Below are 57,671 nucleotides of genomic sequence, written 5' to 3' on the forward strand. Positions count from 1 at the left end.
ATTTTTACTATAGCGCATCTCTTGCTTAATTTTAATAACTCCATTTTCTTTATCAGATTGAATAATGTTTTTATTAAAACTATTTTGTCCTCCATAATAATCAATCAACTTACTATTAAGTCTCTCAAAAAGAATTTCTTTTGATTTTGTGGAGTCGACTTGAACAATTTTTTCAAAAACTAAAGATTGCGAAAAACAATTAGATGAAATTGTTAAGACAAATAGGAGAATTAGTAATGATATTTTTCTCATTGCAGTAAAATTAATTCTTTATCAAATATAAAAAGATAAATATTGCTATAAACAAAAAAACACCACTTACAATAAGTGGTGTTTTCTCTTAGTAGCGGGAACAGGACTCGAACCTGTGACCTTCGGGTTATGAGCCCGACGAGCTGCCTACTGCTCTATCCCGCGATGTTTCGGGTGCAAAGATACGCCGATTTTTTAGAAATCCAACGAAAACTTAAAAAAATGTTTTATTTTCTGTATTGAGTTGATATGACTACCTTTGCACCTTAAAATATTATGCAAATGTCACATAAAGCAGGTTTTGTAAACATCATCGGGAATCCAAACGTTGGAAAATCAACACTAATGAATGCCTTTGTTGGTGAAAGACTATCTATCATTACATCAAAAGCACAAACTACACGTCATAGAATTCTAGGAATTGTAAATGGCGAAGATTTTCAATTGGTACTTTCTGATACACCCGGAATTATAAAACCGGCGTATGAAATGCAAGAGTCGATGATGAACTTCGTAAAATCGGCTTTTGAAGATGCTGATATTTTAATCTATATGGTCGAAATAGGGGAGCAAGACTTAAAAGACGAAGCATTCTTTAATAAAATCATATATGCTAAAATTCCAGTTTTGTTATTGTTGAATAAAATCGACAATTCAAATCAGGAACAATTAGAAGAACAGGTTGCTTTTTGGAAAGAAAAAGTGCCAAATGCAGAAATTTTTCCAATTTCCGCTTTACAAAACTTTAATGTACCAGAAGTTTTTGGCAGAATTATCGAGTTATTGCCAGAATCGCCAGCTTATTATCCAAAAGATCAATTAACAGATAAGCCTGAACGTTTTTTTGTGAACGAAACTATTCGTGAAAAAATCTTATTGAATTACGCCAAAGAAATTCCATACGCGGTTGAAATCGTGACAGAGGAATTTCATGAAGATGCTAATATTATCAGAATTCGTTCTGTAATTATGGTCGAACGTGATACTCAAAAAGGAATTATCATTGGGCATAAAGGTGCTGCTCTAAAGAAAGTAGGAATGGATGCTCGTGTTGATTTGGAGAAATTCTTCGGAAAACAAATTCACATTGAACTTTATGTAAAAGTGAACAAAAACTGGAGAAGTAACGCTAATATGTTGAAACGATTTGGTTATAATCAGTAATTTTTTGTTGAATCGGTTAATCGTTTATTTGTTTAATCGTTAAATTAAAAGTTCTTGTTACCGAGATGTCCTAGTCCAGATGGGAACGGCATCCTTTTGTGGCGGGGTTCGCCACAAAAGATATAGTGGAAAGCTGGATTAAGCTCCTGAAAAAAAGTAGTCTGTTTTCAGTTTAAAGTCACAGTTTTATCAATTTTTTTACTGAATACTTAAAACTGATAACTGCAAACTAAAAAAGACTACCTTTGCAAAAAATTAAAATAAGGCATTTAAGGTTATTAGTTATTAGATTTTTAGGAAGCTAAAAGTCTGAAATCTAAAATCTAAAGTCTAAAATTCAAAAAAAATGAATAACATTGTTGCGATAGTAGGAAGACCTAATGTAGGGAAATCGACCCTTTTTAATAGGCTGATACAAAGAAGAGAAGCTATTGTAGATTCAGTATCTGGGGTTACCCGTGATAGAAACTATGGTAAAAGCGAGTGGAACGGAAAAGAGTTTTCTGTTATTGATACGGGTGGATACGTTCGCGGATCTGATGACGTATTTGAAGGTGAAATTCGTAAACAAGTAGAGCTTGCTATCGACGAAGCCGATGTTATTATTTTTGTTGTTGATGTAGAAGAAGGAATTACTCCAATGGACGAAACGGTTGCTAAATTGTTGCGTAAAGTAACAAAACCAGTTTTATTGGCAGTAAATAAAGTTGATAACGCAATGCGTGAGAAAGATGCAATTGAGTTTTATAATCTTGGTTTAGGAGATTATTTTACGTTTGCAAGTATCTCAGGAAGCGGAACAGGAGATTTATTAGATGCTTTAATTGATGCATTTCCAGAAAAAGAACCAGTTGAGGTTACTGAAGAATTACCTCGTTTTGCAGTTGTAGGACGTCCAAATGCAGGAAAATCAAGTTTTATCAATGCCTTAATTGGCCAGGATCGTTATATTGTAACAGATATTGCTGGTACAACTCGTGATGCGATTGATACAAAATTTGACCGTTTTGGTTTTGAGTTTAATTTAGTTGATACTGCGGGAATCCGTCGTAAAGCTAAAGTTAAGGAAGATTTAGAGTTTTACTCTGTAATGCGTTCCGTAAGAGCAATTGAGCATGCCGATGTTTGTATCTTGGTAATCGATGCAACTCGTGGTTTTGAAGGTCAGGATCAAAGTATTTTTTGGCTTGCCGAGAAAAACCGTAAAGGGGTTGTAATCTTAGTAAACAAATGGGATTTGGTTGAAAAAGATACCATGTCAAGCCGTGATTACGAAGAAAGAATCAAAAAAGAATTAATGCCATTTACAGATGTGCCAATTTTGTTTGTTTCGGCATTAACAAAACAACGTTTACTAAAAGCATTAGAAGCTACAGTTCAAGTTTTTGAGAATAGAAAACAAAGAATTTCGACTTCGAAATTCAATGAATATATGTTGAAAGTAATTGAAGCATATCCGCCGCCGGCAACAAAAGGTAAATATGTAAAAATTAAATATTGCATGCAATTGCCAACTCAAACGCCTCAGTTTGTATTTTTTGCCAATATGCCACAATATGTAAAAGAACCTTACAAAAGATATTTAGAGAATAAAATCCGTGACAACTGGGATTTTGCAGGAGTTCCGATCGATATTTATATTCGTGAGAAATAAAAATAGAAGTCCCCGTTTAAGGGGACTTTTTTTTGCCGATAGTTTTTTAACGGCACGCTATTTGAATAAATGTAAAAGACACAATTAAACCTTTTGCAATTATTTGAGTCTTATTGATCTAACTAACCAAATTTTATGACCAAAATTTATTCATTTCTATTGTTTTTAGCTTTTGTTTATTCGGCAAATGCACAAAATAATATTGTTGTTAAAGGAACTGTGGTGGATATTAATTCACAGCTTCCCCTTGAACTAGCTACGGTTTATTTTACAACAGTAAAAGATTCTACAATTATAGAATATGCTACAACCGATAAAAACGGAAACTTTATTATTAATACTAAAAAGTATGATAAACCAGTTTTCTTAAAAGTAAATTATACGGGATATCAGACCTATTACGAAGAGCAAAAAGGACTTTCAGAAAGTAAAGATTTCGGAAAGCTGTATATGCTAGAAAATGCAAATGTTTTAAATGAAGTAATAGTTAAAAGTGAAGCACCGCCAATTACCATTAAAAAAGATACACTAGAATTTAATGCAGGTTCTTATAAAGTGCGTCCAGATGCAAACGTGGAAACTTTATTGAAACAGCTGCCAGGATTTGATGTTGATAATACTGGGAAAATTACAGTAAATGGGCGAGAAGTCAATCAGGTTTTAGTCAACGGAAAAGCATTTTTTGATAAAGATGGCTCTATTGCCATTAAAAATCTTCCAGCCGATATTATTAAAAAAGTTCAGGTTTCTGATTTTAAAACCAAAAAAGAAGAACTGGCTAAACAAGAATCGACTTCAGATTATTCGAGTATAAATATTACAATTGACGAGAAAAAAAATAAAGGTTATTTCGGAAAAGTGCTTGGCGGATACGGTTCAGACGAACGCTACGAGAGCAGTTTAATGATGAACTTTTTTAAGAATAAGCAAAAAATAAGTGTACTGGCTTCGTCCAACAATATCAATTCAACCGGATTCTCTATGGATGAGGTATTTGATAATATGGGAGGCGGACGAAATGCGAAAGGCGGCGGTCAGGGTTCTGGCAGCGGAGGAAAGGGAATTACGCAGTCTACTTTGGCTGGAATTAATTATTCTGATGACTGGACAAAAGATTTGGAGTTTATGAGCAGTTATAATTTTACAAACGCTGTCACTAAAAATGAAAGTAAATCGAATCAGCTTAGTTTCTTGCCAACAGGAAATATTTTGACTGAAGCGGATTCTAAAACTAAAAATGAAAACACGGGAAACAAAGTCAATTTTGAATTAGAATACAAAATCAATCCTTCCATGCAGATTGTTTTTGCACCTAAATTGAATTTGTCCCAATCAAACAACAATTCATCTTCTTCGACTTTTTCTGAGAATGAAAATGGCGACGCTTTAAACGAAAGCACAGCTGCTTCACATACAGAAAGTTCTAATACAAGTTTTGCCAATAGCATTAATTTCAATAAAACTTTTGAAAAGGAATCGCGAAATTTAAGTGTGGTTTTTAATAACAATAACACTAAAAATGATTCGAACGGAATCAATATTTCTGAGACTATTTTTTATCAGGATAATAAACCAAATGATGAAAGAAATCAGAATGCAAAAAGTGAATCAAAAAGCGATGCGTATTCACTTGATGTAGAATATACAGAACCAGTTACAGATTCACTTAGATTAAGATTCGGAACCAATTTTGATTGGCAGAGTTCTATGAACGATCAAAAAACATTTAATTTTGATGATGCATCACAAGAATATTCAGATTTAAATTTATCGCTGACTAATTATACAACATCAAAGCAAAACTCGATTACACCAAAAGTTGGTATTTCCTGGCAGAAAAGTAAATTTACACTTAATGTAAATTCGAGAACATCAATTGTAGAGTTTGATAATCATTCTTTTTATTTAAATCAAACTACAGATTTGAATAAAAGATATATGCTGCCATATGGAACAGCGCAGCTTCGATACAAATTTAATCGTTCTAAAAATTTGACATTTAAGTACGATTATTCAAACGCGCTTCCGTCAGCAACACAATTAATGCCTGTTGCAGATTTAAATAATCCGCTGAATAGCGTTGTAGGAAATCCAAATCTAAATCCGATTGAAAAAAATACAGCAGGTATCGATTTTAAGAATTTTGATTTTAGAACACGTTCAGGCTATAGTTTATTCCTAAAAGGAGATTATTATAATAATGATGTTGTTTCTACCTCGATTTATGATGAAAGTGGAAAAAGAAACACAACTTATGTAAACATTTCAGGAACTTATTCAGCTTCGCTTGGAGGAAACTGGAATCAGCAGATTAAAAAAGATGCTCACACTTTAAGATACGGTTTGCGTTTAAGCGGTAATTATAATTTTGATAAAGGATTTACAAATGCGGTTTTGTATTATGCAAAATCAGTTGTAATTACTCCAAGTGTATATGCTTCTTATGATTATGGAGAAGTGCTTTCAATTGCACCATCTTATAGTTTATCTTATAATGAAACACGTTATGAAAATTATTCGAGAGACGCCACTTCAAATGTAATTCACAGAATTAATATGCAGACAACATCGTATTGGCCTGCTAATTTAATCTTCGGAAATGATTTTGGATATACATATAATTCAAATATTTCAGATGATTTCAAAAAGGATTTCTTTCTTTGGAATACCAGTTTATCTTATGGATTTTTGGATAAAAAATTATATGCTAAAGTAAAAGTATATGATGTTTTAAATCAGAACCAAAGTGCAACAAGAACTATTTCGCCAACTTCGATCCGAGATGAAGAAAATACGGTTTTAAAAAGGTATGTAATGTTTTCTCTAGCCTATAAAATTGGAAACTTTGCCGAAAGTAAAAAAGGAAGAAAACAAAGAGGATTTTGATTTTTTTTAAGGGGCTAAGGGTCTAAGGTGCTGAGATACTAAGATGTAAAGGTACAAAGGCTCAAAGGGACAAAGAATAAAAAAAACGGTGAATCAAATTTCTGATTTGCCGTTTTTTTATTAGAAAATCTAAAATTCCCGATTAATCCTATGATAAATTGTAAATCGGATAATATCCCTATCATAAAAATCGACTCCGCTGGCGCGTCTTTGAAAGCTTTTTAAGTAACCTAATTCTAAACCAATGTTTGGGTTAATGTGATAGCGAAGCGCTGCATAAATCCTGTTTTGATCGAATGTATTTCGTTTATTGTCTTTTCCGAAATTAAACATAATTTCATCAGATATTGTTGCTTTTAAACTTCGTTTTTCTTTTTCCCATAACGTAAATGTTGACTGCAGTCTATAACGGAATCGGTAAGCAAACCAATAGTTGTCAAGTAACTCTGTTTTGGTTGCTTTCTGAAAAAAGCGTTCTTCAAGCTGAAAACGATTATGAAAAGTGATTTTGGCAATATCGTTTATAAAAGTAATATCCTGCTGTGCGCGATATTCTGGAATCGAAAAATCAGGATCAACATTTGGGTCTTGCGTATTTACATTAAAATAAGCAAAACCTCCACCTAAATCGATAGTTTTAGCAGCACGATATCGTCCTTGAACTCGTATTGCAAATAAGTTTTGATGAATAGGATTAAGAAAGCTTCGATTATCAAATTCAGAATGAAGCGCCCATTTTTCACTCAAAGGCAAGATATTATAATACCTAATCCAAGTTAATGTCTGCTGATCAGTTTTCTTTTGATTTTGCGCCGATAAAGAGGGACTTATTAAGATTAAAATAAGTGCTAATTTGAAAAACTTCATGCAACCAATTAATTCAGGCTGCGAATATATACAAATGAGAATAAATGAATTGAAATAGAAAACGTTTTTTATTACGCTTTTGGTTTGATTTTGTGATTGTTTTGAAAATTAAATATTAATTAATTCAGAATCAAAAACCGTAAAACCTTCTTTTTTTAAGTTTAAAAAAGATTCCAATTGAGGAATAATTTCCATTTCTAAAAAACGAACTTCAGGATTATTTTGATTATCATTTTTAATAGTATTTGTTAAAGGAATATTTTTAAAGGAAGCTTTGTTTTGAAGTGTTAGAATGTAATAAAAATTTCGTGATCCCGATTTTGTTTTAATGTTTAAAATATCACTTAGAGCAGTAATTTTCTTTTTTGAAAGCGGTGTAATTTTATAAAAAGCATCATCATTTTTGTCAAAAATAAATGTCGTTTTATTTTTAATTTTCCATTCGTAAATACCACGAAAAAATAAAGCTGTACTAATTAGAATAGAAAGAACCAGTACGCTTTTAAGATCATTTAAATGCGATGCGATAATTCCTAAAGTTAAAAGAATAATTCCTAAAAAAGAGTGTAAAAGCATGCTTGAGTTATCGTACCAATAAGGATCAAACGAAATCTGTTTTTTTGAAACTGTAAAATTGTAGTAGTGCTGCATTTTTGTATTTGATTAATTCCCGCTTAATATTGCTAATGCCGAGATTAGAAAAAAGTTCATTTACATAAAATCATCAATAAAGATCATTTTAAAAAATGAAATAAAATGCTGCTAAAAGTTTTTAAAATAACAGTTTATGTCTTTTTGTGTTGTTTTGATAAAAAAAAAACGAGATACGTGTAAAACGCATCTCGTTAATTTAGTTTCTAACTTTAATTTAAAACTATAAGTTATATTTCAATGTAATTCCATAAGTTCTTTGATCACCAAGTACACCAGCATATTGTCCTGCATTTCCTCCTGCAGGTAATAATTGCTCATAATAATCTTTGTTTAAAAGGTTACGTCCCCAAAAGTGAACTGATAATCCTTGTGATGCACGGAAACCTAAACGAGCATTAAAGATCGCATAACCCGGAACAACTAAATATTTTGATGCCGAAGGGCTTGACGAAAATTCAGAACGAGCGTATGAATCAACAGCTAAAAAAACTTTTCCTGCGTTTCCAAAGAATCTTGCATTATCAGAAAGTTCACCACCTAAAGATCCTGCCCATCTTGAAGCACCTGGTAAAGCAGTTCCAGAAACATCTTTGAAGGATACCGGAGCTCCAGTTTCTTCTAATGGAAGCGGTGCATTTGTAAATTTAACATACTTTCCATCAGTATAAGTAGCCGCCGCATTTATAGTTAAGTGTGTGTTTACAACAAAGCTAGCATCAAGTTCAGCACCTTTTACACGTACTTTGTCAGCATTAGCAAGATAACCTCTGTTTACACCCAATTCTGCAGCCTGAACGTTCGTTTGAAAATCTTTAATATCAGTATCAAAAAAGGCTAAATTGAAGATAGAATTTTTAAATGGAGAAGTCTTAATTCCAATCTCATAATGGTTTACCTTTTCTGGTTTAATAACTGCAAGATCTAACAATGGCTGTCCTTTCGAATCTGTTGGCAGACCAGCAACATTTACACCAACAGGTTTGTAACTTTTAGCATAAGTTCCGTAAGCATTAATTTTATCACTGAATTTATAAGTAACAGTTATGTTTCCTGAAAAATCCGTGTTGTCAGTACTAGAATCAAAAGCTTGATCAGAGTAAACTTGTTTTTTCAAAGCCAGCAATGCAGGATCAGTTGTTTGTAGTCCGCCGTATGTTGTTCTAGCATAATGAGCATCTTTTTTGTCGAAATTATATCTTAAACCCGGTAAAACATGTAAACGCTCTGTTAATGCCCAGTCTAATTGTCCAAATACTGCCGCACTTGATGCTCTAATACGAGCGTCGGTTTTGATACCGTAACCTTCAAAAAGCCCCGGAGTTTTCCATAATGGACTTGTTGAACTTTGAGCAAATCTCCATTGCGCATTTCCAGATTCTTCGGTACCATTTGTTTGTGATGTTTGGTCAATGAAGAATACTCCAGCAACGCCGCTTAATTTTGATGTAAGTTGTCCCGCATAACGTACTTCTTGTGTTAACTGCGTTTGTCTTGTTGGGTTTTGCGATTTAGCCAATACTTGTAATCCTGTAAAATCTCTGTCGTTCGATGGATCCCAGTTCCAGAAACGCCAAGCTGTTGTAGACGTTAAAGTTCCTCCTCCAATTTTTGTGTCAATATTCAACGAAACACCTCCCATATCTTGTCCAGAACGCCATGGTGTATCTTGATCAATTTTGCGGTCAAATGCATTTTGACTTGGAAGCTTATAATTTAAATCTTTGATAATAGCATCAAACTGGCGATAAGCTGCTCTTTGTGTTGGCGCAACACCTGCAATAACCTGAGCGTATCCATCCGGACGCTGTGTTGTAATATCAGCAGCCAGAATAATGTTTGTATTTACAGAAGGAGTAAAAAGTAATTGACCTCTAATTCCTTGATTGTTTAAGGTATTTGTAGGTCTTCCAGTTACAATATTATCAACTAAACCATCGCGTTGAGTTCCAGAGAAAGACAATCTACCAGCAACCTTTTTACCTAAAGCACCAGTTACCGAAGCTTTGGCTTGCAAGAAAGCAAAATTTCCGTAGCTTACTTCAAAATCGGCACCAGTAGTAAAACTTGGTTTACGAGTTGTTATATTAAAGGCTCCCGAAGTTGTGTTTTTTCCAAACAATGATCCTTGCGGGCCGCGCAATACCTCAATTTGTTCGATGTCGATAAAATCTAGAGTTGTAGCTGCCGGACGTGCATAGTAAACACCATCAACGTAGAAACCAACACCTGGATCAATACCATCATTTGTTAATCCAAAAGGAGAGCCTAAACTTCTAATATTGATACCTGTGTTTCTTGGGTTTGAAGAATAAAGTTGTACTGATGGAACTAATTCTTTAATTCTATTAACATTAAAAGCTCCAGTTTGTTCCGCTTGTTTTCCTGTAATAACTGAAATAGCAATTGGCACATCTTGAACTTTTTCGATACGACGTCTTGAAGATACCACAACTTCAATAAGTTCATTTTCTTCTTTTAGGAGAACTTGAATCGGATTTACTGGTATTGCAGTTACTTCGATTTCAGCTGTTGTATATCCAACGTACTGAATTAAAAGTGTCAAAGGCAGTCTTCCTTTTGAATCGATTGTGAATTTTCCGCTGTTGTCAGTAACAGCGCTGTTAGTAGTTCCTTTAACTACTACGTTAACGGCTTCTAAAGGTATATTTTCGCTTGTTGTAACAACACCTTCAATGTTTTGTGCAAATGAGACAGAGAAGATTAAAAAGAATACTATTGTAAAGATATTTTGTGTAAATGTTTTCATTTTTATATTAAGTATATGTGATTAGTAGAGTTTAAAATAAAATTTTTTTAAATCAACACATACACATTATAGAAGAATTGCTTTTTGCAACTGCGAAAAGTCTTGTAGAATTGTTTTGCCAAAGTTTTGTTACACCTGATGAACTAAAATGTACTTTCATGAGTTAAAATTTTGTAAATGGTTTGTTAATTATTTTTGGCAAATATATATAATTAATTCTATGGATTTACTAGGAATTAGAAAATATTTTTTTATTTGTTTACTAATGAAGCGATTGTGATGCCTTCCATTGCCTTCAAAGTTTTATCTCTGATAAGCATTAAACCGTGACGCAGACTGCATTCAGACTCGGTTTTGCAATCAGAGCAAGGCTCATAAAAATTTAAAGAAGCGCATGGCAAAAGTGCAATTGCACCGTCAAATAATCGGTGAATTTCTGCCAAAGTGATGTCATTTTTTGATTTTATCAGATAATATCCACCAAATTTTCCTTGCTTGCTGCTCACAAAACGTCCTCGTTTTAGATCTAATAAAATTTGTTCTAAAAACTTTTTAGGAATATTAGCGCCATCAGCAATTTCTATAGTTCTAGAAATGTGATTTTCGTCTTGTTCTGCTAAATAAAGTAAGGCCTTAAGGGCGTATTTTGCTTTATGTGATAACATCTATATTGAATTGTAATTTGTAAAAGTAAGATTTTTTAAACTTGAAACCTAAAACAATGAAAATTTGATAGTAAGCTTTAGCAGAATTGGCGTAGTAAACAAAATTAGTTTACCAGCTTCCTCCAGAACCACCGCCAGAGAATCCGCCTCCGCCAAATCCACCGCCGAAGCCTCCGCCTCCGCCAAAACCACCTCCAGATGATCCGCCGCCAAAACCTCCAAATCCGCCGCCGCTTCTTCCAAGATTACTTAGAATAATTACATCGAGCAGGCTGGGACCGCCGCCGCCATTGTTGCCAGAATTTCCTCCTCCGCCTCTTTTATTTCGAGAGAGTAAAATTAAAACAATTACAACAATTATAATGAACGGGAGTATTGGGAAATCTTTTCCTTTAGATTGTTTGCGTTCGCCTTTGTATTTGCCTGTAAAAACGTCAAAAAGAGCATCGGCACCCTTATCAAGTCCGCGATAATAACTTCCAGCTTTAAATTCTGGAATAATAATATTACGAGTAATGGTTCCGCCAATACCTGCAGTCAAACGATCTTCCAATCCATAACCAGGTGAAATCCATATTTTTTTTTCGGCTTTAGCTAATAAAATCAATACACCATTATCTTCTTTAGCCTGTCCAATTCCCCATTCCTGAGCCCATTTGGGAGTAAGAATTCCAATATCTTCTCCTTTTAAACTTTCAATTGTAATGACTACAATTTGTGTTGACGTAGAATCTGAATATCGAATTAGTTTTTCTTCTAACTGCGTTTTTTCAGAAGCACTTAAAACATTAGCATAATCATAAACTGAGGTTTGAAAATCAGGTTTTTTAGGAATCTCAAATTGTGCAAAAATACTATTAGAAGTAAAAAGCACTATAAGTAAAAAGGCAAACTGAAAAATTCTATTGGAATTTGTGATTTTATTTTTTGAATTTTTCATTATTTATCCTTTTGAGATTTCGTTAGATAATTCGTTTGTATCGTCTGCCAATGAAGGGAAATATTTTTTCAGCTGTTCACCTGCATTCAAAATACCATCAACAATACCTTGTTTAAAGTTTCCGGATTTAAAATGATTGGTCATAATGTCTTTGGTACAATGCCAAAAATCGTCTGCAACTAAATCATTAATTCCTTTGTCGCCGCAAATGACAAAATTTTTATCATCAACAGCAAAATAAAGCAATACACCATTTTTTAATCTGGTTTCATGCATTTTTAATTCATGGAAAACTTCTAAAGCTCGGTCATAATGAGCTTTAGAAGATGTTCTTTCTATATGAACTCTAATTTCGCCAGAAGTGTTTTTTTCGGCCATACGAATAGCTTCAACAATTTCTTGCTCTTCTTCTTTGCTTAAAAAATCTTCTACTTTTGACATTGAAATTATTTTAGAGTTTAGATTGTGGATTTTAGATTTCAGATTAAATCTGAAATCTAAAATCGTTAATCAAAAATATTAAATCTTTAGAATTTTACTTCAACTGGTTTATCAGCACCTGCAACAGCTTCAAAGTATGGTTTTTCTTTGTATTCACTCAAGAACCATTTGTTCGGGATTGATAAAATGTAACCATTATAAACTTGTACGCTTTCGTTAAAACGAGTCCTAGCTGTTAAAATTTGGTTTTCAGTACTAGCTAATTCATCTTGTAATTTCAAGAAATTCTCATTAGCTTTTAAAGTTGGGTATTGCTCAACAGAAACCAATAATTTTGATAATGATGAAGTTACACCGCTTTGTGCTTGGTTGAATTGTGCTAATTGTTCTGGAGTTACATTACTTGGGTCAATAGTTACAGAAGTAGCTTTTGCACGAGCTTCAATAACCGCCGTTAAAGTTGATTTTTCAAAATCAGCAGCACCTTTTACCGTGTTTACTAAGTTTCCAATAAGGTCATTTCTTCTTTGGTAAGCAGTTTGTACATTTCCCCAATCTTTGTTAACGGCTTGACTGTGCTGTAAAGCAGTATTTTTAATTCCAATTGACCAAAAAGCAATGATAGCAATTAGTGCAACAATAATTCCTACGGGGATTAACCATTTTTTCATATTAGTTTTGATTTAAGTTTATTTCTATTTTTAATTACAATTCGTTTTTTATTTCGTTCAATTGTGTTTTTATCGTCTCTAATTTACGTATTATTTCGAATTTATCTAATGTTTTCTTTTGGCCCTCTTTTAAGTGTGTTTTTGCGCCTTCCAGTGTAAAACCTCTTTCTTTAACAAGATGATAAATCAATTGTAAATTGGTAATATCATCCGGCGTGAACATTCTGTTGCCTTTGGCATTCTTTTTTGGTTTCAGAATATCAAATTCGCTGTCCCAAAACCGAATTAATGATGCATTGACATTAAAAGCTTTGGCAACTTCGCCAATACTGAAATATCTTTTATCTTTTGAAAGCTCAATATGCATGTTTTTTTCTTTCTAATTTATTTCAAAAATAGTACTTTTTATACTATTAATCTAATGACTGATTTTCTTGGTTTGCCATTTGAGAAATCGCAACATATTCGACTGCAGAAATGTTTCCGTAATAAAAATTCAACGGATTTACGACTTTACCATCTTTATGAACTTCATAATGACAATGAGGTCCTTCAGATCTTCCGGTGCTTCCTACATAACCAATTATATCTCCTCTTTTTACTTTTTGCCCCGGTCTGCAATTGTACTTGCTTAAATGAGCGTACAAACTTTCATAACCAAAACCATGCCTGATTACAACATGATTTCCAAATCCAGATGCAGCGGCGTCAGCTCTTTCAACAACACCGTCTCCAGTGGCAAAAACGGGAGAGCCTGTGCTGGCAGTAAAATCCATTCCGTTGTGCATTTTTCTCACTTTTGTAAAAGGATCAATTCGATATCCAAAACCAGATGCAACTCTTTTTAGACTTTCATTTTGAACGGGCTGAATTGCCGGAATGGCTAATAGTAAGTTCCCTTTTGTACTTGCCAATTTTAATATTTCATCTAATGATTTAGATTGAATAGCCAGTTCCTTTGAAAGTTTATCGATCCGTTTTGTGGTGTTTAGAACCAATTGCGAATTATTGTATCCCTCTAATCTTTTATATCTTTCAGGATCTCTAAACCCTGCTTTTCTAATAGAATCTGGAATTTCAGCTTTATTAAAATAAACTCTGTAAATATTATTGTCTCGATCTTCTAGTGCTGCAGCAACAGCGTCAATTTCATCCATTTTTTTATTCAAAATAGAATAATGCAGTTTTAGATTTTCGATTTCACGTGCTTGTAAACGATCTTTTGGCGTTTCAAAATAAGGAGTATTAAGTAAAAGAACAAAAACTAAAAAACCAAATAACGCCGAAGCCAATAAAAACAGCATAGCATAGCCGAATTTAATCCTTTTTCTGGTTTTTATTTTTGTATAAGCCAGATTTTCTGAGTCGTAATAATATTTTACTTTCGCCATATTTTAAAATACCCTATTTTTGCAGCTTGTAAAAGTAGTTAGTCGAACAAAATTAGTAAATGTTTCAGTTGTTCGGGGCTTTTTTTCAAGATAAAGCAATTAGATAATTAGATAATGTGACAATTAGATAATTATTGTTTAAGAATTATTTTTAATTATTTAATTGTCGTATTATCTAATTGACACATTTTCAAATTATCTCATTATAAAACATGAAATCACAAGACGTACGTAAACAATTTTTAGATTTTTTTGAGAGTAAAGGACATACAATTGTTCCTTCGGCTCCTATTGTACTTAAAGACGATCCAACCTTAATGTTCAATAACTCGGGAATGGCCCAGTTTAAAGAATTTTTCTTAGGTAACGGAACGCCAAAAAGTCCAAGAATCGCCGATACGCAAAAGTGTCTTCGTGTTTCAGGAAAACATAACGATCTTGAGGAAGTTGGTATTGATACCTACCACCACACCATGTTTGAGATGTTAGGAAACTGGTCTTTTGGTGATTATTTTAAAAAAGAAGCAATCAATTGGGCTTGGGAATTATTGACAGAAGTGTATAAAATTCCAAAAGAGAATCTTTACGTTTCTGTTTTTGAAGGAAGTAAAGAAGATAATGTTCCGTTTGATCAGGAAGCTTGGGATATTTGGAAAACTTTAATTGACGAAGACCGAATTATTCTTGGTAATAAAAAAGATAATTTCTGGGAAATGGGAGATCAAGGACCATGCGGACCTTGTTCTGAAATTCACGTTGATTTGCGTACTCCGGAAGAAAAAGCTGCAGTTTCTGGAAAAAGTTTGGTAAATAACGATCACCCTCAAGTTGTTGAAATCTGGAATAATGTATTCATGGAATTCAATCGTAAAGCTGACGGTTCTCTAGAAAAACTTCCTGCACAACACGTTGATACCGGAATGGGATTTGAGCGTTTGTGTATGGCTTTACAAGGAAAAACATCAAATTATGATACGGATGTTTTCATGCCTTTAATTAGAGAAATTGAAACCATTACAGGATCAAAATATACAACTAATGACGTAACGGATATTAGTGATGAGCAAAATAAAATGAATATTGCGATTCGTGTAATTGCAGATCACGTTCGTGCCGTAGCTTTTGCTATTGCCGATGGACAATTGCCATCTAATACTGGAGCTGGATACGTAATTCGTAGAATTTTACGTCGTGCTATTCGTTACGGATTTACATTCTTAAACACAAAAGAGCCGTTTATTTATAAATTGGTTGAAACTTTAAGCGAGCAAATGGGAGATTCTTTCCCAGAAATCAGAACGCAGAAGGCGCTTTGTTCAAATGTTATCCGTGAAGAAGAAAACTCTTTCTTACGCACATTAGATCAAGGTTTGATTCTTTTAGACGCTGTAATTTTAAATAATCAAGGAGATACAATCGATGGTAAAAAAGCATTCGAATTGTATGATACTTACGGTTTTCCAATCGATTTAACAGCTTTGATTCTTTCTGAAAAAGGATTAAAACTAGATGAAGCTGGATTTCAAGAACAATTGCAATTACAAAAAGAAAGATCTCGTGCTGCATCAAAAGTAACAGCTGGAGATTGGAACGTAATTGTTGAAGATGATATTCAGGAGTTTATTGGTTATGATAGATTATCGCATCAAGTAAAAATCACTAAATACCGTAGAGTTGACAGTGTAAAAGATGGTGAAATCTACCAATTGGTTTTCAATGCAACTCCATTTTATGGAGAAAGCGGAGGGCAAACAGGAGATAAAGGATATTTAGAATCTCAAAATGGAGATATTATTTATATCATTGACACTAAAAAAGAGAATAACCAAACGATACATTTAGCAAAATCACTGCCTGAAAATATTACAGGTACTTTTAATGCTGTTGTTGATGCTACACAAAGAGCTAAAACTTCATCAAATCACTCGGCTACGCATTTATTGCACCAAGGTTTGAGAAAAATTTTAGGAACTCATATTGAGCAAAAAGGTTCGATGGTTCGTAATTCTTCATTACGTTTTGACTTTTCACACTTTTCTAAAGTTAGTGACGAGGAATTGATAGAAGTAGAGAATTTCGTAAATGCAAGGATTCGTGAAAGTCTGCCATTAATCGAGAAAAGAGCAATTCCAAAAGATCAAGCTCTTGAAGAAGGTGCTATCGCTTTATTTGGAGAGAAATATGGCGATTTAGTTCGTATGATTAAATTTGGTGATTCAGTTGAATTATGCGGAGGAACACACGTTGCAAATACATCTGATATCTGGCATTTTAAAATTGTTTCAGAAGGAGCAGTTGCATCAGGAATTAGAAGAATTGAAGCAATTACCAGTGAAGCTGCAAAAGAGTATTTTGAGTCGCAAGCTGTTTCTTTTAGTGAAATTAAAGAAGCACTTAAAAACGCTCAAGATCCTGTAAAAGCGATTCAAGCATTGCAAGATGAAAATGCTCAATTGAAAAAACAATTGGAAGTTTTATTGAAAGATAAAGCTAAAAACATGAAAGCGGATTTAGCGAAAGAATTACAAGAAATCAACGGAGTACAATTCTTAGCGAAGCAAGTAGATTTAAATCCAGAAGGAGCAAAAGATTTAGCTTATGAATTGGGTAATTCTTATAATAATTTATTTGTTGTTTTCGCTACAGCTCACGAAGGTAAACCAATGTTAACGTGCTATATTTCTAAAGAAGTTGTTGCTGCCAAAAACTTAAACGCTGGACAAGTTGTTCGCGAATTAGGAAAATATATCCAAGGTGGAGGAGGTGGTCAGCCTTTCTTCGCAACTGCAGGAGGTAAAAATGTTGACGGAATTGCAGAGGCTTTGGCTAAAGCGGTTGATTTTGTTAAATAATTTAAAGGTGCTAAGAATCTAAGACACTAAGGTTCTGAGTTTTTTATAAAAGTAAACCCGATAGATTTTAAAAATCTGTCGGGTTTTGTATTTATAGTGTTTTCTCATTTTGTGTCATTTCGACGAAGGAGAAATCACACGCGGAAATCCGTAAAAGAAAGTCGCCAATCTTTGTCGATATACTAGTGCGATTTCTCCTTTCAGTCGAAATGACAAATAGTACGTGTGTTCGATTGTTTAAAAACTTAAAATCTCAGTTCCTTAGCATCTTAGCACCTCAGAACCTTTAGAAAAACTATTTTCGTTCCCCAATTTGTTGGCGCCACATTGCATAATACAATCCTTTCTCCACAATCAAATCCTCATGTTTGCCTTGCTCGATGATTTTACCTTGTTCCAAAACAAAAATCCTATCAGTATGCATTACAGTCGATAAACGGTGCGCAATTAAAACTGTTATTCTGTTTTTATCAGATATATTTCGGATTGTCGCATTAATTTCTTCTTCGGTAATCGAATCCAAAGCAGAAGTTGCTTCATCAAAAATCAATAAATTTGGGTTTCTAAGAATCGCTCTGGCGATAGATAAACGTTGTTTTTCTCCACCTGAAACTTTGATCCCGCCTTCGCCAATTGTAGTGTTTAAACCATCTTCGGCACGCTTAAGAAGTTTGTCGCAGCTTGCACGTTTTAAAGCATCATATAAATCTTCGTCGGTTGCATTTGGTTTTACAAACAAAAGATTTTCACGGATAGTTCCTGAGAATAGCTGTGCATCTTGTGTGACAAACCCTAATTGTTTTCGTAAATCAAGTAAATCAATTTCGGTGGAATCAATATCATTATAAAGAACTCGACCTTCTGCGGGTGTATACAAACCAACCAATAATTTTACTAAAGTGGTTTTTCCTGAGCCCGACGGACCAACAAAAGCAACAGTCTGCCCTTGTTTAATTTCAAAGTTAATATTCTCAACCGCTTTAAATTTTGCCGTTCTATGTTTGAAACTTACATTCGAAAATAATAAAGATTGAATAGCTCCAACATGTTTAGGGTTTTTCGGTCGGAATTCTTTCGGAGCGCTTAATAATGTTTTGAAATTCTCCATAGAAACTTTCGTTTCATTAACCGCAATAATAAAGTTTCCAAGTTCTTGCAGTGGACCAAAGATGAAAAAAGTAAAAAATACCATCGTTAGTAAATCACCCACAATAATTTTATTACCAAATAAGAAATAATACAACGTAAAAACGACGCAAGTTCTTAAAAAATGAACGGTTGTTCCTTGAATAAAGCTCAAACTTCTAATAAAACGGATTTTTTCCAATTCCAACTGCAGAATTTTGAATGTATTTAAATTCAAACGTTTCTCTTCTTGATACGTTAAACCTAGACTTTTTACCAATTCGATATTTCGTAAACTCTCCGTTGTAGAACCAGCCAAAGCATTAGTTTGATTCACTATTTTTCTAGAAACAACTTTAATTTTTTTACCGAGATAAGAACTTACCAAAGCAATAATTGGAGCTGTAATTAAAAAAATGATTGAAATGCGAAAATCGATTCTAGCTACGTAAACAATTACAAATATAAATCCGATTATAGTTTGAAAAATCAGGGAAATTGAAAGTGTAATCAGCTTTTCAGAATCAGTTCTAACTTTGGTTAATTTACTCAAAGTTTCACCGCTTCGTTGATCCTCAAATTCAGCATATGGTAAATCGAGCGATTTCTTAATTCCGTCCGTATACATTTGAGCGCCGGTTCTTTGAATTACGACATTGGTAAAATAATCCTGAAAGTTTTTGGTAATTCTGGAAATCATCGCGGCAGCGAGCGAAAGTCCAAGCCAGAAGGATAACGATTTTATAAACGCCATTTCGTTTCCTTTATATTTTGCCAGTCCAACACCGCAGTCCTGCATTAACTTACCCGTAATAATAGAGTCTGATAAACTGAAACAAATGTTTATAGAAGCCATAATCAAAGCAAAAAACAAGAGCATTTTATGTTTGATTATATAAGAATATAATAATTTCATAGATGATTTTTAGAAAAGTGGAAGATGCAAAAGTAAGGAATTGTTTTAGTTTGTGAAGTTGGTTTTTGTTATTAAAAATGTAAATTTCTCTTCTTGATGAATATTGTTTTTTATTAGTATTTGTTTTTTTTTATAGATTTTTACCTGTATATTTTGTTTGGCATTAGCGCATTACGAAGCATATAAAGCTTATTTGTATTTTTTAATGTGGAATCACGTAAGGTTTTGATTTTGTATTACAGTAACTTTGTTGCAATAATAATTTTAACCAAATCAAAATGAAAAAAATTTTATGCCTTTTTACTGCTTTATCGACAGTATTAATTTCTTCATGTTCTAGTGATGATTCTGAAAATGGAACAGATGTTGTTTTACCAAAAACAGTTAATTATATATATTCAAATGAACCTGGAGACAGCGATTTGTCAACAATTGTGTATGATGGGAATAAAATTGTAAGTGCAACATATACTGGTGGTGACAAAGAAGTTTATACATATACTGGAAGTGTAATAACTAAAATTGAAGATATTGCAAAAGAAGGAAATATTAGTTCAAGAAATGAGTTTACCTATGAAAATGGAAAATTAAAAATAGATTTAGTAACAGAAATATCTAAAGAGAAAACATATATTTCTAAAAATGTATATACGCACAATGCTAATGGGACAATTTCATTTATAACATATTCTGTTGACGCTGTGACAAAAGCAGAACAAAAAAGCTCAGAAGGAGTTTTAACGTATTTAAATGGTAATCTTATCAATAAAACAGAGACTTACAGTGGTAATACTTATAATAAAACATATGAGTATGACAGTAAAAACAGTCCACGTAAAAATATTTTAGGGTTTAATTTGTTAGTTGATTTTGATACGAGTGCTTCTATTAATAATGTAACAAAATCAACAAATGTTTATAAATATGGAGAAAATACGACAACAAGTGTTTTGAATAGTGTTTATGAATACAATGAAAAAGGGTATCCTATAAAACAAACCGAAACTGATTCTTTTAAGAATGAAGAGACTACGATATATACTTATTAATTGCAAATAAGTTTTAAAACTCAATTAGAAACCAAATACTTTTGTATTTGGTTTTTTTATTGACGAAAATTGGTGAAATTCGTGTTTAAATAAAAAGCCATGCAATTCAGAACCCAAATCCCAATTTCAAAAAGTAATAATCCAATTGATTATACTTCGAAAGTACTTTCTGTAGGTTCTTGTTTTGCAGAAAATATGGCGGAGAAATTTGATTATTTTAAATTTCAAAATGAAACAAATCCGTTTGGAATTATATTCAACCCCGTTTCAATTGAAAAAATAGTTGAGAGAGTTTACAAGCAAGATTTATTTACAGAGAAAGATGTTTTTTTTCATAACGAGCGCTGGCATAGTTTCGAAGTCCATTCTGATTTAAGCAATTCAGACAGACAAGAATTGCTCGAATCGCTTAACAAAACTGTTACAGAAACACACAAAAGAATTAAAGAAGCTACTCACATTATTATCACTTTTGGAACTTCGTGGATTTACAGATATTTGGAAAGTGATGAAGTCGTTGCCAATTGTCATAAAGTGCCTCAAAAGCAATTTTTAAAAGAGTTGTTATCAGTTGATGTAATCCAGAAAAGCATCCAAAACACAATCGATTTAATTCATACTTTAAATCCAAATATCAATTTCATTTTTACGATCTCACCAGTACGCCATATAAAAGATGGTTTTGTAGAAAATCAATTAAGCAAGTCACATTTATTTACGGCTTTGCATCAAGTTTTAAAAACTGAACACTCAAAGCTGAACACTGAATACTTTCCTTCATACGAGATTATGATGGACGAACTTCGTGATTATCGTTTTTATGCCGAAGATATGCTTCATCCAAATCAAATAGCGATCGATTATATTTGGAAGCTTTTCAGTGAGAATTGTATTTCACAAGAAAGCTCTTCGGCAATGCAGGAAGTAGATGAAATTCAAAAAAGCTTACGTCATCGCAGTTTTAATCCTGAATCAGAACAGCATCAAAAATTCTTAGTAAAACTTCAAAAGAAAATAGATCTTTTAGGAGAAAAATTACCGCATATTAAGTTCTAATTTTGAGAACTATATTGTTGTTTGATTAGTATTAGACAATAGATTTTTACTAAATGTATTTTAGAAACTTTGTGCCTAGCTGTCTTCGCCGCTGAACAAAAAAAGTAAGAAAACAATTATTTACCCATAAATTTGGAACAATTGCATGTAATTGTGTAAATTGTTAAGAATTAAAATTTACAAATTTGTAAACAGCAGCGATGCTGTTTTATACAAAATGCAACTATAATCTAATCGTATTTGCAGCGCATGAATAAGAAAACCATTCATTATATAAAAAAAACATTACGTGTACTATTATGGTGCTTGGTTTCTGTAATTATACTTTTATTGCTTCTTATCGTGTTAATTCAGGTTCCGTCCGTTCAGAATTATGTCAAAGACAAAGCGGTTACTTATCTTCAAGATAAAATTAAAACCAAAGTTTCCTTAGATCATATCTCCATTAAATTTCCAAAAGACATAGTTCTGGAAGGATTTTATTTTGAAGATCAAAAAAAAGACACACTTCTGGCAGGAAAACGCTTAGAATTGGATGTAGATCTTTTTAAAATAGTCAGCAGTGAGCTAGAGATTAACTCTGTTTCATTAGAAAATGTAAAAGCTAATATTTCGCGAAACAAAAACGGCGTTTTCAATTTCGATTATATCATCAAAGCCTTTGAATCTAAAGAGCCAAAGGCAGAAGATTCAGATAGTAAACCCTTCAAAATATCAGTTGTAAAAATAAATCTCGATAACGTTAATTTCAATTTTAAAGATGATTATTCGAAGAACGATGTTCGTGTAAAACTGACACATTTTGATACCAAATTCAAAGAATTCGATCTCGATAAAATGAATTTTGATATTCCGAATATTGATCTTGACGGATTTAAATTGGTTTTGAATCAGGATGTTGTAGAGAAAATTGCTGAAGTTTCAGTAAAAACTGCTGATACAATTTCGCAGCGAACAGACTTCAATTTAAAACTAGGTAAAATCAGTTTGTCAAAAATTGATATTGCTTATGATAACAAAGATTCAAAATTAGACTCAGGAATAAAACTTGGCAGTTTAAAATTATCATTTAATGAAATTAATTTAAACAAACAGCTTGTAGATCTTAATGCTTTTGAGCTTAAAGATTTAAGCGGAAATCTAAGATTAGGAATAAAAGACAAACAAATTCAAACCCCAAATTTAGATACAACAGCAATCAAACAAGCCGGCTGGAAAGCGAAACTAAATAAAATCGACATAGAAAATGTTGCTTTTAAATTTGATGATATGCAGTCAAAACCAATTTCAAAAGGTTTAGATTATAGTCATCTAGATTTAAGTAAAATCAACTTTCAGGCAGAGAAATTGTATTATGCCAATGATACAATTTCGGGAAATATAAAAACGCTGACCGTAAACGAAAAAAGCGGCTTAAATATTCAGGCTTTAAAAACAGATTTCTTTTACGGACCCAAAAATGCCTTTTTGGATAACTTGTATTTAAAGACGCCTCAAACTCTTGTAAAAGATAAAATTAAGGTAGAATATAAATCGCTTGCCGCCTTGCAAAAAGACATTTCAAATCTTGTGATTGATGCCAGTTTAAAAGAATCGAAAATAGGTTTTAAAGACATTTTATTGTTTGTGCCGGATTTGCAGAAAACAAATCCTTTTAAAAGCAATCCAAATGCAATTTTATATGTAAACAGCCGCGTAAGCGGAAAGGTAAAAGACCTAAATATTCCGAAGTTTGAAATGAGCGGAATCGGAACTACAAAAGTTTTGCTTTCGGGAAAAATTACGGGACTTCCTGACGCGCAAAAAGCGTATTATGATTTAGATATTAAAAAACTGTCGAGCACTTCAAAAGATATAAATTCGTTTGTGCCTGCAGGAACAATTCCCAAAAACATTCAATTGCCATCTCAGCTCAATCTAAGCGGAAAGTTTAAAGGTTCGGCTCAGAATTTCAAAACCAATCTGACTTTAAACAGCAGTTTTGGAAATGCAAAAGTGGACGCTTTATTTGATCAACGCATAAAAAAAAGAGAGAAATATGACGCGACCGTTTATTTGCTTGATTTTGATTTAGGCAGATTGATCAAAAATGACTCAATCGGAAAAATTACACTTAAAGCGAAAGTAAAAGGAAACGGTCTAGATCCAAAAACGGCAAATGCAGCAATTGACGGATTGGTTAAGAAAGCGGTTTTTAATCGTTATACTTATAGAGATTTAGCATTAAAAGGAAATATTGCAAACGGCTCTTTTGCTGTAAAATCAGGAATGCAGGATCCTAATTTGAATTTTAATCTAACAGCAAGCGGTGATACGAAAGATAAATTTCCAACAGTAAAACTTAAATTAAATCTTGACATTGCCGATTTAGAAAAACTGAATCTGCATGCTGGTCCAATGAAGCTTCGTGGAAATGTCGACGCAGATATTGCGAATAGCAATCCAGATTTTTTGAACGGAAAAGTGCTTCTTTCGAATATTCAGATTTTACAGGATACTGAACCAATTGTTTTAGATTCAGTTCGTTTAATTGCTTTTTCAGATAATACTAGAAATAATATTAAAATATCTTCTCAGTTTTTAATGGCAGAAGTAGATGGAAAATACAAATTGACAACTTTGGCAGCAGCCATTAAAAAATCATTGTCAAAATATATCGATTTAAAAAATCCAAAAGTAAACGGAGAATCTGATGAGCAAAGATTAGCTTTTACCTTGACCGTAAATAACGACCCAATTTTGTTTAAACTGATTCCAAAACTTACCAGTTTAGAACCCATTAAAATCTCTGGAAAATATAATAATATAACCGATTCTTTAGAAATAAAAGGAACAATTCCGAGAATTGTATATGCTGAAAATACAATCGCTGACGGAAAAATTAATATCGAAGCCAAAGAAAATGCTTTAGAATATTCAGTTTCAATTGCAACAATTGAAAGCGGTTCACTAAAAATTCCATTCACCAGTTTGTCTGGAAAAGTTGAGAATAATATACTGAATTATGCACTTGAAGTCAAAGATGCAAAAGAGAAACAGCAGTATTTTATTGCAGGAGAATTTAAGGCAGAAGATTCGAAAAACATATTTAAAATAGATGCTGAGAACTTTATTCTCAACTATGATAAATGGAATATCGATTCAGAGAATGCAATTGAATTTGGAGACAAACGTTTGTATGTCAGTAAATTTTATTTGGATAATAACGGCAATGAATTAAAACTTCAATCTCAGGGAACACAAAATAATGCACCGCTTCAAGTTGATTTTGTGAACTTCAAAATCGAAACCATTATGAATATGGTTAAAAAAGACGAATTGTTGATGCAAGGTTTGATTAACGGTTCTGCTTTAGTCGAAAATATAATGACGAACCCAATTTTTACTTCAAATTTAAAAATTGATGATTTTACTTTTAAAGGTGAAAAAGTAGGAGATTTAGAAATAAAAGTAGACAACAAAGCGGCAAATCTTCTAGCCGCAAATGTGACTTTGAGTGATGAAGGGAATGATGTTAATTTGAATGGAACGTACACAATTGATGCAGGAAATTTTGATTTTGACGTTGCCATAAATAAACTCAATATTAAAAGTATTCAAGGCTTTAGTATGGGAAACATTACTGAGGGAACAGGATACTTATCGGGTAATTTTAAAATTATAGGAAATGCAGCTGCTCCAAAAATAAACGGAGAACTTAATTTTAATGATGCTGGTTTTAGAGTAACGCAGTTAAACTCTTATTTTAAAACAGGAAATGAAACAATTGCTTTTAATAACGAAACCATTTCATTTGATAAATTCTCTCTTTCTGATGAAAATGAAAATGAATTAGAGGTAAACGGAACTATAAAATCGACAGATTTTAGAGATTATAATTTTGATTTGGCTGTTACTGCAGACGACTTTAGAGCAATACATTCTAAAGAAGTTGATAATGATTTATTCTATGGAGATTTATTTTTAGACACCAAACTGACTATCAAAGGAAACCTTGAAAGTCCTGTGGTTGGCGGAACCATTAAAATCAATAAAGAAACTAAATTTACGGTTGTAATGCCGCAGTCAGATCCTTCGATAGCCGATCGTGAAGGAATTGTAGAGTTTGTTGATGAAGATAATATGTATTTAAAACAAACTGTTGATCTACAAAATAAACTGGATCAATCGCAAGTAAAAGGAATGGATGTAAATGTTGCGATTTCAATTGATAAAGAAGCAGAACTAACTTTGTTGATTGATAAGGCAAATGGTGATTATTTAAAACTAAAAGGAGAAGCAGAATTAGTCGGCGGAATTGATCAGTCAGGAAAAAGAACTTTAACAGGGAAATATGAATTTTCAGATGGTGCTTACGAAATGAATTTTAACGGAATTAAAAGAAAGTTCGACATTCAAAAAGGAAGTTATATCACTTGGAATGGTGAGCCTACAATGGCAAATTTAAATATTACAGCAATTTATAAAGTAAATGCTGCACCGATTGATTTGGTTGGAGACCAGCTTCCGACTGATGACACTGCTTCAAGAAATACTTATAAGCAAAAACTTCCTTTTCAGACGTTGTTGAAAATGAATGGAGAATTAATGAAACCGGATATTTCTTTTGGAATTAATCTGCCAGATGGTAATTACGATGTTTCTTCTGATGTTGTAACGAAAACAAAAGCAAAACTAAAGCAATTAGAACAAGATCCTGCAGAATTAAATAAACAGGTTTTTGCGCTTTTATTATTGAATCGATTTGTTGGGCAAAATCCGTTTGCGAGCGAGAGCGGAGGTACAAGTGCAGAATCTTTGGCAAGACAAAGTGTGAGTAAAATTCTTTCGCAGCAATTAAATAATCTGGCAGGCGATTTAATTACTGGATTTGAAATTAATTTTGATTTAGAATCATCAGAAGATTACACTTCTGGAACTATGCAAAATAGAACTGATTTGAATGTTGCAGTTTCTAAAAAACTGCTTGATGATCGTTTGAAAGTAACTGTTGGAAGCAGTTTTGGCGTTGAAGGTGCAGAACGTGCCAATGAAGAAAGCACCAATATTGCGGGCGATGTTGCCTTGGATTATCAAATTACAAAAGACGGCCGATATATGGTTCGTGCTTATAGAAAAAATCAGTACCAAGTTGCAGTAGAAGGTCAGGTTGTAGAAACTGGGGTTGCTTTTATTATTACGATGAGTTACAATAAATTTAGAGAGCTTTTTCATCGTTCAGAGCAAGAAAAGCAAATGATAAAGGAAGAGAAAATTCGTAAAGAAAAAAGAAAACAGAAAGAGAAAGAAGAGCAAGAGCTAAAAGAAAATCAAATAAAAGGTAATGAGCAAAAAACATAATCATATAGAAAATCGATATGTAAAGTATTTTGTACTGTTCAGCCTTTTTTTTGTTTTAAGCTGCAGTAATACAAAATATCTGCCAGAGGGCGATTTACTTTATACAGGAGCATCTGTTACGGTGAAAGATTCGATCATGAAAAAGAAAGATAGAAAAGCACTTGAAACAGAATTAGAAGGCTTATTGCGCCCAAAACCTAACAAACAGATTTTTGGATTACGCCCTAAATTACTGATTTATAATCTTGCCGGTGAACCTAAAAAACAAAAAGGAACTAGATATTGGCTGCGAAATAAAGTAGGCGAGGCGCCTGTACTTTTTAGCAAAGTCGATTTAGATTATAATGCCGCAGTTTTGCGAAATTTTACTGAAAATCGAGGTTATTTTAAAACGCAGGTAAGTGCAGATTCTACCGTTAGAAGTAAACGTGCTACGGCAGAATATATCGTTATACCTAAAAAACAGTATATAATAAAAAGTGTAACTTTTCCTGATGATTCCCTGGCAATGTCCAGAATAATTGGAAGATCAAGCCGAAGAAGTTTGCTGAAAGTAGGAAAACCATACGACTTAGACGTTATAAAAGCAGAACGTGAACGTATTGATGCCAGACTAAAAGAGAAAGGTTATTTTTATTTTAATCCAGATTATCTTTTAGCTAGAGTAGACAGCAGTAAAGGCGATCACGAGGTAAAAATCAAAATAATAATAAAACCTGATACGCCGCCTAAAGCATTAACCGCATATAAAATTAATAGCATATTTGTTTACCCAAATTATTCTTTGACAAACGACAGCGCAGTTTACAGAAAAAAGAATATTACACAATACAAAGATTTTACAATTATTGACACAACAGAGACTTTTAAACCAAGGGTTTTTGACAGAACAATATATTTTAAAAAAGGAGATTTGTATAATAGAAAAGATCATAATCTTACATTGAATCGTTTTGTAAATCTGGGAACTTTTAGTTTTGTTAAAAATGAATTCAAGCCTTCAGACAGCATAAAAAATGCTTTAGATTCTTATTACTATTTAACGCTTCTGCCTAAAAAGTTTATACGAGTTGAAGTTTTAGGAAAAACAAATTCAGCGAGTTATACGGGAACAGAAATTAACTTGAATTGGAATAACCGAAATTTACTTAAAGGTGCCGAATTGCTGACGGCTTCTATTTTTGGCGGAGCCGATTTTCAGCTTGGCGGCGTAAATAAAGGTAAAAATATTTATAAGCTTGGAGCCGAAACAAGTTTGACTTGGCCAAGATTTGTAACTCCTTTTAATATTGAAGGAAGCAGTGAATTTGTGCCAAGAACGAAAGCTACAGTACGATATGAATATCAAAAAAGAACACAATTGTACGCCCTGAATTCTTTTAATACATCATTTGGTTATTTATGGAAAGAAAACATTCGTAAAGAGCATCAATTGAACGTTATAGATATAACTTATGTAAGTCCAAATCATGTTACGCCAGAATATTTAGAAGATATTAAAGAAGACGCAGCATTAGGAAAAGTAATTGAAAAGCAGCTGATTTTTGGCCCAACTTACAGTTATACCTATACTAATACGATGCAGAAACGTCGAAAAAATACGATTTATTTTAATGGCGAAATAGATTTAGCAGGAAACCTTACAGGTTTGGTTACAGGAGCCAATATTAAGAAAAATGACACGATAAAAATACTTGATGTTCCTTTTAGTCAGTATGTAAAAATTAGATCAGATTTTAGACATTATTTAAAATTAGGAAAAGAAAGCGAATTAGCCAGCCGACTTATTGTAGGTGCGGGGTTTGCTTATGGAAATTCGAATACACTGCCAGCTTCAAAGCAGTTTGTAGTTGGAGGAACAAATAGTATTCGTGCCTTTAGAGCAAGAACTTTAGGGCCGGGAAGTTATGTGATTCCGCCAACAACAAACGATAATTATACACCAGATCAATCTGCAGATATAAAGTTGGAGTTTAATACCGAATACAGGGCAAAGCTTTTTAGCATTGTGAGAGGTGCAGTGTTTTTAGATGCTGGAAATATTTGGCTTTTAAACGCCGACCCAAATAAACCCGGAGCCGAAATTTCAAAAGATTTTATGAAACAAATTGCAATAGGCGCTGGAGCTGGATTGCGCTTTGATTTATCGTTCTTGATTCTAAGAACAGATTTGGCTTTTCCGCTTCGAAATCCTGCATTGCCAGACGGACAGCGCTGGGTTATTGATGATATTAATTTTGGAAGCAGTACATGGCGAAAAGATAATCTGATTTTGAATATCGCTATTGGATATCCATTTTAAAGGATTTTAGTCACTTTTTTTGCTGCAAAATTTACGAATTTTCACTAATACTATGCTTTGTATTTATTACCTAATTTTAAAAAGATCATACTGAAAAATTGGTGTAATTAGTGCAATTCGTTGCGAAAAAACTTTAGCTAGCTAAAAGAAAAAAAGTTAGTAAGGATTTTTTTTGCCACGAATTTCACGAATTTTTGCTAATTGAATACTTTGTGTTTAGTGCTTAATTTTAAAAAGAACGCTTCAAAAAATTCCTGTAATTAGTGAGATTCATGGCGCAAAAAACTAAAAAAAGAAGTAAATTCGTCTAAACATTTTATTAGAATGCAAAACTTAGTAAAAAGAATTATTGGCGTTGGTGTTATTATTTTAGTCATTGTTTTGGCTTTTAAATATTGTGAGTTCAAAAAAGATGACGATTCAACAATTGATTATAATACCAATTTAATTCAAGAGAAAATACTTAATGTAGGGAAGTTGGTTGTTACCGAAGGACATTTCTCTGAAGTAATCACTTATAAAAACCAGCAGAAGTATTTGATGGATATGATTTCATTTGAGAAAAAAGCACTTATTGTGGTAAATGCAAATGTTACCGTTGCTTATGATTTGCATAAAATGAAATACGACATCGATGAAAAAAATAAAACCATTACGATTTTAAACATTCCAAAAGAAGAGATTACTATAAATCCTGATATTCAGTTTTACGATGTTGAACAAAGTAAACTGAATCCGTTTACAGGAGATGATTATAATAAAATCAACAAATCGGTAAAAGCCAATCTAGCCAAGAAAATCGAAAAATCTTCGTTAAAAAGTAACGCACAAAACCGTTTGATAAGCGAATTGTCTAAAATTTTAATCCTAACCAATTCAATGGGTTGGAAATTGCAATACAATGGCAAAACGATTGAATCTGATGCAGATTTAAGCGAGGATTTGAAATTGTAGTTTTTTGAGGTTCAAAGAGGCAAAGACTCAAAGGGGCAGAGGTTTTTACCACTACCGATAGCTATCGGGATACATGGATTAAAATGATTTTTTGAATTGCCTCCTACTTTAGCTGGAGGTATTCATCAAGAAACTGAAAAAGGCTTTAGCCAAAATATAAGATTTGGCTAAAGCCTTTTGATTTTGGCTTTATTTTTTCCTCCAGCTAAAGCAGGAGGCAATTCAATATAATTCTATGCTTGCAATTTGATGAAAAAAAACTTTGTGCCTTAAAGCTTAAACAGTTTCTTTATCAAAAATCAAATCCAATCCACCAGAAATTAAATGTGCAATTTCAGGACGTTTTGTTTTCAATTGATCCAAGTAAACTAATACTTCTTGCAAAAGTTGTTTTTCGTCAGAATCTTTTAAGAGTTCTGTAATTTCAACAGACAACAGCCAATCATTTGAATGATTGTTTTTTAGATTTTCAAAAACAGATTTCAACTCCGTTTTAGAACCTTTATTTTTTCTAATATCTCTAACTTTTGCATACAAACCTTCTAAATCATTACGTTCTTCTGAATGTTTTGCTTTAATAGTTTTTGTTGTGGGAACAATATTGATTAAGTCAAAACTATTTACATCAGCAGGACCAGAAAATGCCGAAACGACTTTTTTACCAATTGCCATATCGTAATTTCCCCAATCTGGCTGAAACAAAATAGTTTCGCCATGCGTTACAGTACAATTTCTAAAGCTAATCAGAATAATTTCTCCGTGTAAGTTTCTAGATCCTGTAATAATTTCACCTTCAACAATAATATTACCCTCAAATTCCAGTTTTACCGTTTCGTTTTCTACAATACTGTAAGCTTGTAAATCTTTCGGGCTCATATCTTCAATGGCAAGATTAAAGCCTTTTAGTTTTCCAATCGGACTTCCAAAACCATGTGGATGTGTTAAAGTTCCGTGGCCGACTAATTCTTTTTCGCGGTAAGCTAAAGCTGTTTTTCCAGTTGTTTGTATGTAAACTGGTTTTCCTTCATCTTCAAGAACATTGGTGAAAACTCCTGAAATTTGTAAACCAGTACTTAACTCAATTGTTCCTAAAGCATTTGACTGAATCAGTTTTTTAATTCCAGAAAGACCTCCAGTTCTCAATGCCATTTTATTAGCAAACTCTTCCAGAATTAAGCTTAAATAAGAAAAAGTAGGTGTTACATAAAGCTGCGGTTGTAGCTGCGTAATATCAAAATTTTGATTTGCAGCCGAAATATCATAAGGGATTTTCTTTACATTATCAGTCATGCACCAAGCACTTTCTCCAATTGACGAAAGTAATCCTGCACCGTAAATTTTTGGGTCTTCGACAGTTCCAATCAAACCATATTCAACCGTCCACCAATGCAAGTTTCGAATTTGAGCCATTTCAGACAATTCGCCCATATCGTTTTGCAAATCGGCAACCGCTTTTTCAGCCTCGTCAATTTTTTCCTGCGGCGTATCTTCAGCTTCTTTCAAAATAGAAAGCAAACGAATCGCTTCATACATTTGGTAATCCTTATGAGATGAAATCGCTTTACATCCAATTTCGCCAAAACGTCTTAGATATTCTGCATATTCTGGATTGGCAATAATAGGAGCGTGACCTGCACCTTCGTGAATAATGTCTGGAGCAGGAGTATATTCAATATGTTCTAATTGTCGAATATCCGATGCAATAACTAAAACATTGTATGCCTGAAATTCCATAAATGCATTTGGCGGAATAAATCCGTCAACAGCAACAGCAGCCCAGCCAATTTCAGTTAGAATTCGGTTCATTCCATACATACTTGGAATTGAATCTATTTCGATTCCTGTTTTGCGTAAACCTTCTAAATACGAATGATGCGCTACTTTTGAAAGATAATCTACATTTTTGCGCATAACGTATCTCCAAACCGCTTGATTAATTGGAGTGTAATCACTATAATCTTGAGGTTTAATAAATTGCTTTAAATGTTTTGGCAATCTCTCTAAAAGCGGATTGGTTTCTATATTTGGATTCATTTCGAAAACGTTCTAGGTTAAAATGTAAAATTACGAATTTAAACCACCTTTTTTGTGATAATAATCACAAAAGTTTTGTTCGAAAATGCCCTTTATTGCGTTTTTGTAGATTTTAAAGGAAGTTTACAGATTAGGCGCATATTGTAATTATTACCTAAATTAAATTGAGTTTAAGTAATAAAGTACTATTGCGATTGTATTAAAATATTGCTCTTTTAAGATTTATTAATTGCATTTTTTAGTTCATTTTCAACATTTCTAAAATGTTCAATTTTATGATTAAACATATAAGCCATGTTTGTTGCACGCATTTTAGCTTCTTCGGTAATTTCTCCAGCAAACTGCGCATCGATTGTAGTATTGAAAATTTGAATCCAACGGTCAAAATGAGTTCTATCTACAGGTAATTGCTTGTGAGGCGGAAATGGTGTGCCTGAGTAAGCACGAACATCAAATAATATAGTCTGCCAAAAACCGTACATTTTTTGCAAATGCGGTTCCCAGCGATCTTGCAGTTTATCATTGAAAATTGGACCAATAAGATCGTCTTTTCTAACATTATCATAAAAGCTGTTAACCATTTGTTTTATGTCTTCTATGTTTGAAATGTCTTTAAGCGTTTCCATGTTTTTCTAAATAAAATTGATTTGCAAAAATACGTCATAACTTCTTCTTTATTTGCTGATATTTATCAGGCAGGAAATAATTACCCAATTAACTGCGTAAACAAATCCTGATTGTCGTTTAAATATTGAAATTCAAACCCATATTGCGTCATTTTCATTTTGATAGCCATAATATCTTTTTTGTTTTTCAACTCTAAACCAACGACAACAGACCCTACTTCTCGGCTGTTTTTCTTAGCAAATTGAAAATAAGTAATATCATCATCCGGACCTAAAATGTTGTTTACAAACTCCTTTAAAGCTCCCGGACGCTGTGGAAATTGAATCATGAAATAATGCATTAAACCTTCATAAAGCAGTGAGCGCTCTTTTATTTCGGCAGTTCTTTCAATGTCATTATTGCTTCCGCTGACAACGCAAACCACAGTTTTTCCTTTTATTTTATCTTTATAAAAATCCAGCGCAGCAATTGTTAATGCACCCGCAGGTTCTACAACCATTGCTTCTTCATTGTACAAACGTAAAATGGTTGTGCATACTTTTCCTTCTGGAACCAGAATAATATCTTCAAGATTATAGCGGCAGATTTCAAAAGTTTTATCGCCAACTTGTTTTACAGCGGCACCATCAACAAATTTATCTATTGTTTTTAAGGCAGTATTTTTATTTTCCTCAATAGAAGTTTTCATCGAAGGAGCGCCTTTTGGCTCAACGCCAATGATTTTAGTATTTGGGCTTAAATGTTTAAAAACTTCAGACAATCCAGAAGCCAGTCCGCCGCCGCCAATGGGCACAAAAACATAATCTATAGGTTCTTTATAGCTTTCGAGAATTTCTAAACCTACAGTTCCCTGCCCAGCAATTACTTTTTCATCATCAAAAGGATGGATAAATGTTTTGTGATTCTTGATAGCATCTGCCGTTGCCGAAGCATAAGCATCATCAAAAGTATCTCCGGTTAAAACAATTTCTACAAACGATTTCCCGAACAATTGCACTTGTTTTACTTTTTGTTTTGGAGTAGTTTTTGGCATGTAAATTTTGCCTTTTATTTGCAGAAGATTACAGGAATAAGCAACACCTTGAGCATGATTTCCTGCACTGGCACAAACAATTCCGTTTACTTTTTCTTTTTCAGTTAAGGAAGAAATCTTATTGTAAGCACCTCTGATTTTATAAGAACGTACGATTTGTAAATCTTCTCGTTTTAATAAAATAGTTGATTTAAATTCGTCTGAAAGATTTAAATTTTGGGTAAGAGGCGTCGCAGCAACTACATTTTCAAGCTGCTTTTTTGCATTAAGGATTTCGTTGAATAAACTCATATTGTTTGTTTTTTTGCCGCGAATTACACGAATTTCTACTAATTTTATTTTAGATGCTGTCTATAAAAATTCGTGCTAATTTGTGTAATTCGTGGCGACTTTTTAATTATTCTTAAAATAAAAAACCTCCCAATGTGGGAGGTTCTTATAAATTATATTTTACATACTTATATAACACCTCGCCATTATTGCTGAATTGCAATAATGCTGATAATAGCGATGATAATGTTGTTAAAGTTTGTCATTTTTTATACTAATTGAATAGCAAAAGTAAATAATTATTTTTTTACAGGAGGATATTGAGCTAAAATTTTGCCTACAAATTCTGCAATTCGCTCATCTTTTTTATCAATGTTTCTAGTTAAAACACCAATTCCCTCACCTTGCCAGATCATTTCTTTCTTTTTTGCATCAATTAGGTCGATGTATAAAGTTCCTTCAGTTGAAGTAGAAACGGTAGTTTGGTTTCCGCCGTACATCATATAAGGATTCCATCCCCATCCCCAGCCATAACCCCAGCCGGCACTAAATTGATTTACATCAACTTGCTCTCTAGATTTGGTAAAAATGTTTACCAATAAGTCTGGATTATCACTTTTTGTAAATCCTTTTGCTTGCATTTGTTGATCGATTGCACGAAGAATACGTCTTTTATCCAAATCAGAAATTTCGACTTTATCAATTCCAGGTTTAAAGAAAGCATACGTTTTATAAGGCGCAAAATCGACACTTTTGTCGTAATCAGAATATACAGTAACACTGCTGCATGAACTTAAGATCAATAGCAGAAAAATCGGAACTAATTTGAATGTTTTCATAGTTATAAAAAATTTAATGTTCTCTTTTGTATTTATCAGGCTGAGTAAAATTAAAGGTCTTTTGTTACTATAAGCCTTCGACTTCGCTCAGGATGACATTTATTAAATAATAAATACCTTTTAAATTAAAGCAGACTTTCGTCAACAATATTAGGCAAAGTTACTTTTAATAATGGCTCTACTTGCATAGCTCTTTTTATGGCAAAAATGGCTTCATCATTTCGAGCCCAGCTTCTTCTTGAAATTCCGTTGTTAACATCCCAAAAAAGCATTGATGCTAAACGTTTTGAAGCCTCCTTAGAACCATCAAGAACCATACCAAAACCGCCGTTTATAACCTCTCCCCAGCCAACTCCGCCGCCATTATGAATAGATACCCAAGTTGCTCCTCTAAAGCTGTCGCCAATTACATTATGAATTGCCATATCAGCCGTAAAGCGTGATCCGTCATAAATGTTTGACGTTTCTCTATATGGAGAATCGGTTCCAGAAACGTCATGATGATCGCGTCCTAAAACAACAGCACCAATTTCGCCTTTTGCAATTGCCTGATTAAAAGCTTCGGCGATTTTAATTCTTCCTTCGGCATCAGCATAAAGAATTCGAGCTTGAGAGCCTACAACAAGTTTGTTTTCCTGCGCGCCCTTTATCCATTTAATGTTATCCTGCATTTGCTGCTGAATTTCACTCGGAGAAGTCTTGGCTAATTCTTCTAAAACTTGACTTGCAATAGTATCTGTTTTTTGCAAATCTTCTGGTTTTCCAGAGGTGCAAACCCATCTAAAAGGACCAAATCCATAATCAAAACACATTGGTCCCATAATGTCCTGAACGTAGCTTGGATATTTAAAATCAATATTATTTTCGGCCATTACATCTGCGCCTGCGCGTGAAGCTTCAAGTAAAAAAGCATTTCCGTAATCAAAAAAGTACGTTCCTTTTGCCGTATGTTTATTAATCGCAGCAGCATGACGACGTAATGTTTCCTGAACTTTTTCTTTGAATAAATCCGGATTTTCGGCCATCATTTTGTTTGCTTCTTCAAAAGAAATACCAACTGGATAATAACCTCCAGCCCACGGATTATGAAGAGAAGTTTGATCTGAACCCAAATCAATTTTAATGTTTTCTTGATCAAAACGTTCCCAAACGTCAACGACATTTCCTAAATAAGCAATTGAAACTGTTTCTTTATTGGCTTTCGCCAAAGCTACTCTCGCCACTAATTCATCTGTAGAAGTTACTACTTCATTAATCCATCCTTGCTCATGGCGAATTTTAGTTATTTTTGGATTTACTTCGGCACAAACTGTAATACAGCCCGCAATATTTCCAGCTTTTGGCTGTGCACCAGACATTCCGCCAAGACCAGAAGTTACAAATAAACTTCCTTCAGGACTTTGTTTTATTTTTCTAAAACCGTTTAAAACCGTTATTGTAGTTCCGTGTACAATTCCCTGCGGTCCAATGTACATATAACTTCCTGCAGTCATTTGTCCGTATTGCGAAACGCCTAAAGCATTCATTTTTTCCCAATCGTCAGGTTTAGAATAATTTGGTATAACCATTCCGTTTGTAACCACAACTCTCGGTGCTTCTTTATGAGAAGGGAATAATCCCATCGGGTGTCCTGAATACATCGTTAAAGTCTGCTCGTCTGTCATTTCAGACAAATACTGCATCGTCAATAAATACTGTGCCCAGTTCTGAAAAACAGCTCCATTTCCACCGTAGGTAATCAACTCGTGCGGATGCTGTGCCACAGCATAATCCAAATTGTTCTGAATCATGTGCATAATCGCTTTTGCCTGCAGTGATTTTCCCGGATATTCGTCAATTGGCCTTGCGTACATTCTATACTCTGGACGAAGACGATACATATAAATACGTCCATATTTTTCTAATTCTTCTGAAAATTCAGGAATTAGTTCAGTATGATGTTTTGGTTCAAAATAGCGTAATGCATTTTTTAAAGCTAGTTTTTTCTCTTCTGCCGAAAGAATTTCTTTTCTTTTTGGAGCATGATTAATAGCTGGATCATATGTTGCCTTTGGAGGTAATATTGAGGGAATTCCTTGCTGTATTTGTTCTTTGAAAGTCATTTTTTTAAGATGCTGAGTTGCTAAGGTTCTAAGACGCTAAGGTACTTTTGTTAGATTAACAACAGATTAATTTTTTGCTTTTTAGATTATGCCGCCCCGCTGGGGCCCAAATGTGACAGATGACTAATTGTTTCTATAAATATACCGCTCCTCACGGAGCTTTGTGAAATGTAAAATTTACCAAATCCAAAAGCCTTGGAAAGGCGTAATATTTATAGAAAACAATGCGGTCAGTTGGTAAAAGCTCCATAAGAGCGAAATACCTATCAATGTAAATTCAATCTGAAATAATTATCTCATTTTCAAATTGACTCATCGGCACATTAACAGAGTTTCTAATTAGAAAAACTAGGGATAACGGATATCCGACCTATGATAAGACTTGTGGATTTTAATCCTAAATTTTCGTGATTGGATATCCATTAATAATTTTAGATTTTAGATTTTTGAATTATCTAATTGACACATTTTCAAATTGGCTAATTAGTTTTCTTTCTTATTTCTCCAGTTCGTTTATCAAAACCGTACGGACAATGGCGGCAGCCGCTTTTGCAGCAATAACCACGTTTTAAATGATGTTTTTCAGTAAAGCATTTATAACCTTCGGGTGTATAGTAAAAATCTTCACCTTCGATTAATTTATTTTCATTACTTTGCTCTTTCATAAATCTGCTTCGCGTTCAATTTTAATAAACATAAAAATCAAAAATAGGAATATTTGATTATGATTTTAATGAAAATGAACAATTTTATAGCTACAAATTTATAAATTTTATAGCCAATGTTTCTGATTGTTAGCAAATATTTAATTCCAAAAGGATATCGCGGAATGGCTGTATTTCCTTTTGTTTTGATGAAATATGATTTTGATAAAACAAATGGCGTTTTTGTTAATCATGAAAAAATTCATTTAAGACAGCAGTTAGAACTTTTAATAATTCCGTTTTTTATTTGGTATTTTTTCGAATTTCTATTTCGTTTAATTCAGTATAAAAATAAAGATTTGGCGTATCGAAATATTAGTTTTGAAAGAGAAGCTTACAGTAATGAAACAAACTTAAATTATTTAAAAAACAGATCTTTTTTTCGGTTTTTAAATTATATCAAATTAAAATGAATCCAGTTTTTAATCAGTCTATTAATATTAGTTTTCCAGATGGTATTTCTTTGACTATAAAGCGAGAAGATCTAATTCATCCGTTTGTTTCAGGGAATAAATTTCGGAAGTTAAAATACAATTTACTTCAGGCGAAAGATGAAAATCAAGATACTTTATTGACTTTTGGCGGTGCATTTTCCAATCATATTGCTGCGGTGGCGTATGCAGGAAAAGAGCAGGGTTTTAAAACTATTGGAATTATTCGGGGCGATGAACTTGGAGATAAAATCGAAGACAATCCAACTTTGAAATTTGCTCAGGAAAACGGAATGCAGTTTGAGTTTGTTTCGCGAGAAGATTATCGACTTAAGAGCGAAAATACGTTTGTTGAGCAATTAAAAAACAAGTTTGGCGATTTTTATTTAGTCCCTGAAGGTGGCACAAATGAACTTGCTGTAAAAGGCTGTGAAGAAATTTTAACACAGGAAGATGTTGCTTTTAATTATGTTTGCTGTGCTGTTGGAACTGGAGGAACTATTTCGGGATTAATAAATAGTTCGGCAAAAAATCAGAAAATTTTGGGCTTTCCAGCATTAAAAGGTGACTTTTTACAAGATGAAATTCGTATTTTTGCCAAACAAGATAACTGGAATTTGATTTCTGACTATCATTTTGGAGGTTATGGCAAGATAAATTTAGAGTTAATCGAATTTATAAATGCATTTTTTGAAAAAACAAAAGTGCCCTTAGATCCAATTTATACAGGAAAAATGGTTTTTGGCGTTATAGATTTAATAGACAAAAAATATTTTCCTGCACATTCAAAAATTTTACTTATTCACACAGGTGGATTACAGGGAGTTGATGGAATGAATATGAAGTTGAAGCAGAAAAAATTACCAATACTTAAAACGAATGATTAAAAAAATTGTACTGTTATTTACGATATTGGTTTTGGCAAGCTGTTCTTCTAGTAAACCAGCTATTGCCACGACAAAGAAAGCAGCGGCGGTCCAGAAACCGCGAGTAGCGACGACTAGAAAAACTACTCCTGCTAAGCCGATAGGTAAAAATTATCTTTCTACAAATAATACAACTGAGGTTATTCATTCTACTTCAAAAACAGTTGTAACCAATGATTTAATTAATAATTATGTTTTGCAGTATAAAGATATTGCGATAGGAAACATGAAAACATACGGAATTCCGGCTAGTATAATTTTGGCGCAGGGAATTTTAGAATCGGGTGCGGGAAGAGGCGATTTGGCACTTGAGGCTAATAATCATTTCGGAATTAAATGCCATAAAGATTGGCTGGGCGAAAGTGTTCGTCATGATGACGATTCTGCTCAAGAATGTTTTAGAAAATACCCAGAACCGGCAGAATCTTATAGAGATCATGCTTTATTTTTGGTTGGAAAAAAGAGATACGAGTCGTTGTTTACTTATGAAAAAGACGATTACAAAGCTTGGGCAAAAGGACTTAGGGCTTGTGGCTACGCAACAGATCCGAAATATCCAGATAAGTTAATCAGTTATATTGAGCGTTATAATCTGCATCAATATGATTGTTTGGTTACAGGAAGAAACTATGTGCCAATAAATACTTCGAACCCACCAAAAAAATCATCTTATGATGCAGCTTCTGATCCAAAGATCAACATGAGTCAATACGATCCGAATTTGTATGAGGTTCAAAAAGGAGATACGCTATATTCAATTTCAAAGAAATTCAATTTATTGGTTGAAGATTTAAAAAGAAAAAATAATCTGACTGATAACGCAATTTCGATTGGGCAGAGGCTTAAGGTTAAGTAATTAAGTGTGCAGTTTTTTAGTGTTCAGTCCGTTTCAAACAATCTAAAATCTAATATCAGAAATCTAATATTATAATGTTATATAAAAGAAGTAGTCAGCTTTTTGCTGAAGCAGAAAAAGTAATTCCCGGAGGAGTAAATTCGCCAGTAAGAGCGTTTAAAGCAGTTGGAGGAACTCCAATTTTTGTAAAAAGTGCCAAAGGTGCTTATTTATATGATGAAGACGGAAACAAATTAATAGATTATATTAATTCTTGGGGACCAATGGTTTTAGGTCATGCGTATCAGCCGGTTGTTGATGCAGTAATCGAAAAAGCAAAACTGGGAACTTCATTTGGAATGCCGACTGAATTGGAAACAGAAATTGCAGCTTTGGCTGTTTCTATGGTTCCAAATATTGACAAAATTAGATTTGTAAATTCAGGGACAGAAGCTTGTATGAGTGCAATTCGTTTGGCTCGCGGATTTACGAAAAGAGATAAAATCATCAAATTTGCTGGTTGTTATCACGGGCACTCTGATTCGTTTTTGATTCAGGCTGGAAGCGGTGCTGTAACTTTTGGTTCGCCAAACAGTCCAGGCGTTACAGAAGGAACTGCAAAAGATACTTTGTTAGCAAAATACAATGATCTAGAGAATGTAAAAACTTTAATCGAAGCTAATAAAGGTGAGATTGCTGCTATTATAATTGAAGCAGTTGCAGGAAATATGGGTTGTATTCCGCCTGCAAAAGGTTTCTTAGAAGGTTTAAGAGAATTGTGTACAGCAAACGGAATTTTACTGATTTTTGATGAAGTTATGACAGGTTTCCGTTTGGCTCGCGGAGGTGTTCAGGAATTGTATAATATCAATGCTGATATCGTAACTTTCGGAAAAGTAATTGGCGGTGGATTACCGGTTGGAGCTTTTGCTGCACGTGAAGAAATAATGAATTATCTAGCACCTCTTGGACCAGTTTATCAAGCGGGAACATTATCTGGAAATCCATTAGCAATGGCTGCTGGATATGCAATGTTGAAAGCGTTAGATAATGATCGTGAAATTTTTACTCGATTAGAAGAAAAAACGGCTTATTTAGAAGCTGGAATAGACAGGGTTTTAAAAGCAAATGACGTTGTTTTTACGATCAATAGAGTTGGTTCGATGATTTCTGTTCATTTTGATGCAAATCCTGTTGTGGATTTTCAAACTGCTGCAAAAGGAGATAACGAAACGTTTAAAAAATTCTTCCACGGTTTATTGCAGGAAGGTGTTTATATTGCGCCGTCTGCTTATGAAACATGGTTTATAACGGATGCTTTGACGTATGAAGATTTAGATTTTACAATTAATGCGATCGATAAAGTTTCGAAAACATTTTAATTTATAGTAACTATTTATTTTAAAAGGTTTGACTTTTACAAAAAGTCAAACCTTTTTTATTGTTGTAAACTGTAGTTTGTATTTAGTTAATAAAAAGTTAATGATAACTAAAATACTTGTATAATTGCATTCAAAAATTATTTTTGTTTAACAAATAACCATTAAAACCTATAATAAATGAAGAAAATTTTCATTTTTACTGCAATGGCAGTTTTTATGTTATTTCCTGAAAGTCAGTTTGCCCAATCGACAAAAAAGAAATCTAAAAAAGAAGAGAGTACTGGAGCACCGGTAGAAAAAAAATCTGAATCTTCTATCAAAGAGTACAGTAAAGTAATTACTAAAGATGCCGTTTCTGACGAAGGTCTTTTTACGGTTCATAAAGTAGATAAAAAGTTTTACTTCGAAATTCCAAATAAATATCTAAATAAAGATATGCTTCTGGTGAGCAGATTGTCTAAACTGCCTTCTAATCTTGGGGGTGGGTATGTAAACGCAGGTTCTGAAACAAATGAACAATTGATTGTTTGGCAGCGTTTTCAAGATAAAATTCTAATTAAATCAAAATCATATAATGCGGTTGCAAATGATACGCTGCCGATAAGTATTTCGGTTAAATCAAATAATTATGATCCTACATTGTTTGCTTTTGATATTGTTGCTTTTAGTAAAGATTCTGCAAACACCGTTATTGATGTTACTAAATTTTACAGTACAGATGTAAAAGCAATCAGCGGAATTTCTGGTCAAATGAGAGAAACGTATAAAGTAAAAGGACTTGATGATTCAAGAAGTTTTATCAATACGATTAAAAGTTTTCCTATGAATATTGAAGTGATTCAGGATATGACTTATAATGCTTCAAAACCTTCAATGTTAGAAGAAACAGAGTCAATTAGTATTCAGATGAATCAGTCGATGGTTTTACTGCCAGAAGTGCCAATGAAACCTAGATTAGCAGATCCACGTGTAGGATGGTTTACTATAAGCCAATACGATTATGGAAGCAATGAATTGAAATCGGATCTTAAAACTTATATCAGACGATGGAGATTAGAGCCAAAAGATCCTGAGGCTTATGCAAGAGGAGAATTGGTTGAGCCAATAAAACCAATTGTGTATTATTTAGATCCAGCTACGCCGGAAAAACTTAGAAAATATATTAAACAAGGAATTGAAGAATGGCAAAAGCCTTTTGAAACTGCTGGTTTTAAAAATGCTATTATTGCCAAAGATGCTCCAACAAAAGAAGAAGATCCCGATTTTAGCCCAGAAGATGTTCGTTATTCTGTAATACGCTATGTTGCCAGTACAACAAGAAATGCTGTTGGACCAAGTGTTTCTGATCCTAGAACGGGAGAAATTATAGAAAGTGATGTTATCTGGTATCACAATCATTTGCGTTCATACAGGAATCGTTATTTGTTAGAAACTGGAGCGGCAAACCCATCAGCTAGAACATTGCAGACTAGTGATGAAGAAATGGGCGAAATGATGCGAATGGTAATTGCTCACGAGGTTGGTCACGCATTAGGTTTTCCTCATAATATGGGAGCAAGCTGTGCTTTTGATACAGAAAGTTACAGAAATGGTGATTTTACACAGCAAAACGGTATTGCAGCAAGTATCATGGATTATGCGAGATACAATTATATTGCGCAGCCGGGAGATAAAAATGTTCGTTTTATTCGTAAAATGGGAGCCTATGATCATTATGCTTTAAACTGGGGTTATAGAGTAATTCCAAATTCGAAAACTCCTCAAGACGAAACTCCGACTTTAGACAAATGGATTTTGGATAAAGCAGGAAATCCAATTTATAAATATGGTAAACAAAGCAGTACTTTCGATCCTTCTTCGCAAACAGAAGATATTGGAAATAACTCAATGAAAGCGAGTTCTTACGGACTTAAAAATCTTGAATTTGTAGCCAATCATTTAAATGAATGGACGAGTAATGTTACCAACAACTATGAAGATTTAGACGAATTGTATAAGGAATTATTGGATGTTTGGAGTCGTTATGTAGGTCACGTTGTAACTAATGTTGGCGGAGTATATGAAAACCTTAAAAATCCAAATCAAGCAGGAAATGTATACGAAGTTGTTCCAAAGGCAAAGCAAATCGAAGCAATGAATTGGTTACAGACAAATGCTTTTGCATCTCCAACTTGGATTGTAAATTTAAATACTTTAAAGAATACAGATTATGCTGGTTATACTGAAAGGTTTAGAAGTTTACAAGTTAGACATCTAAATAACTTATTAAGTTTAGGACGTATTGGAAGATTAATGGATAATGAAATTTTGGGTGCTGATACTTATAAAGCTTTAGATTTCTTTAAAGATATGAGAAAAGGAATTTGGAAAGAGGCTGGCAGCGCTGCTAGTGTTACCATTTACCGTCGAAACCTTCAACGTGCTTATATCGACAGAATGGGAACTTTGATGACAGAAGAGATGAAGCCATCAGACAGAGCAAGTGGATATTACAACGTTTCTCAGTCTGATCTTAGAGCTTTGGTACGCGGTGAGTTAAATACATTAAAAAAATCGCTTACGGCTGCAAAAGCATTAGGAACAAATGCAGAAACAAAATATCACTATGAGGATTGTATTAAAAGAATTGATTTAATTTTAAATCCTAAGGTGTAGATTTATAGATAATAAAAAAGAGGCTTTCGAGCCTCTTTTTTTATTCTAGATCTTTTCGTTCTTTCATTTTATTTTTTATCTTATCTTGATTTTCTTTCTGAATGTTTTTCCATTTATTGTATTGATCAGCGTTCAAAATTGCTTTCATTTTAGCATCATTAGCCTCTTTTTCATCCATCATTTGTTTTTTGAAAGCTTCTTTTTCAGCAGCTGTTGGTTTTACATTGCTATCTTTTTTGTCTTTTCTGGCTTCTTTAAATTTTTCAGCTTTTGCGTTACGATCTGCTAAAAGTTGTTTTACTTGTGTTTGTTGGTTTGCATCTAAATTTAACTCAGAAGTTAGTTTTTTTAACTGCTTTTCACTGCGTTGCTCTGGAGTTAGTTTTTCTTTGTGCTCACGCATAGGTTTTTGGTCAGCTTCTTGTGCAAAACTTGCTATTCCAACAAATAGCAAAGCAGCGATAAATAATTTTTTCATGATGTAAGTTTTTTAATTGTTTATATCGGTTAGACAATGTTAAAATCAATAGGTTTAATTGGGTAATTAGAATTGTGCTTTATTTAACAAATTGAAACGTAAAACATTAAAGCTTTATTTTAAAAGAGGCATCTAGAATTATTTTTGTATTTTTAAGGTATAAACAAATTAAAATCCAAGAACAATTTATTATGAGTTTAGTTACTACAATCAGCGGAAATAAAATCGCCTTTTTTTCAACACAGCCTTACGATAAAGCTTTTTTTAATCAGTATAATGATGGTTTTGAATTGGATTTTTTCGAAACCCAGCTTAATCCCCAGACTGTTATTTTAATTGAAAATACCACTGTTGTTTGTGTTTTTGTAAACGACATAGTAAACGAAGCCGTAATTAAGCAGCTGGCAGAAAAAGGAGTAAAAATTATTGCATTACGATGTGCAGGTTTTAATAATGTTGATTTAGAAGCTGCAAAGAAATACAACTTAAAAGTTTGCCGCGTTCCTGCTTATTCTCCGCAAGCTGTTGCTGAACATGCAATGGCAATGATTTTGACATTAAATAGAAAAACGCATAAAGCGTACAATCGTGTTCGCGAACAAAATTTCTCTCTAAACGGATTGTTAGGTTTTGATTTATTCGGAAAAACGGTTGGGATTATTGGAACAGGAAATATAGGGAAAGCTTTTGCGAAAATTGCGTTAGGTTTTGGCTGTAAAGTATTGGCGTATGATATTGTTACTAATGATGAAATGATAAAAGACGGTGTAGAGTTTGTGTCGCTGGAAACGATTTTTAAATCGAGTAATATTATCTCGCTCCATTGTCCGTTAAATGCTCAAACAAAGCACGTTGTCAATAAAGATTCAATTGCTTCTATGCAAGATAATGTGATGATTATTAATACAAGCCGAGGCGGATTGATTGAAACGGCTTCGGTTATTGAAGGCTTGAAAGAAGGTAAAATAGGTTATCTAGGAATTGATGTTTACGAACAGGAAGAAAAATTATTCTTTAGAGATTTATCTGCAGATATTATTCAGGATGATGCTATTCAAAGGTTAATGAGTTTTCCTAATGTTTTAGTAACGGCACATCAGGCATTTTTTACCAATGAAGCTTTAACTCAGATTGCGTTGGTAACATTTAATAATATTAAATCATTATTGACTGAGAATAATATTGAAAATAAAGCAGCTTTGCTTGTTTAGAATTGATTATAGAGATATAAAATTTAAAAGAACAAACTATGAAAAGTAAAATCGTAATTGCAATTGCAATTTTGGCATTGTATTCATGTCAAAATAAAACAGAATCGAAAAATATAGTAAAAACTATTGTGCAGGACACTTTGTCTAAAACATTGGGAGGAACAGCAAATCTCAACGAAGCGCCTCCGAGAGATGATAAAGCAGTCGAATTGATTAGGAAACAATTAAGTGTTTTGTTGAAGAAAGATATTCCAGCTATGACAAAAGACGATCGTTATTTTTATTATCAAGAATTTGATTTGAATAATGATAAGAAAAACGAATACTTTGTAGGTTTCTCAAACTCTTATTTCTGCGGAAGCGGAGGATGTTCAGGATATATTTTAAATAATGATGGAAGTGTAATCAATCGTTTTACTGTAACCGATTATCCAATTTATGTAACGACTTCATCAACAGAAAAGTTCTATGATTTAATATTTGAAAGTGGAGGAAAATTGCATCTTTTAAAAATGAAAGGCGGAAAATACCCTTCAAATCCATCTGTTCAGGAAGTTGTAAAAGGGAATGTTCCTAAAGAAAGTACAAAGGTTTTGGATGTTAATTCTAAAAAAATAGAGAAGTATTCTTTTTAAAAATAAAAAACCCGACAGATTATCTGTCGGGTTTGTATTTTATAAAAATCAATTTTTGGAATTTGGAATTTCCAAAAATTGGGATTTTAATAATTTATCCTACCAATTCCACGAATTTAAATTCACCTTCAACGGCAACTTTAGTCAAACCATGTTTTGATAAATTTTTCATAGCTGCATCCCATTTTTTACCGCTTAAATTAGCTGTAACTTTTAGCTGCGCAAGATCCATTTTGTTTTCGTTCTCTTTAAGGAAGTGAATAATTGCTTTCTCTTCATCAGATAATTCAATTAATTGTTTTTTCTCCGGACGCATTTGCGGGAATAATAAAACTTCTTGAATAGAAGCATTGTTTGTTAAATACATAATCAAACGATCCATTCCAATTCCCATTCCAGAAGTTGGAGGCATACCGTATTCAAGTGCTCTTAAGAAATCTTCATCGATAATTCCGTTAGCCTCATCATCACCTTTTGCAGCCAAACGCATTTGATCTTCAAAACGCTCTCTTTGGTCAATTGGGTCATTCAATTCAGAATACGCATTTGCAATTTCTTTTCCACAAACCATTAATTCAAAGCGCTCAGTCAAGTCTGGATTATCACGGTGTTCTTTACAAAGCGGAGACATTTCTTTTGGATAATCAGTAATAAAAGTTGGCTGAATATAGTTTCCTTCGCATTTCGCTCCAAAAATCTCATCAATCAATTTTCCTTTACCCATTGTTTTGTCCACCTCAATTCCCATTCCTCTTGCCGCTTCAAACAATTCTTCTTCTGATTTACCAGAAATATCAAAACCAGTAAAATGTTTGATAGAATCCGTCATAGTAACACGAGCGTAAGGCGCTTTAAAGTTGATTTTGTGTTCGCCAAAAGTAACTTCACTAGTTCCGTTTACAGCAATTGCACAATGCTCTAATAAACCTTCAGCAAACTCCATCATCCAGTTGTAGTCTTTGTAAGCTACATATATTTCCATTGCAGTAAATTCAGGATTATGTGTTCTGTCCATTCCTTCGTTACGGAAGTTTCTAGAGAACTCATAAACACCCTCAAATCCACCAACAATTAATCTTTTTAAATACAATTCGTTTGCAATACGCATGTAAAGCGGAATATCAAGCGAATTATGGTGCGTGATAAAAGGTCTTGCCGAAGCACCACCAGGGATTGACTGTAAAACAGGGGTATCAACTTCAAGATATCCTGCATCGTTAAAATAACCACGCATTGCTGTAAACAACTTTGTACGTTTGATGAAAGTTTCTTTAACCTGCGGATTTACAGTTAAATCTACATAACGCATTCTGTAACGTAACTCAGCATCATTAAACGCGTCGTGAACGTTTCCTTCTTCGTCAACTTTTGGCAACGGAAGCGGACGTAATGTTTTGCTCAAGAACGTAAAACCGCTTACACGAATACATTTTGCACCAACTTGCGTAGTAAACAATTCACCTTCAATACCAATAAAGTCACCTAAATCAGTTAATTTTTTAAATACTTGGTTGTATAACGTTTTATCATCGCCTTCACACAAAACATCACGATTCACGTACAGTTGAATACGTCCTTCGCTATCTTGCAATTCAGCAAAACAAGCTTTACCTTGATCACGAACACTCATCAAACGTCCCGCAACGATAACCTTCTTACCTTCTTCAAACGACTCCTTTATTTGCTTCGAAGTATGATTTACAGGAAAAAGATTAGCTGGATAAGGATTGATTCCTAAGCTGCGTAAGTTTTGAAGTTTTTCTCTTCTGATGATTTCTTGTTCTGATAATGCCATTTTTGTGCTTTTTTTAAGAGTGCAAAGATAAAGAAAAGAATGTAGATTTTAGAATGCGTGTTTTAGAATTTTTGCAACAGCAATTTATTGTATTTCAATCCCCTTTTGCCCCGTATAGACTGGCGTGGGGACTATGTACTGTTTTAAAATAAAATAGTTTTGTAAGAAATTGAATCAGAATCTAGTTATCTTAGCGACTTATAAAAACTCAGAATATCCTAAAAAATGAAATTTATATCAGCCTTTTTATTGTTAATTCTGCTTACAAGCTGCACTATAACCGAAACAATAATAATAAACCCAGACGGAACTGGAAATATTGAAGTTTACAGTCTTAGAGATGAAAATAGTGTTATGCAGTTAGGGAAAAATAGTCCTTCTTCGGAGAAATTTATTGATACCATATTTGTTTTTCAAGATTACATTACTAAATATCAAGAAACTTTTGTGCGATTTAGTAAATCAGATCAAGCATTATTTCAGGAACATTCTAATGTGAAAATGCATGTAAAAATGGATCCAATTCAGATGGAGAATTTTAATATTGTTTCATGCGATTTTAAAAAGATAGAAGAAGTTCCTAATGTTTATGAAAGCCTTAGTTTAGCAAGTTGTTTAAAAGAAAATTATACAATAGTTAAGCCATTTTATAAAATAAAATACAGTTTTGACGGTGTTACATTTAGAAGAAATTTGATAATTACGGACCAAGAAAAATTTGATGAAAGAATGAAAGAAGTGCAGGATAAGAAAAAAATGTTTTCCAATTTTAAATTGAAACAATCTTATGTTTTGAACTACTATTTTCCAAGAAAGATAAAATCGGTTTCAAACGAAAAAGCAGTTATAAGTGCCGATAGAAAATCGTTAAGTTTAGAATTTCAGCTTTCTGATTGCGTACAGAATCCTGAATTGACAAATTTGGAAGTGATTTTAGAATAAAACTTAAATTATTATCAAAAGAAGGTATCTTCGCAGCTTACTAACCAAAAAATTAAAATCATGAAAAAAGGACTGTTTTATATCCTTGCAGTATTATGTATGTCAAGTTGCACTATTAAAGAAAAAGTGGTTATAAATGAAGATGGCTCAGGGTCTTTTTCGTATGGATTTGACATGGCGGGAATGTATAAAATGGGAATGAAAAGTTCAGATTCTTTAAAGGATAAAAAGGTTATTGATACTACGTTTAATTTTAAAGAATTATTTGATAAAGCAAAAGATAGTATAGCAAAACTGCCGGCAGCAGAGAAAGAAATGCTTAAGGTTCTGGAGAATTTTAAAATTAGTTTAAAGGTGAACGAAGAGCAAAAGCAAATGGAGTATAATATGATATTTGATTTTCCTGATTTAAACAGTATTCAAAAAATGGCATCTCCAACTCAGGCGATGGAAAAATTAGCTCTTTCTGATAAAAAGCGACTTGGAGCTTTAAGTGCAGCACCAAAATCGGAGGATAATAACTCTACTTCGTTCCTTTATGATGGAAAGAGTTTTACTAAAGTGATTTCGAGTACTGAGGATAATAAAAAAGCAGTTTCGAAGCCTAAAAAGAAAAAGGGAAAAGAGGAAGATGATCCTTTTTCGAAGAAAATGGAGGATATGATGAAGGAATGTAAATATTCGATGGAATACCATTTTCCTAAAAAGATAAAAACGGTTTCTTTAAAAAATGCTGTGATTGCTGCTGATAGAAAGAGTTTTATTTATGATGTTCCTTTAGAGAATATGCAGGACAACAGCAATATGAATATTGGATTTAAGGTAATATTTGAGGATTAATCAGCGAGTTTACAAAGTAATATTCTTTTGAATAGAGTTCGTATATTTGATAAAAAAATTACACAACGATGAAATTATTAAAATTATTAAGTTTTTCTTTTTTATTAGCCTTTTTAACAAGTTGTACTTTTACGGAAAGTATTTACATTAATGATAACGGAACTGGGAAATTTTCTGTAGATATGGATGGGTCTGCTTTGATGGAAATGGCAGGCGACCAAATTGGAAGTCAAATGGGAGCTGATGCCAAAAAAGATATTGATTCTAGTTTTACTTTCAAGCAATTATTTGAAGAGAAAAAAGATAGTATTGCAAAGTTGTCTCCAGAGGTTCAAAAAGAACTGAAGAAACTAGAAAGTTTTGCTGTTCATACTAAAATGAGTAGTGAGAAAAAGCAGTTTTTAATGACTTTATCGACTGATTTTAAAAATGTAAATGAATTGCAGGATATTTTGCAAACTGCCAATGTGCTTCAAAAACTTGAAGGAGGAGCAGGAGCAAGTCCGTTAGGGAATGGTATTGGGAACAATAATAGTGTATTGACTTATACATATGATGCTAAAAAGTTTACTAGAAAGGCTATAATAGATCCTAAAAAAGTTGCCGAAATGGTTAAAGATTCTGCGGGAATGTCAAAAATGATGTTTGCATCTTCAACTTACGTTGTGAGTTATCATTTCCCGAAAAAAATCAAAAAAGTATCAAATCCGAATGCGTTATTCAGTGATGATCGAAAATCAATTACAATTCAATACCCTTTTACGGATTATATGGAGAATCCTGACAAACTCAACTTTGAAGTAGAGTTTGAAAAATAAATAAAATGAATAAAAAAATTCAACTTCAAGATCTAGGAAACAGAGATTATAAATCGACGTGGGAATATCAAGAAGAGCTTTTTAAAGCTATAGTTGATTTAAAAATCAAAAATAGAAGGGAAGAACTTGATTTGCCAACTCCCAATTATTTATTGTTTGTTGAGCATCCTCATGTTTATACTTTAGGCAAAAGTGGTGATCTAGAGAACTTGTTATTAAACGAAAAACAGCTTGAAGCCAAAGGAGCAACTTTTTACAAAATTAACCGCGGAGGTGATATTACTTATCACGGACCGGGACAGGTTGTGGGTTATCCAATTCTAGATTTAGAAAACTTCTTTACAGATATTCATAAATATTTACGTTTTTTAGAAGAAGCAATTATTCTGACTTTGGCAGAATACGGATTAGAGTCGGGCAGGAGTGAAGGTGAAACCGGAGTTTGGCTTGGTGTGGGAACACCATTTGCGCGTAAAATATGTGCAATGGGCGTTCGTGCTTCGCGTTGGGTTACCATGCACGGATTTGCATTAAATGTAAATGTAGATTTAGGATATTTTGATAATATAATTCCATGCGGTATTCGTGGTAAAGGCGTTACTTCTTTAAATGTTGAACTCGGTGTTGAACGTGTTGATGAGGAAGAAGTAAAGTCTAAAATCAATAAACATTTGGCTCATTTATTTGAAGCTGAATTTATTACAGAAAAATCAAATTAAAACTAGTTTTAGTTTTTGAATATTTACTTTATACCTATTGAATATAATTGCTTTTATAGAAATTATATTCAACGGGTTTTTCTGTTTTAGATATGGATATGATCGATAAAAAAGCAATTTTAAATAGTTTAAGACTTCCTGAAAAAGAGCTGGAGGAATTATCGAATATATGCGAGCATAAAATAATTGATAAAGGAGATTATTTTATTGTGGCAGGTCAAATTCCGCGTAAGATGGCTTTCGTTTTAAAAGGATTGTTTCGATATGTTTATAGTAATGAAAATGGTAACGAGTTTACAAAAAGCATCATTACCGAAAATAACTTTATAAGTTCCTATTCAGCAATGATTCATAATAGTATTTCTCATTTTTCGGTTGAAGTTTTGGAAGAGGCAGAAATTTTAGAAATTGATTATTTGAGATGGCTGGAAATGAAAGAGAAAAACTCTTTTTGGAATGGTTTTTTACTTCAAATATTAGAAAAAGCTTTTTGTGTTAAAGAGAAACGAGAGCGGGAATTACTGCTTTTGGATGCAGAAAAACGATATGAAATTTTTGTTGCTGAGTTTCCAAATTTAGAAAGTAGAGTTTCGCAGCAAATTATAGCTTCATATTTGGGTATTCAACCTGAATCACTTAGTAGAATTAGAAGAAAATTTAAGACTTAACATAGATCAATGCATAGTTTTGCGACGATGGGTATTTTTGATGCTTAATTTAAATATTGAGCTATGAAAATCACGAATAGTACTATCGTTATTACTGGAGGAAGTTCAGGTATAGGATTTGAAATGTGTAAACAGTTTTTAAAACAAGGTAATACAGTAATTACTTGTTCACGTTCTGTTGAAAAACTCAAAGAAGCTCAAAGAATACTGCCCGATCTAATTGTTTATCCTTGTAATATTGCAAATGAGCATGAATGTGAAGTGTTTGCAAAATGGATTGAGGCTTATTACCCTCAGATAAATATCTTGATTAATAACGCTGCGATTGTTCATGGAACGGCTTTTATAGAAGATGATTTGATTTTGCAAAAAATGAATGATGAAATTTCAACCAATTTTGAAGCTCCAGTTCGTTTGATAAAATTGTTATATCCTATTCTGATCAAAAATAAAAATTCGAAAGTTATAAATATTACTACTGGTTTGGTGTATGTACCAAGAGGTGTTTATACTTTCTATAATGCCGTAAAATCAGCCTTGCACTCCTTTACCCAAGTCTTGAGGTATCAGCTTAAAAATGAACCAATACAGATTATTGAGGTGTTATTTCCAGTTGTAAATACGCCTTGGCATAATGGTAAGCCTCCTAAAATTGCTATATCTTCAGAAAAGGCTGTTACAGAAGTGTTTAAAGGACTTGATAAGAACAAATTGGAAATAAGAATTTCGAAGGTAAAGTTATTATATGTGCTTTTTAGAATTGCTCCACATTTTGCATTCAAAAAAATAAATAGTTTAAGCTGATTTTTTTACTGTTTATGCAAACGGAATCCCTTTTGCTTGTTAGTAAATCTTGGTTTTATACCTGTTTTATTTATAAGATTAAAGTTAAAATATCGTAAATTAAAGTAGGAAAAAGATTTAAATTTAACATTTATTTATTGTTTTCGTAAGAAAATAATTTCATTTTTGCTAAATACTAACCAAAACTAAGCAAAAATGAAATTACAGTTTAAATGTATTTTAATATTATTTATGATGTTAATTATACAAATTTCTTTCTCTCAAGAAAGAGTTGTTTCTGGAAAAGTTTCCGATGAAAGCGGATTTCCTCTTCCAGGAGTTAGTGTTCTTGTTAAAGGAACTAAAAAAGGATCTCAAACAGATATTGATGGAAAATATGCTGTAAAAGCATCTCCAGGAGAGGTTTTGATTTTTAGTTACATGGGAATGAAAACTCAGGAATTATCTGCTGCAACAGCGGTTGTGAATGTAAAACTATCAAGTGTTTCTAATGAACTTGATGGTGTTGTTGTAACGGCATTAGGAATTAAAAGAGAGAAGAAATCTCTTGGTTATGCCTCACAAGAAATAAAAGGCGCTGATTTGAATTCGGGTGTTGCCAGCGGAAATTTCCTAAATGAAATTTCTGGAAAAGCAGCTGGTGTATATGTTAGAAAAAACACCAATTTTGGAGGGTCTACTAATGTTGTATCAAGAGGGGTTAAGAACCTTACGGGTGATAATCAGATGCTTATTGTTATAGACGGAATGCCGATTAACAATAGTAATATTAATTCAAATTCGGCAAAACAAACCGAGGGAGTTCGAAATACTTACGATTACGGTAATGCTGGTATGGATATAAATCCAGACGATATTGAATCTCTTAATATATTGAAAGGAGCTGCAGCCGCGGCCTTGTACGGCTGGCAGGCTGGTAATGGCGTAATCATGATTACCACTAAAAAAGGGAAAGCAAAAAAGGGAATGGGTATAACTGTTTCAAGTGAAGTAACAATTGGTTCACTTGATAAAAACACTTTTCCTACTTATCAAAATAAGTATGGTCAAGGTTATGGACCAACTTATGATGATAAAGGCAATCCGAAAGGTATTCCTGTAGGACCTACCGGAGCTTTTTTTGTAATAGATAAAAATGGTAATCAAGTTTCGACCACATTTGATGATGCATCTTATGGTGTGGCTTTTGATCCAAATCTGTCTGTTTATCAATGGAATGCTTACACGCCTTACTCTTCAAATTATGGTAAAAAAACACCTTGGGTGGCTGCGGCAAATGGTCCTGTTACTTTTTTTCAAACAGCACAAATTTTCAATAATTCTATCTCTTTTGAAGATGGAAATGAAAAGACCAATATTGTTATCAACTACAATAATTATAAAGAAAATGGAATATTGCCAAACAGTGAACTTAAGAAAAATAATTTAAGCCTTAAGTTAAATCATAAATTTACGGATAAACTTACAGCAAATATTTTTGCAAATTATTTGGCTCAATCTACGGTTGGAAGAAACTCTACAGGATACAGTGGAGATAATGTAGCAAGTAGTTTTAGACAATGGTGGCCTTTAAATGTTGATTTAAAAGAGCTGAAAACTGTTTTTGAAAATTCGGGAGGACAAAACGTAACATGGAACATGAAAGATCCCGCAAATGGTGATATATCTTCTAAATCTGCTAACAATCCCTATTTTACGAGATATAAAAATTTTCAATCTGATGAAAGAAATCGTTTTATAGGTTATGTACAATTAGATTATAAATTAACAGACTGGTTATCTGCTACAGGAAAAGCAAGTACTGATAGTTATTCTGAACTTCGTGAAGAAAGAAGAGCCGATGGTGCAAGCAGTGCTGTATTTGGTGTAAGCAGAGCATCAGTGCCTTCTGGATACCAAAGATATAATGGAATGTTTTCTGAACAGAATTATCAATTCACACTGAATTTTAATAGAAAGTTAACGGACAATTTTTCTTTAAATGGTCTGGTTGGTGTAAATGGCTTAAGAACACGTCGTACTTCAATATTAGCTTCTACAGAGGGAGGACTAATAATTCCAGGAATATATTCATTGACAAACTCTAAATCAGCAGCACCATTTCCTATTGAAAAAGAAGAAAATTCAGGAGTTAATAGTGTTTATACTTCGGCTTCATTAGGATATAAGGATTTCTTATTTTTAGAAGGAACAGTACGTAATGATGCATTTTCGACTTTGCCAAAAGGAAACAATGCGGTTAATACTTTTTCTACATCAGCAAGTTATGTGTTTACCAAACATGTTCATCAAGATTGGCTTTCGTTTGGGAAACTTAGGGTAAGTTATGCCGAAAATCCACAAGGAAATATTGATTTGTATGCGTTACAAGACACTTTTGATAAGTTCGACAATTTTGGATCAAATCCTCTTTATTCAAAACCAAGTATTGCCGCTAATTCAAATTTGCGTCCTGTAAAAACAGCCTCTCAAGAAGTTGGTTTAGAGATGCAGTTTTTTAATAGAAGACTTGGATTTGATACTAGTATTTACAAAAGTTTGAGCTCTGATCAAATTTTTCCTGTTGATTACTCTACAGGAACAGGGTATTCTTCAAAATATGTAAATGCAGGTTCAGTAGAGAACAAAGGGATAGAAGTCCAGCTTAATATGACCCCAGTAAAAATGAAAGATTTTCAATGGGATATTTTTGTAAACTGGTCTAAAAATAAAAATACTGTTGTTGAATTGACAGAGGGTATTGAAATATTGACATTAGGAACTTTTCAGGGCGGAGTAAGTATTGTTGCGAAAAAAGGACAGCCGTATGGAGATATTATTGGCGCTGATTATGTGTATGCAAAAGATGGACAAAAAATAACGAATAATGGAACTTATGCGATCACATCAACGACTACAAATGTTATTGGAAATGTTACTCCTGATTGGTTAGGAGGAATTAGAAATAAATTTACTTACAAACAAGTTTCTTTAGGGTTCCTGATTGATATGCAAAAGGGCGGAGACATCTTTTCATTAGATCAATATTATGGGCAAAATTCAGGTTTATATGAGTCAACTGCTGGTTACAATGAATTAGGAAATCCGGTTCGAAATACATTAGCAAATGGCGGCGGAGTTATACTGCCAGGTGTTAATGCTGATGGAACGCCAAATACGACAAGAACTCCAGCTCCAGAAGTAGCAGGAGGGATTTATGGCTATACAAAAAATCCACAAAAAGCATTTATATACGATGCAAGTTACATCAAATTAAGAGAAGCAAGTATTACTTATAGTTTTCCTTCGGAGGTTGTATCTAGAATGAAATTGACAGGTTTGAAATTGTCATTAGTTGGCTCTAATTTATGGATTATTCATAAAAATCTTCCAGGTGCTGATCCAGAAAGCGGACTGAGTTCAGGTAACTTATCAGCAGGATATTCAAGCGGTTCATTGCCTACTACAAGAAACATAGGATGTAATCTAACATTAAAATTTTAAATCATGAAAAAAATACTTTTACTGATCTCTTTTATTGGCATCATGACTTCATGCAGTGATGATCTTACAGATAAAAATGTTGATCCTAAAAAGCCAACTATTACTAAGGCAGAATATTTGTTTACCAATGCTCAGAAAAAAATAGTAGACCAAATGGTAAGCACAAGCGTTAATAACAATGTTTTTAGATTGTTTGCTCAACAATGGGCAGAAACTACTTATCCTAACGAAAGTCAATACGATTTAACGGGACGAAAAATACCTGATAATCATTTTAATGCTTTCTATAGAGATGTATTATTTGATTTGTTTGAATCTAAATCAATGATTGAATCTCAGTCTACTATGACAGATTCTGAAGCTGTAATAAAAGAAAATAAACTGGCACTTATTGATGTACTTGAAGTTTACTCCTACAGCATATTGGTTGATACTTTTGGAAACATTCCTTATACACAAGCCGGAGATATTATAAAATATCCTTTACCAGTTTATGATGACGCTAAAACAATTTATAAAGATCTTATAGCTAGATTGATAAAAGATGAAGCTGTATTTAAAAAAAATGCTTCGAGCCCTAATTTTGGAAGTGCTGATATCATTTACTCGGGAAATGCAGCAAGTAATTTGAAATGGGCAAAATTTGTTAATTCGTTAATTATAAGATTATCTGTAAATATTTCGGACGTAGAACCTGATTATGCAGCAGTTCAGCTTCAGGCTGCTCTTGCAAATGGTGTGCTTTCAAGTAATGCAGATAATACAAAATTGGTTTATTTAACTACTACAGGTAATCAAAATCCGTTGTATACAGATTTAGTTGCCAGTAATAGAACAGATTTTGTTCCTGCTGAGCCTTTTGTTGCAGCTATGGATGCGGTGGGAGATCCTCGAATGGTTAAATATTTCGTTAATGATACTCCAATACCTGTTCTTCCTGCAGGGAGAACTTTTATTGGAGGGACTTATGGAGAAGCAAATGTATACAGTAGTTCTTCTCACCTAACCAAAACATTTAATAGTCAAACATATCCGGGTACTTTGTTTGATTATGCGGAGTTACAATTTTTATTGGCCGAAGCTGCAGAGAAGAACTTAATTCCGGGAGGATCTGCTCAAGCAAAAAAATATTATGATGCTGGAATTACAGCGTCAATGCTGGACTGGGGATTAACAGCAGCAGATGCAACAGCTTATTTGGCAAAACCTAAAGTGGATTATACCAATGTTCAAAGCGGTGCAACTTGGAAGGAAAAAATTGGAACTCAAGCTTGGTTTGCACTCTATAATAGAGGATTTGAGGCTTGGACATCTTACAGGCGATTAGATTTCCCTGTTCTAAAAGCACCAACCTCTGCTATTAATAAAAATATTTTGACAGTGCCTGTTCGATATACTTATTCAGGAAAAGAGCAATCTGTAAATGGAACTAATTATACGAAAGCAGCTATTGCCATTGGCGGTGATAAAATGAATACCAAATTGTTTTGGGAT

The 57,671-nt window shown here is 33.2% G+C and carries 43 protein-coding genes and 1 tRNA gene (2 of these 44 cut by a window edge); 24 read left to right on the forward strand and 20 right to left on the reverse strand.

Annotation, left to right across the window (positions count from 1 at the left end; genetic code table 11):
* Positions 1-252, reverse strand: the 5' portion of a protein-coding gene (locus ACHRV0_RS11715) for a DUF4468 domain-containing protein (protein WP_395440963.1). Its footprint begins 288 nt before the window's first position; only the first 252 of its 540 coding nucleotides appear in the window; the start codon lies at positions 250-252; its stop codon lies beyond the left edge, outside the window.
* Between the two features lie 92 nt (positions 253-344).
* Positions 345-417: transfer RNA gene (locus tag ACHRV0_RS11720), tRNA-Met, on the reverse strand.
* 117 nt (positions 418-534) lie between these two features.
* Here ACHRV0_RS11720 and era point away from each other — a divergent pair.
* The 3 genes from era to ACHRV0_RS11735 all read left to right on the forward strand — a co-directional run bounded on the left by era (position 535) and on the right by ACHRV0_RS11735 (position 5,956).
* Positions 535-1,416, forward strand: a complete 882-nt coding sequence (gene era, locus ACHRV0_RS11725) for a GTPase Era (protein WP_089053903.1) — start codon at positions 535-537, stop codon at positions 1,414-1,416.
* Positions 1,417-1,762: 346 nt separating this feature from the next.
* The gene (gene der, locus ACHRV0_RS11730) at positions 1,763-3,070 is read left to right on the forward strand and encodes a ribosome biogenesis GTPase Der (RefSeq protein WP_089053902.1); all 1,308 of its coding nucleotides are present in this window, start codon (positions 1,763-1,765) and stop codon (positions 3,068-3,070) included.
* A gap of 135 nt (positions 3,071-3,205) precedes the next feature.
* Complete coding sequence (locus ACHRV0_RS11735) at positions 3,206-5,956, forward strand: outer membrane beta-barrel protein (protein WP_395440964.1); 2,751 nt, start codon at positions 3,206-3,208, stop codon at positions 5,954-5,956.
* A 129-nt stretch (positions 5,957-6,085) separates the two neighbouring features.
* Here the strand turns inward: ACHRV0_RS11735 and ACHRV0_RS11740 are convergent, their stop codons facing one another.
* From ACHRV0_RS11740 to ACHRV0_RS11780, 9 genes are all read right to left on the reverse strand, one after another.
* Positions 6,086-6,823 (reverse strand): DUF2490 domain-containing protein, encoded by a 738-nt coding sequence (locus ACHRV0_RS11740; protein WP_395440965.1) that lies wholly within the window; start codon positions 6,821-6,823, stop codon positions 6,086-6,088.
* 108 nt (positions 6,824-6,931) lie between these two features.
* Complete coding sequence (locus tag ACHRV0_RS11745) at positions 6,932-7,474, reverse strand: hypothetical protein (protein WP_395440966.1); 543 nt, start codon at positions 7,472-7,474, stop codon at positions 6,932-6,934.
* Between the two features lie 223 nt (positions 7,475-7,697).
* Positions 7,698-10,244 carry a TonB-dependent receptor gene (locus tag ACHRV0_RS11750; protein WP_395440967.1) on the reverse strand — a complete coding sequence of 849 codons (2,547 nt, stop codon included), beginning with the start codon at positions 10,242-10,244 and terminating at the stop codon, positions 7,698-7,700.
* Between the two features lie 251 nt (positions 10,245-10,495).
* Positions 10,496-10,909, reverse strand: a complete 414-nt coding sequence (locus ACHRV0_RS11755) for an Rrf2 family transcriptional regulator (RefSeq protein ID WP_053470541.1) — start codon at positions 10,907-10,909, stop codon at positions 10,496-10,498.
* A gap of 109 nt (positions 10,910-11,018) precedes the next feature.
* On the reverse strand, positions 11,019-11,849 hold the full coding sequence (locus ACHRV0_RS11760) for a YgcG family protein (RefSeq protein WP_129023235.1): 831 nt from the start codon (positions 11,847-11,849) through the stop codon (positions 11,019-11,021).
* A gap of 3 nt (positions 11,850-11,852) precedes the next feature.
* Positions 11,853-12,290: a TPM domain-containing protein gene (locus ACHRV0_RS11765; protein WP_089053896.1), complete on the reverse strand. Its 438-nt coding sequence runs from the start codon at positions 12,288-12,290 to the stop codon at positions 11,853-11,855.
* A gap of 86 nt (positions 12,291-12,376) precedes the next feature.
* Positions 12,377-12,961, reverse strand: coding sequence for a LemA family protein (locus tag ACHRV0_RS11770; RefSeq protein ID WP_129023234.1), 585 nt, complete (start codon positions 12,959-12,961; stop codon positions 12,377-12,379).
* 34 nt (positions 12,962-12,995) lie between these two features.
* Positions 12,996-13,328: a MerR family transcriptional regulator gene (locus ACHRV0_RS11775; protein WP_089053894.1), complete on the reverse strand. Its 333-nt coding sequence runs from the start codon at positions 13,326-13,328 to the stop codon at positions 12,996-12,998.
* 46 nt (positions 13,329-13,374) lie between these two features.
* Positions 13,375-14,352, reverse strand: a complete 978-nt coding sequence (locus tag ACHRV0_RS11780) for a peptidoglycan DD-metalloendopeptidase family protein (protein ID WP_395440968.1) — start codon at positions 14,350-14,352, stop codon at positions 13,375-13,377.
* Positions 14,353-14,564: 212 nt separating this feature from the next.
* On the opposite strand from ACHRV0_RS11780, the gene alaS reads away from it, so the two are divergent.
* Positions 14,565-17,204 carry an alanine--tRNA ligase gene (alaS, locus tag ACHRV0_RS11785; protein ID WP_395440969.1) on the forward strand — a complete coding sequence of 880 codons (2,640 nt, stop codon included), beginning with the start codon at positions 14,565-14,567 and terminating at the stop codon, positions 17,202-17,204.
* A 295-nt stretch (positions 17,205-17,499) separates the two neighbouring features.
* Here the strand turns inward: alaS and ACHRV0_RS11790 are convergent, their stop codons facing one another.
* A complete protein-coding gene (locus ACHRV0_RS11790) occupies positions 17,500-19,245 on the reverse strand; it encodes an ABC transporter ATP-binding protein (protein WP_395440970.1) in 1,746 nt (581 codons plus the stop codon).
* A 278-nt stretch (positions 19,246-19,523) separates the two neighbouring features.
* Between ACHRV0_RS11790 and ACHRV0_RS11795 the strand changes: the two genes are divergently transcribed.
* The 5 genes from ACHRV0_RS11795 (at position 19,524) to ACHRV0_RS11815 (ending at position 29,946) form a co-directional block, all read left to right on the forward strand.
* Positions 19,524-20,294, forward strand: coding sequence for a hypothetical protein (locus ACHRV0_RS11795; RefSeq protein WP_395440971.1), 771 nt, complete (start codon positions 19,524-19,526; stop codon positions 20,292-20,294).
* A 99-nt stretch (positions 20,295-20,393) separates the two neighbouring features.
* On the forward strand, positions 20,394-21,350 hold the full coding sequence (locus ACHRV0_RS11800) for a GSCFA domain-containing protein (RefSeq protein ID WP_395440972.1): 957 nt from the start codon (positions 20,394-20,396) through the stop codon (positions 21,348-21,350).
* Positions 21,351-21,599: 249 nt separating this feature from the next.
* Complete coding sequence (locus ACHRV0_RS11805; protein WP_395440973.1) at positions 21,600-26,690, forward strand: translocation/assembly module TamB domain-containing protein; 5,091 nt, start codon at positions 21,600-21,602, stop codon at positions 26,688-26,690.
* Complete coding sequence (locus ACHRV0_RS11810) at positions 26,674-28,992, forward strand: BamA/TamA family outer membrane protein (protein WP_395440974.1); 2,319 nt, start codon at positions 26,674-26,676, stop codon at positions 28,990-28,992. The genes ACHRV0_RS11805 and ACHRV0_RS11810 overlap by 17 nt, the downstream gene beginning before the upstream one ends.
* Positions 28,993-29,316: 324 nt before the next feature.
* Complete coding sequence (locus tag ACHRV0_RS11815) at positions 29,317-29,946, forward strand: DUF4230 domain-containing protein (protein WP_089053885.1); 630 nt, start codon at positions 29,317-29,319, stop codon at positions 29,944-29,946.
* Positions 29,947-30,222: 276 nt separating this feature from the next.
* On the opposite strand, the gene ACHRV0_RS11820 is transcribed toward ACHRV0_RS11815, so the two are convergent.
* From ACHRV0_RS11820 to ACHRV0_RS11845, 6 genes are all read right to left on the reverse strand, one after another.
* Positions 30,223-31,980 (reverse strand): aromatic amino acid hydroxylase, encoded by a 1,758-nt coding sequence (locus ACHRV0_RS11820; protein ID WP_395440975.1) that lies wholly within the window; start codon positions 31,978-31,980, stop codon positions 30,223-30,225.
* Positions 31,981-32,195: 215 nt separating this feature from the next.
* Positions 32,196-32,606 carry a group III truncated hemoglobin gene (locus tag ACHRV0_RS11825; protein ID WP_129023223.1) on the reverse strand — a complete coding sequence of 137 codons (411 nt, stop codon included), beginning with the start codon at positions 32,604-32,606 and terminating at the stop codon, positions 32,196-32,198.
* Positions 32,607-32,686: 80 nt separating this feature from the next.
* Positions 32,687-33,931 carry a threonine ammonia-lyase IlvA gene (ilvA, locus tag ACHRV0_RS11830; RefSeq protein WP_129023222.1) on the reverse strand — a complete coding sequence of 415 codons (1,245 nt, stop codon included), beginning with the start codon at positions 33,929-33,931 and terminating at the stop codon, positions 32,687-32,689.
* A gap of 278 nt (positions 33,932-34,209) precedes the next feature.
* The gene (locus ACHRV0_RS11835; protein ID WP_129023221.1) at positions 34,210-34,749 is read right to left on the reverse strand and encodes a DUF4136 domain-containing protein; all 540 of its coding nucleotides are present in this window, start codon (positions 34,747-34,749) and stop codon (positions 34,210-34,212) included.
* Positions 34,750-34,874: 125 nt separating this feature from the next.
* A complete protein-coding gene (locus ACHRV0_RS11840; protein ID WP_395440976.1) occupies positions 34,875-36,851 on the reverse strand; it encodes a urocanate hydratase in 1,977 nt (658 codons plus the stop codon).
* 479 nt (positions 36,852-37,330) lie between these two features.
* A complete protein-coding gene (locus ACHRV0_RS11845) occupies positions 37,331-37,516 on the reverse strand; it encodes a DUF5522 domain-containing protein (RefSeq protein ID WP_071636586.1) in 186 nt (61 codons plus the stop codon).
* A gap of 116 nt (positions 37,517-37,632) precedes the next feature.
* Here ACHRV0_RS11845 and ACHRV0_RS11850 point away from each other — a divergent pair, with 116 nt between their 5' ends.
* From ACHRV0_RS11850 to ACHRV0_RS11870, 5 genes are all read left to right on the forward strand, one after another.
* On the forward strand, positions 37,633-37,968 hold the full coding sequence (locus ACHRV0_RS11850) for a hypothetical protein (RefSeq protein ID WP_395440977.1): 336 nt from the start codon (positions 37,633-37,635) through the stop codon (positions 37,966-37,968).
* Complete coding sequence (locus ACHRV0_RS11855; protein WP_395440978.1) at positions 37,965-38,873, forward strand: 1-aminocyclopropane-1-carboxylate deaminase/D-cysteine desulfhydrase; 909 nt, start codon at positions 37,965-37,967, stop codon at positions 38,871-38,873. Before ACHRV0_RS11850 ends, ACHRV0_RS11855 begins: the two co-directional genes overlap by 4 nt.
* On the forward strand, positions 38,866-39,768 hold the full coding sequence (locus tag ACHRV0_RS11860; RefSeq protein ID WP_395440979.1) for a glucosaminidase domain-containing protein: 903 nt from the start codon (positions 38,866-38,868) through the stop codon (positions 39,766-39,768). The genes ACHRV0_RS11855 and ACHRV0_RS11860 overlap by 8 nt, the downstream gene beginning before the upstream one ends.
* 74 nt (positions 39,769-39,842) lie before the next feature.
* Positions 39,843-41,129: a glutamate-1-semialdehyde 2,1-aminomutase gene (gene hemL / locus ACHRV0_RS11865; protein ID WP_395440980.1), complete on the forward strand. Its 1,287-nt coding sequence runs from the start codon at positions 39,843-39,845 to the stop codon at positions 41,127-41,129.
* 177 nt (positions 41,130-41,306) lie between these two features.
* Entirely contained in the window at positions 41,307-43,784 is a 2,478-nt protein-coding gene (locus ACHRV0_RS11870; RefSeq protein WP_395440981.1) for a zinc-dependent metalloprotease, read from the forward strand.
* 40 nt (positions 43,785-43,824) lie between these two features.
* Here ACHRV0_RS11870 and ACHRV0_RS11875 read toward each other — a convergent pair whose 3' ends face one another.
* Positions 43,825-44,262: a hypothetical protein gene (locus ACHRV0_RS11875; RefSeq protein ID WP_395440982.1), complete on the reverse strand. Its 438-nt coding sequence runs from the start codon at positions 44,260-44,262 to the stop codon at positions 43,825-43,827.
* A 191-nt stretch (positions 44,263-44,453) separates the two neighbouring features.
* Here ACHRV0_RS11875 and ACHRV0_RS11880 point away from each other — a divergent pair, with 191 nt between their 5' ends.
* A complete protein-coding gene (locus tag ACHRV0_RS11880) occupies positions 44,454-45,473 on the forward strand; it encodes a 2-hydroxyacid dehydrogenase (RefSeq protein ID WP_395440983.1) in 1,020 nt (339 codons plus the stop codon).
* 38 nt (positions 45,474-45,511) lie between these two features.
* A complete protein-coding gene (locus ACHRV0_RS11885; RefSeq protein ID WP_395440984.1) occupies positions 45,512-46,108 on the forward strand; it encodes a hypothetical protein in 597 nt (198 codons plus the stop codon).
* 94 nt (positions 46,109-46,202) lie between these two features.
* On the opposite strand, the gene lysS is transcribed toward ACHRV0_RS11885, so the two are convergent.
* On the reverse strand, positions 46,203-47,903 hold the full coding sequence (gene lysS, locus ACHRV0_RS11890) for a lysine--tRNA ligase (protein ID WP_395440985.1): 1,701 nt from the start codon (positions 47,901-47,903) through the stop codon (positions 46,203-46,205).
* Between the two features lie 225 nt (positions 47,904-48,128).
* Here lysS and ACHRV0_RS11895 point away from each other — a divergent pair, with 225 nt between their 5' ends.
* The 8 genes from ACHRV0_RS11895 to ACHRV0_RS11930 form a co-directional block, all read left to right on the forward strand.
* Complete coding sequence (locus ACHRV0_RS11895) at positions 48,129-48,845, forward strand: hypothetical protein (protein ID WP_395440986.1); 717 nt, start codon at positions 48,129-48,131, stop codon at positions 48,843-48,845.
* Between the two features lie 60 nt (positions 48,846-48,905).
* The gene (locus ACHRV0_RS11900) at positions 48,906-49,685 is read left to right on the forward strand and encodes a hypothetical protein (protein WP_395440987.1); all 780 of its coding nucleotides are present in this window, start codon (positions 48,906-48,908) and stop codon (positions 49,683-49,685) included.
* A gap of 68 nt (positions 49,686-49,753) precedes the next feature.
* A complete protein-coding gene (locus ACHRV0_RS11905) occupies positions 49,754-50,503 on the forward strand; it encodes a hypothetical protein (RefSeq protein WP_129023208.1) in 750 nt (249 codons plus the stop codon).
* Between the two features lie 5 nt (positions 50,504-50,508).
* On the forward strand, positions 50,509-51,222 hold the full coding sequence (gene lipB / locus ACHRV0_RS11910; RefSeq protein ID WP_129023207.1) for a lipoyl(octanoyl) transferase LipB: 714 nt from the start codon (positions 50,509-50,511) through the stop codon (positions 51,220-51,222).
* A 98-nt stretch (positions 51,223-51,320) separates the two neighbouring features.
* Positions 51,321-51,890: a Crp/Fnr family transcriptional regulator gene (locus ACHRV0_RS11915; RefSeq protein ID WP_395440988.1), complete on the forward strand. Its 570-nt coding sequence runs from the start codon at positions 51,321-51,323 to the stop codon at positions 51,888-51,890.
* Between the two features lie 63 nt (positions 51,891-51,953).
* Entirely contained in the window at positions 51,954-52,694 is a 741-nt protein-coding gene (locus ACHRV0_RS11920; RefSeq protein WP_395440989.1) for an SDR family oxidoreductase, read from the forward strand.
* 195 nt (positions 52,695-52,889) lie between these two features.
* A complete protein-coding gene (locus tag ACHRV0_RS11925) occupies positions 52,890-56,177 on the forward strand; it encodes a SusC/RagA family TonB-linked outer membrane protein (RefSeq protein ID WP_395440990.1) in 3,288 nt (1,095 codons plus the stop codon).
* 3 nt (positions 56,178-56,180) lie between these two features.
* Positions 56,181-57,671: the 5' portion of a SusD/RagB family nutrient-binding outer membrane lipoprotein gene (locus tag ACHRV0_RS11930; protein WP_395440991.1), read on the forward strand. The gene runs 9 nt beyond the window's last position; 1,491 of the gene's 1,500 nt are visible here — the first part of the coding sequence; its start codon is at positions 56,181-56,183; the stop codon falls past the right edge of the window.

The organism is Flavobacterium sp. FlaQc-30 (genome assembly GCF_044005885.1).
Taxonomy (GTDB): domain Bacteria; phylum Bacteroidota; class Bacteroidia; order Flavobacteriales; family Flavobacteriaceae; genus Flavobacterium.

What these genes read in the sequence shown, in the direction of transcription:
- era (WP_089053903.1), top strand. Translation starts at nt 535, where the DNA reads ATGTCACATAAAGCAGGTTTTGTAAACATCATCGGGAATCCAAACGTT.
- der (WP_089053902.1), top strand. Translation starts at nt 1,763, where the DNA reads ATGAATAACATTGTTGCGATAGTAGGAAGACCTAATGTAGGGAAATCG.
- ACHRV0_RS11820 (WP_395440975.1), bottom strand. Translation starts at nt 31,980, where the DNA reads ATGAATCCAAATATAGAAACCAATCCGCTTTTAGAGAGATTGCCAAAA.
- ACHRV0_RS11750 (WP_395440967.1), bottom strand. Translation starts at nt 10,244, where the DNA reads ATGAAAACATTTACACAAAATATCTTTACAATAGTATTCTTTTTAATC.
- ACHRV0_RS11745 (WP_395440966.1), bottom strand. Translation starts at nt 7,474, where the DNA reads ATGCAGCACTACTACAATTTTACAGTTTCAAAAAAACAGATTTCGTTT.
- ACHRV0_RS11845 (WP_071636586.1), bottom strand. Translation starts at nt 37,516, where the DNA reads ATGAAAGAGCAAAGTAATGAAAATAAATTAATCGAAGGTGAAGATTTT.
- ACHRV0_RS11800 (WP_395440972.1), top strand. Translation starts at nt 20,394, where the DNA reads ATGCAATTCAGAACCCAAATCCCAATTTCAAAAAGTAATAATCCAATT.
- ACHRV0_RS11835 (WP_129023221.1), bottom strand. Translation starts at nt 34,749, where the DNA reads ATGAAAACATTCAAATTAGTTCCGATTTTTCTGCTATTGATCTTAAGT.
- lipB (WP_129023207.1), top strand. Translation starts at nt 50,509, where the DNA reads ATGAATAAAAAAATTCAACTTCAAGATCTAGGAAACAGAGATTATAAA.
- ACHRV0_RS11780 (WP_395440968.1), bottom strand. Translation starts at nt 14,352, where the DNA reads ATGGCGAAAGTAAAATATTATTACGACTCAGAAAATCTGGCTTATACA.
- lysS (WP_395440985.1), bottom strand. Translation starts at nt 47,903, where the DNA reads ATGGCATTATCAGAACAAGAAATCATCAGAAGAGAAAAACTTCAAAAC.
- ACHRV0_RS11775 (WP_089053894.1), bottom strand. Translation starts at nt 13,328, where the DNA reads ATGCATATTGAGCTTTCAAAAGATAAAAGATATTTCAGTATTGGCGAA.
- ACHRV0_RS11795 (WP_395440971.1), top strand. Translation starts at nt 19,524, where the DNA reads ATGAAAAAAATTTTATGCCTTTTTACTGCTTTATCGACAGTATTAATT.
- ACHRV0_RS11760 (WP_129023235.1), bottom strand. Translation starts at nt 11,849, where the DNA reads ATGAAAAATTCAAAAAATAAAATCACAAATTCCAATAGAATTTTTCAG.
- ACHRV0_RS11895 (WP_395440986.1), top strand. Translation starts at nt 48,129, where the DNA reads ATGAAATTTATATCAGCCTTTTTATTGTTAATTCTGCTTACAAGCTGC.
- ACHRV0_RS11805 (WP_395440973.1), top strand. Translation starts at nt 21,600, where the DNA reads ATGAATAAGAAAACCATTCATTATATAAAAAAAACATTACGTGTACTA.
- ACHRV0_RS11880 (WP_395440983.1), top strand. Translation starts at nt 44,454, where the DNA reads ATGAGTTTAGTTACTACAATCAGCGGAAATAAAATCGCCTTTTTTTCA.
- ACHRV0_RS11765 (WP_089053896.1), bottom strand. Translation starts at nt 12,290, where the DNA reads ATGTCAAAAGTAGAAGATTTTTTAAGCAAAGAAGAAGAGCAAGAAATT.
- ACHRV0_RS11840 (WP_395440976.1), bottom strand. Translation starts at nt 36,851, where the DNA reads ATGACTTTCAAAGAACAAATACAGCAAGGAATTCCCTCAATATTACCT.
- ACHRV0_RS11900 (WP_395440987.1), top strand. Translation starts at nt 48,906, where the DNA reads ATGAAAAAAGGACTGTTTTATATCCTTGCAGTATTATGTATGTCAAGT.
- ACHRV0_RS11770 (WP_129023234.1), bottom strand. Translation starts at nt 12,961, where the DNA reads ATGAAAAAATGGTTAATCCCCGTAGGAATTATTGTTGCACTAATTGCT.
- ACHRV0_RS11790 (WP_395440970.1), bottom strand. Translation starts at nt 19,245, where the DNA reads ATGAAATTATTATATTCTTATATAATCAAACATAAAATGCTCTTGTTT.
- ACHRV0_RS11925 (WP_395440990.1), top strand. Translation starts at nt 52,890, where the DNA reads ATGAAATTACAGTTTAAATGTATTTTAATATTATTTATGATGTTAATT.
- ACHRV0_RS11905 (WP_129023208.1), top strand. Translation starts at nt 49,754, where the DNA reads ATGAAATTATTAAAATTATTAAGTTTTTCTTTTTTATTAGCCTTTTTA.
- ACHRV0_RS11920 (WP_395440989.1), top strand. Translation starts at nt 51,954, where the DNA reads ATGAAAATCACGAATAGTACTATCGTTATTACTGGAGGAAGTTCAGGT.
- ACHRV0_RS11855 (WP_395440978.1), top strand. Translation starts at nt 37,965, where the DNA reads ATGAATCCAGTTTTTAATCAGTCTATTAATATTAGTTTTCCAGATGGT.
- hemL (WP_395440980.1), top strand. Translation starts at nt 39,843, where the DNA reads ATGTTATATAAAAGAAGTAGTCAGCTTTTTGCTGAAGCAGAAAAAGTA.
- ACHRV0_RS11815 (WP_089053885.1), top strand. Translation starts at nt 29,317, where the DNA reads ATGCAAAACTTAGTAAAAAGAATTATTGGCGTTGGTGTTATTATTTTA.
- ACHRV0_RS11870 (WP_395440981.1), top strand. Translation starts at nt 41,307, where the DNA reads ATGAAGAAAATTTTCATTTTTACTGCAATGGCAGTTTTTATGTTATTT.
- ACHRV0_RS11755 (WP_053470541.1), bottom strand. Translation starts at nt 10,909, where the DNA reads ATGTTATCACATAAAGCAAAATACGCCCTTAAGGCCTTACTTTATTTA.
- ACHRV0_RS11860 (WP_395440979.1), top strand. Translation starts at nt 38,866, where the DNA reads ATGATTAAAAAAATTGTACTGTTATTTACGATATTGGTTTTGGCAAGC.
- ACHRV0_RS11740 (WP_395440965.1), bottom strand. Translation starts at nt 6,823, where the DNA reads ATGAAGTTTTTCAAATTAGCACTTATTTTAATCTTAATAAGTCCCTCT.
- ACHRV0_RS11810 (WP_395440974.1), top strand. Translation starts at nt 26,674, where the DNA reads ATGAGCAAAAAACATAATCATATAGAAAATCGATATGTAAAGTATTTT.
- ACHRV0_RS11825 (WP_129023223.1), bottom strand. Translation starts at nt 32,606, where the DNA reads ATGGAAACGCTTAAAGACATTTCAAACATAGAAGACATAAAACAAATG.
- ACHRV0_RS11850 (WP_395440977.1), top strand. Translation starts at nt 37,633, where the DNA reads ATGTTTCTGATTGTTAGCAAATATTTAATTCCAAAAGGATATCGCGGA.
- alaS (WP_395440969.1), top strand. Translation starts at nt 14,565, where the DNA reads ATGAAATCACAAGACGTACGTAAACAATTTTTAGATTTTTTTGAGAGT.
- ACHRV0_RS11885 (WP_395440984.1), top strand. Translation starts at nt 45,512, where the DNA reads ATGAAAAGTAAAATCGTAATTGCAATTGCAATTTTGGCATTGTATTCA.
- ACHRV0_RS11875 (WP_395440982.1), bottom strand. Translation starts at nt 44,262, where the DNA reads ATGAAAAAATTATTTATCGCTGCTTTGCTATTTGTTGGAATAGCAAGT.
- ilvA (WP_129023222.1), bottom strand. Translation starts at nt 33,931, where the DNA reads ATGAGTTTATTCAACGAAATCCTTAATGCAAAAAAGCAGCTTGAAAAT.
- ACHRV0_RS11735 (WP_395440964.1), top strand. Translation starts at nt 3,206, where the DNA reads ATGACCAAAATTTATTCATTTCTATTGTTTTTAGCTTTTGTTTATTCG.
- ACHRV0_RS11915 (WP_395440988.1), top strand. Translation starts at nt 51,321, where the DNA reads ATGATCGATAAAAAAGCAATTTTAAATAGTTTAAGACTTCCTGAAAAA.